Source organism: Frateuria defendens, assembly GCF_001182895.1.
In the GTDB taxonomy this organism is placed as follows: Bacteria; Pseudomonadota; Gammaproteobacteria; order Xanthomonadales; family Rhodanobacteraceae; genus Frateuria_B; species Frateuria_B defendens.
Genome location: NZ_LFQR01000032.1, coordinates 1 through 42,194, shown reverse-complemented (window position 1 = coordinate 42,194; position 42,194 = coordinate 1). Strand labels below are relative to the sequence as shown.

At 70.2% G+C, this 42,194-nt stretch carries 40 protein-coding genes and 1 tRNA gene; 24 read left to right on the top strand and 17 right to left on the bottom strand.

All coding sequences use genetic code 11. The annotated features are described in order from the left end of the window. Positions 1 to 232: 232 nt before the first annotated feature. From argH to ACH65_RS05330, 10 genes are all read right to left on the bottom strand, one after another. The gene (gene argH / locus ACH65_RS05375; protein WP_049621544.1) at positions 233 to 1,528 is read right to left on the bottom strand and encodes an argininosuccinate lyase; all 1,296 of its coding nucleotides are present in this window, start codon (positions 1,526 to 1,528) and stop codon (positions 233 to 235) included. A gap of 11 nt (positions 1,529 to 1,539) precedes the next feature. Then, a complete protein-coding gene (locus ACH65_RS05370; protein ID WP_237561449.1) occupies positions 1,540 to 2,688 on the bottom strand; it encodes a purine-nucleoside phosphorylase in 1,149 nt (382 codons plus the stop codon). A gap of 14 nt (positions 2,689 to 2,702) precedes the next feature. Beyond that, on the bottom strand, positions 2,703 to 3,668 hold the full coding sequence (gene argC, locus ACH65_RS05365; RefSeq protein WP_049621543.1) for an N-acetyl-gamma-glutamyl-phosphate reductase: 966 nt from the start codon (positions 3,666 to 3,668) through the stop codon (positions 2,703 to 2,705). A gap of 215 nt (positions 3,669 to 3,883) precedes the next feature. Further along, positions 3,884 to 5,182 (bottom strand): acetylglutamate kinase, encoded by a 1,299-nt coding sequence (locus ACH65_RS05360; protein WP_049621542.1) that lies wholly within the window; start codon positions 5,180 to 5,182, stop codon positions 3,884 to 3,886. Positions 5,183 to 5,186: 4 nt separating this feature from the next. After that, complete coding sequence (locus tag ACH65_RS05355; RefSeq protein WP_049621541.1) at positions 5,187 to 6,293, bottom strand: acetylornithine deacetylase; 1,107 nt, start codon at positions 6,291 to 6,293, stop codon at positions 5,187 to 5,189. A gap of 187 nt (positions 6,294 to 6,480) precedes the next feature. Next, positions 6,481 to 7,671, bottom strand: coding sequence for an argininosuccinate synthase (locus ACH65_RS05350; protein WP_049621540.1), 1,191 nt, complete (start codon positions 7,669 to 7,671; stop codon positions 6,481 to 6,483). A gap of 39 nt (positions 7,672 to 7,710) precedes the next feature. Then, positions 7,711 to 8,181 carry an OsmC family protein gene (locus ACH65_RS05345; protein ID WP_049621539.1) on the bottom strand — a complete coding sequence of 157 codons (471 nt, stop codon included), beginning with the start codon at positions 8,179 to 8,181 and terminating at the stop codon, positions 7,711 to 7,713. Beyond that, entirely contained in the window at positions 8,178 to 8,801 is a 624-nt protein-coding gene (locus tag ACH65_RS05340) for an FMN-binding negative transcriptional regulator (protein ID WP_049621538.1), read from the bottom strand. Before ACH65_RS05340 ends, ACH65_RS05345 begins: the two co-directional genes overlap by 4 nt. Positions 8,802 to 8,809: 8 nt before the next feature. Beyond that, positions 8,810 to 9,817 carry an N-acetylornithine carbamoyltransferase gene (locus ACH65_RS05335; protein ID WP_049621537.1) on the bottom strand — a complete coding sequence of 336 codons (1,008 nt, stop codon included), beginning with the start codon at positions 9,815 to 9,817 and terminating at the stop codon, positions 8,810 to 8,812. Between the two features lie 460 nt (positions 9,818 to 10,277). Continuing rightward, positions 10,278 to 10,838 carry a glycine zipper 2TM domain-containing protein gene (locus ACH65_RS05330; RefSeq protein ID WP_202594149.1) on the bottom strand — a complete coding sequence of 187 codons (561 nt, stop codon included), beginning with the start codon at positions 10,836 to 10,838 and terminating at the stop codon, positions 10,278 to 10,280. Positions 10,839 to 11,006: 168 nt separating this feature from the next. Here ACH65_RS05330 and cysS point away from each other — a divergent pair, with 168 nt between their 5' ends. Next, on the top strand, positions 11,007 to 12,413 hold the full coding sequence (gene cysS / locus ACH65_RS05325; RefSeq protein WP_049621536.1) for a cysteine--tRNA ligase: 1,407 nt from the start codon (positions 11,007 to 11,009) through the stop codon (positions 12,411 to 12,413). Positions 12,414 to 12,473: 60 nt separating this feature from the next. Continuing rightward, positions 12,474 to 12,911: a SufE family protein gene (locus tag ACH65_RS05320; RefSeq protein WP_049621535.1), complete on the top strand. Its 438-nt coding sequence runs from the start codon at positions 12,474 to 12,476 to the stop codon at positions 12,909 to 12,911. A gap of 109 nt (positions 12,912 to 13,020) precedes the next feature. On the opposite strand, the gene ACH65_RS05315 is transcribed toward ACH65_RS05320, so the two are convergent. After that, a complete protein-coding gene (locus tag ACH65_RS05315; RefSeq protein WP_049621534.1) occupies positions 13,021 to 13,689 on the bottom strand; it encodes an HAD-IA family hydrolase in 669 nt (222 codons plus the stop codon). 154 nt (positions 13,690 to 13,843) lie between these two features. Then, entirely contained in the window at positions 13,844 to 14,833 is a 990-nt protein-coding gene (locus tag ACH65_RS05310; protein WP_049621533.1) for an LLM class flavin-dependent oxidoreductase, read from the bottom strand. 144 nt (positions 14,834 to 14,977) lie between these two features. On the opposite strand from ACH65_RS05310, the gene ACH65_RS05305 reads away from it, so the two are divergent. Continuing rightward, positions 14,978 to 16,006 carry an HDOD domain-containing protein gene (locus ACH65_RS05305; protein WP_049621532.1) on the top strand — a complete coding sequence of 343 codons (1,029 nt, stop codon included), beginning with the start codon at positions 14,978 to 14,980 and terminating at the stop codon, positions 16,004 to 16,006. A 34-nt stretch (positions 16,007 to 16,040) separates the two neighbouring features. Here ACH65_RS05305 and ACH65_RS05300 read toward each other — a convergent pair whose 3' ends face one another. Next, positions 16,041 to 16,583: a hypothetical protein gene (locus tag ACH65_RS05300; RefSeq protein WP_049621531.1), complete on the bottom strand. Its 543-nt coding sequence runs from the start codon at positions 16,581 to 16,583 to the stop codon at positions 16,041 to 16,043. A 140-nt stretch (positions 16,584 to 16,723) separates the two neighbouring features. After that, positions 16,724 to 16,918 carry an oxidoreductase-like domain-containing protein gene (locus ACH65_RS18815; protein ID WP_082190149.1) on the bottom strand — a complete coding sequence of 65 codons (195 nt, stop codon included), beginning with the start codon at positions 16,916 to 16,918 and terminating at the stop codon, positions 16,724 to 16,726. Positions 16,919 to 17,298: 380 nt separating this feature from the next. On the opposite strand from ACH65_RS18815, the gene ACH65_RS05295 reads away from it, so the two are divergent. Continuing rightward, entirely contained in the window at positions 17,299 to 17,520 is a 222-nt protein-coding gene (locus tag ACH65_RS05295) for a hypothetical protein (RefSeq protein ID WP_053096156.1), read from the top strand. A gap of 102 nt (positions 17,521 to 17,622) precedes the next feature. On the opposite strand, the gene ACH65_RS05290 is transcribed toward ACH65_RS05295, so the two are convergent. After that, complete coding sequence (locus tag ACH65_RS05290) at positions 17,623 to 19,275, bottom strand: M28 family metallopeptidase (RefSeq protein ID WP_049621551.1); 1,653 nt, start codon at positions 19,273 to 19,275, stop codon at positions 17,623 to 17,625. 150 nt (positions 19,276 to 19,425) lie between these two features. Between ACH65_RS05290 and ACH65_RS05285 the strand changes: the two genes are divergently transcribed. Together ACH65_RS05285 and ACH65_RS05280 are read left to right on the top strand one after the other, a co-directional pair. Next, positions 19,426 to 20,199: a class I SAM-dependent methyltransferase gene (locus ACH65_RS05285; RefSeq protein WP_049621530.1), complete on the top strand. Its 774-nt coding sequence runs from the start codon at positions 19,426 to 19,428 to the stop codon at positions 20,197 to 20,199. A 210-nt stretch (positions 20,200 to 20,409) separates the two neighbouring features. After that, positions 20,410 to 21,768 carry a hypothetical protein gene (locus tag ACH65_RS05280; protein ID WP_153242491.1) on the top strand — a complete coding sequence of 453 codons (1,359 nt, stop codon included), beginning with the start codon at positions 20,410 to 20,412 and terminating at the stop codon, positions 21,766 to 21,768. Positions 21,769 to 21,856: 88 nt separating this feature from the next. On the opposite strand, the gene ACH65_RS05275 is transcribed toward ACH65_RS05280, so the two are convergent. Then, positions 21,857 to 22,762 carry a LysR family transcriptional regulator gene (locus ACH65_RS05275; RefSeq protein WP_049621529.1) on the bottom strand — a complete coding sequence of 302 codons (906 nt, stop codon included), beginning with the start codon at positions 22,760 to 22,762 and terminating at the stop codon, positions 21,857 to 21,859. A gap of 139 nt (positions 22,763 to 22,901) precedes the next feature. Between ACH65_RS05275 and ACH65_RS05270 the strand changes: the two genes are divergently transcribed. The 9 genes from ACH65_RS05270 to ACH65_RS05230 all read left to right on the top strand — a co-directional run bounded on the left by ACH65_RS05270 (position 22,902) and on the right by ACH65_RS05230 (position 31,112). Further along, positions 22,902 to 23,462: an ester cyclase gene (locus tag ACH65_RS05270; protein WP_049621528.1), complete on the top strand. Its 561-nt coding sequence runs from the start codon at positions 22,902 to 22,904 to the stop codon at positions 23,460 to 23,462. A gap of 10 nt (positions 23,463 to 23,472) precedes the next feature. Beyond that, complete coding sequence (locus ACH65_RS05265) at positions 23,473 to 24,531, top strand: polysaccharide deacetylase family protein (protein WP_049621527.1); 1,059 nt, start codon at positions 23,473 to 23,475, stop codon at positions 24,529 to 24,531. Between the two features lie 274 nt (positions 24,532 to 24,805). Then, positions 24,806 to 26,161 (top strand): NTP/NDP exchange transporter, encoded by a 1,356-nt coding sequence (locus ACH65_RS05260; RefSeq protein WP_049621526.1) that lies wholly within the window; start codon positions 24,806 to 24,808, stop codon positions 26,159 to 26,161. Between the two features lie 69 nt (positions 26,162 to 26,230). Beyond that, on the top strand, positions 26,231 to 26,941 hold the full coding sequence (locus ACH65_RS05255) for an SDR family oxidoreductase (RefSeq protein ID WP_049621525.1): 711 nt from the start codon (positions 26,231 to 26,233) through the stop codon (positions 26,939 to 26,941). Between the two features lie 68 nt (positions 26,942 to 27,009). Then, positions 27,010 to 27,801 carry an SDR family NAD(P)-dependent oxidoreductase gene (locus ACH65_RS05250; protein ID WP_049621549.1) on the top strand — a complete coding sequence of 264 codons (792 nt, stop codon included), beginning with the start codon at positions 27,010 to 27,012 and terminating at the stop codon, positions 27,799 to 27,801. A gap of 116 nt (positions 27,802 to 27,917) precedes the next feature. Next, positions 27,918 to 28,295, top strand: coding sequence for a DUF6152 family protein (locus tag ACH65_RS05245; protein ID WP_082190148.1), 378 nt, complete (start codon positions 27,918 to 27,920; stop codon positions 28,293 to 28,295). A 2-nt stretch (positions 28,296 to 28,297) separates the two neighbouring features. Continuing rightward, the gene (locus tag ACH65_RS05240) at positions 28,298 to 28,777 is read left to right on the top strand and encodes a hypothetical protein (RefSeq protein ID WP_064504818.1); all 480 of its coding nucleotides are present in this window, start codon (positions 28,298 to 28,300) and stop codon (positions 28,775 to 28,777) included. 57 nt (positions 28,778 to 28,834) lie between these two features. Beyond that, on the top strand, positions 28,835 to 30,265 hold the full coding sequence (locus tag ACH65_RS05235; RefSeq protein ID WP_049621546.1) for an MFS transporter: 1,431 nt from the start codon (positions 28,835 to 28,837) through the stop codon (positions 30,263 to 30,265). A gap of 109 nt (positions 30,266 to 30,374) precedes the next feature. Further along, entirely contained in the window at positions 30,375 to 31,112 is a 738-nt protein-coding gene (locus ACH65_RS05230; protein WP_049621524.1) for an aspartate/glutamate racemase family protein, read from the top strand. A 156-nt stretch (positions 31,113 to 31,268) separates the two neighbouring features. Here the strand turns inward: ACH65_RS05230 and ACH65_RS05225 are convergent. Further along, a tRNA-Arg gene (locus ACH65_RS05225) sits at positions 31,269 to 31,345 on the bottom strand. A gap of 239 nt (positions 31,346 to 31,584) precedes the next feature. On the opposite strand from ACH65_RS05225, the gene ACH65_RS05220 reads away from it, so the two are divergent. From ACH65_RS05220 to ppk1, 9 genes are all read left to right on the top strand, one after another. Beyond that, entirely contained in the window at positions 31,585 to 32,022 is a 438-nt protein-coding gene (locus ACH65_RS05220; protein ID WP_237561448.1) for a hypothetical protein, read from the top strand. Positions 32,023 to 32,088: 66 nt separating this feature from the next. Further along, positions 32,089 to 32,526: a hypothetical protein gene (locus tag ACH65_RS05215; RefSeq protein ID WP_153242490.1), complete on the top strand. Its 438-nt coding sequence runs from the start codon at positions 32,089 to 32,091 to the stop codon at positions 32,524 to 32,526. A gap of 108 nt (positions 32,527 to 32,634) precedes the next feature. Continuing rightward, a complete protein-coding gene (locus tag ACH65_RS18805; RefSeq protein ID WP_161805590.1) occupies positions 32,635 to 33,492 on the top strand; it encodes a DUF4189 domain-containing protein in 858 nt (285 codons plus the stop codon). Between the two features lie 31 nt (positions 33,493 to 33,523). Then, positions 33,524 to 34,807: a peptidoglycan-binding domain-containing protein gene (locus ACH65_RS05210; RefSeq protein ID WP_049621521.1), complete on the top strand. Its 1,284-nt coding sequence runs from the start codon at positions 33,524 to 33,526 to the stop codon at positions 34,805 to 34,807. 377 nt (positions 34,808 to 35,184) lie between these two features. Beyond that, positions 35,185 to 36,720: an L-piperidine-6-carboxylate dehydrogenase gene (gene amaB, locus ACH65_RS05205; RefSeq protein ID WP_049621520.1), complete on the top strand. Its 1,536-nt coding sequence runs from the start codon at positions 35,185 to 35,187 to the stop codon at positions 36,718 to 36,720. A 79-nt stretch (positions 36,721 to 36,799) separates the two neighbouring features. After that, complete coding sequence (locus ACH65_RS05200; RefSeq protein ID WP_049621519.1) at positions 36,800 to 37,567, top strand: class I SAM-dependent methyltransferase; 768 nt, start codon at positions 36,800 to 36,802, stop codon at positions 37,565 to 37,567. Between the two features lie 3 nt (positions 37,568 to 37,570). Next, positions 37,571 to 38,611, top strand: a complete 1,041-nt coding sequence (locus ACH65_RS05195; RefSeq protein WP_049621518.1) for a quinone-dependent dihydroorotate dehydrogenase — start codon at positions 37,571 to 37,573, stop codon at positions 38,609 to 38,611. 10 nt (positions 38,612 to 38,621) lie between these two features. Beyond that, a complete protein-coding gene (gene murB, locus ACH65_RS05190) occupies positions 38,622 to 39,650 on the top strand; it encodes a UDP-N-acetylmuramate dehydrogenase (RefSeq protein WP_049621545.1) in 1,029 nt (342 codons plus the stop codon). Between the two features lie 279 nt (positions 39,651 to 39,929). After that, complete coding sequence (gene ppk1, locus ACH65_RS05185; RefSeq protein WP_202594148.1) at positions 39,930 to 42,056, top strand: polyphosphate kinase 1; 2,127 nt, start codon at positions 39,930 to 39,932, stop codon at positions 42,054 to 42,056. The last annotated feature ends 138 nt before the right edge of the window (positions 42,057 to 42,194 follow it).

The following is a 42,194-nucleotide window of genomic DNA, read 5'->3' as shown; positions in this document are numbered from 1 at the left end:
GGAAGGCGCGCCCTCGGGGTGTCCTTCTCTTTGGTTACTTTCTCTTGGACAAGCAAGAGAAAGTAACTCGCTCATCGGCAGATGAGCGAAACCCCGGCCGAAGGCCGGCCAGAGATCGACTACCCACGGGCAAGCCATTCTCACCATCAGGCTCCCCACCAGCAGATGCCAGCCATGGCCTCCCTCCCCCAGCGGCAATGCCAGCCGACGAAGCCGGCATCGCCTTCCACATTCAGCCGCCCAACCCGTCAAGCCGCTGCTGCAGCGCATCCAGGCGCAAGTCGTAACCCGCACCCGGCGACACGCGCGCAGCCAGGCTGCCCTCCGGTGTGCGGCCGGCGCCGGCGGACGCGGCCGCCTCGGCCGCGGCGCGGTAGGCGTCGCGGAACGGCACGCCCGCCGCGGCCTGCTCGATGGCCACGTCGGTGGCGTACATGGCCGGCTCGATGGCCGCGCGCATCGCGCCCTCGTTCCACTGCATCCGCGCCAGCAGGTCCGGCACCAGGGCCAGCGCCATCAGGCCCTGGCGCACGCCATGGAACAGCGAGCCCTTGGTGAACTGCAGGTCACGCTGGTAGCCCGAAGGCAGCGACAGCAGCTGCTCGATCTCGGTGCGCGCGGCGGCCACCGTGGCGTAGCTCGCACGCAGCAACTCCACCACGTCCGGGTTGCGCTTGTTCGGCATGATCGAGCTGCCGGTGGTGTACTCGGCCGGCAGCTTCACGAAGTCGAACTCGGCGGTGGTGAACAGCGAGAGGTCCCAGGCCAGCCGGCGCGTGTCCAGCAGTGCCGCAGCGATGGCCTCCAGCACCGCCATCTCGAACTTGCCGCGCGAGAGCTGGGCGTAGATCGGCGACACCTGCATGCGCGCGAAACCGAGCGCGGCGGTGGTGTGCTCGCGGTCGAGCTTCAGGTTGACGCCGTAGCCGGCGGCGGTGCCGAGCGGGTTGGCGTCGATCAGCGCCGCGGTCTGCCGCGCCCGCAGGGTGTTGTCGACGAAGCCTTCCGCGAAGCCGGCGAACCACATCGCGGTGGAGGACACCACCGCGCGCTGCAGGTGGGTGTAGCCCGGCAACGGCAGTGCCGGCTGCGCGGCACGCTCCAGCGCGACCTGGGCGATGGCGCGGCAATAGCCTTCCAGCTCCGCCAGCTTCTCCTTCAGCCACAGCCGCGTGGCGACCAGGATCTGGTCGTTGCGGCTGCGCCCGGTATGCACGCGGCGGCCGGCGTCGCCCAGGCGCTCGGTGAGGCGCGCCTCGATGGCGGAGTGGCCGTCCTCGTAGCGCTCGTCGAGCACGAAGGCGCCGGCGCGGAAATCCTCCGCCAGCACGTCCAGCTCGCGCTTGAGCGCAGCGGCTTCCCCGCCGCTCACCACGCCGATGTTGGCCAGGCCCTCCACGTGCGCCTTGCTGGCGGCGATGTCGTGCAGGAAGAACTCGCGGTCCAGCACCACGTCGTCGCCGGCGAGGAACTGCATGATCTTGGCGTTGGTCTCGACGCCGGCCTTTTGCCAGAGAAGTTGGGACATCGTCGGAATACTCAGTGGGATGAGGGTTGCGGCCGGTAGTGGCAGTACTCGGTCTCCTCCGCGTGCGCGGGGCCGCCCGGGAGGTGGTCGGCATACTGCGGCCAGTGCGCGGTCAGCTCGTGCACCACCGGGCTGCCGGCGGCCCAGGCGGAGCGGAACACCATCGGCTCCCAGTGCGTGTCGGTGATGCTCTCGACGATGTCCATGCCTGGCGCGGGCATGCTGTAGTTGGAGGCCGCACGCAGCAGCATCACGCGGTCGAGGTCGACGCGGTGCATGCGGTCCAGGCGCTGCAGCGCCTCCAGCATGGCCGAGTCTTCCATCTCGGTCATCACGAAGTTGCCGTGGCCGGAGGTCCACAGCTTGACCCAGTCGTTGGCGAAGCCGTTGAGCACCTTGCCGTGCCAGAAGTAGTCGCTGGCGAAACTGTCGCCGACCAGCACGAACGGCGGCTTCTGCGCGTTGGGGTAGCCCTTCCAGCGGCCGCGGATCTCGGCCATCAGCGGCGTATCGGGCAGCTTGAGGTCCTTGGTGCGGCCATAGGCCCACTCGGTGAGCGTGGCGTTGAGCGGGTAGCAGTTGGCGACGTGCACCTGCTTCGGGCGCTGGTTGGGCGCCGAGGTGTCATTGGGGAAGAAGCCGTAGGGCCAGCCGGCCGGCGCCTCGCTCGGGTCGATCAGGCGCGAGACATCGTTGATGGCGTACTTGGCCCAGGCGGCGGAGCCGATGGAGGCGTCCTGCGGGTCGACGCCGGCGATGCCGTTGATGATCCAGTAGGCGTGGCTGAGGTCGAAGCGCGGGTCGGTGCCCAGCGCCATCAGCGAGGTGCCCGCGTTCACCAGGGTCATGCCGGTGACCACGCCGAGCACGTCGTGGCTGGCGTTGGTGCGCAGCGGGTGCACGCCGCCGGGGAAATCCAGCACCTGGTCGAGGTGCTCGTTCTCCACCCACGGCTGGAACTCGCCGGGGCGGTCGCCGGTGTCGGCGCCGATCTCGAAGGTGGTGACGATCACCACCTTGACCGGCCACGGCTTGGCGGTCTTCGCCTCGGCGGCGAAGGCCGGCGCCGCGGCGAAGGCGGCCAGCGCGCAGGCGGCGGTCATCCAGCGGCCGAGGCGGCCGCGCTTACATCGGGCCTTGCCCGTCTCGTTCCCCATCATGCTCTCTCCCCTCTTCAGTCGTTCGTCGGCACAGGAATGGCGGTGTATTCGTCCACGCCAATGGCGCGGTTGATGTTCTGGATGGCCTGGGTGGCGGCGCCCTTGAGCAGGTTGTCCAGGGTGGCGACCACCACCACGCGCTTGCCGTCGGCCGACAGCGCGAAGCCGCCGATCTCGGCATGGTGCCGGTGCGCGATGCGGCTCACCCATGGCGCCTCGTCCAGCACGCGCACCAGCTTCTCGCCGGCGTAGGCCCGGCGGAAACGCTCCAGCACCTCCTCGCGCTTGAGCGGCCTGGACAGGTACAGGTTGGTGGTGACGGTGAGGCCACGGAAATGCGGCGCCACGTGCGGCATGAACTCCACCGGGATGCCCAGATGCCGGCTCGCCTCCTTCTCGTGCGTGTGGCCGGTGAGCGAGTACGGCATCAGGTTGTCGCGCAGCTTCTCCGGGTCGTTCTTGTCCGAGGGTGTGGTGCCCGCGCCGGAGTAGCCCGACACGCCGAAGCTCACCGGCGGCGCGGCCAAGAGGTCTTTCAGCGGCGCGATGGAGAGCTGCACGGCGGTGGCGTAGCAGCCAGGGTTGCTGATCTTCCTCTCGCCGCGCCACTTGCCGCGGGTGAGCTCCGGCAGGCCGTAGTACCAGCGCTCGTCGAAGCGGTAGTCGGCGGAGAGGTCGAGCAGCAGCGTGTCCGGCGCGGCCTTGTCCAGCGCCTCCACGTAGGGCGCCGCCTTGCCGTTGGGCAGGGCCAGAATCACCACGTCGGCATGCCTGGCGGCCACCGCCTCGGGGTCGAGGCTCTCGTAGCGCAGCTCGCCCGCGTAGGCGTCGTTGTGCTCGGCCACGCGCTGGCCGTCCAGCTCGCGTGAGGAGACGAAGGTGAGTTCGAGCGCCGGATGCGCCGCGATCAGGCGGATCAGCTCGGCGCCGGTGTGGCCGCGCGCGCCGACGATGCCGATGGTTTTCTTGGGTTGGTTCATACGTGATATTCCCACACGAAGACTTTCAATCACCGCTCATGGCGCCTGTTCACGACCCGGCGAGGCACCACAGCCCTGCTGCATCTCTGTAGGAGCGTGCCTTGCGCGCGACAAGCCTACACAGCGGCAACGCCGTAACCCCGCGGTCGCGCGCAAGGCGCGCTCCTACAGAGCGAAGCTGCGGCCGGAAGTACGCAAGCGTGCCGCGCACCCCGTCAGCCCACCAGCGTCGGCTGCCGCACGCTGCAATGCGCGACGCAGCGCTCGATGGTGGCGAAATCGGCGATGCCGTACCAGAACACCTTCCAGCGCTCCTGCTTGTAGCAGCCGTCCGACTCGGCGTAATAGAAATGGTTGACTTGGTTGCCGTGGCGCGAGCGCCAGAACAACCGCGGGTTCTCCTGCCGCATGATCTGCCACACCGCGCGGCCCAGGCCCTCGCCCTGCGCGTCGTCGAGCACGGCGAACTTGTCGAGGTAGGTGAGCCCGTCTTCCTCGGTGAGGACCATCGCGGCGCGGTAGTTCTCGCTCACGTACACGCGGTACGGCGTGGTGCGCTCGAAGTAGTCCACCAGCAGCGTGCGGCCGAAGCTCGACTCGATCAGCCCGCGCATGCGCTCGCGGTCCACGCCCTCCCAGCTGTCGAAGCGCTGCACCTTCTCGCCCCGGCGCACCAGGGTGCCCGAGCCCTTGTGGGTGAACAGTTCCTTGGCCAGCTGCGAGGGCCGCGTGATCGACACCGAGGAGGTGAGCGGCAGGCTCTCCAGCAGGTCCGCGATCTGCTCGATCTTCAGCCGCATGCCGCCATTGATCCACGGCTGCGCCATCAGGTGCTCGAACTCGGTGGAGAGGTTGATCGAGTCGATCACCTTGCCCTCGCCGTCGAGCAGGCCGCCGGTGCCGGTGAGGAAGATGATCTTGTACGGCTGCAGCACGCGCACCAGCTCGTTGGCGGCGAAGTCGGCGTTGACGTTGAGCAGCTGGCCCTCCTCCGTCTCGCCCATGCTGGCGATCACCGGGATCGAGCCGGCCTCGAGGCTGGCCTCGATCGGCGCCAGGTCGATGCGGTCCACCTTGCCCACCATGCCGTAGGCCTCGCGGTCGAGGTAGCTCGACATCAGCACGCCGGAGGTGAGCGAGGTGACACGCGTGTCCATCTTCTGCAGCGCCTCGACCAGCCGGAGGTTCTGCTGCAGGAACACGCGGCGCACGATGCCGAGCGCCTGCGGCGAGGTCACGCGCAGGCCGTTCACGGTGCGCTTCTCGATGCCGGCGGCGGCCAGCTCCTCGTCCAGCTGCGGGCCGGCGCCGTGCAGCACGATGGGGGTCAGACCCACCTGCTGCAGGAAGGTCAGCGAAGAGGTGAGGTCGTTGAGCTCGTCGCGCAGCACCGCGCCGCCGACCTTGACCACGGCGAAGCGCTTGGCGTCGAGCTGGGAGAAGCGCTTGAGGTATTGCTGGATTTCCTTCGTGCTGCCCATGCTGGAGAGCAGGCGCACGATGGTCTTCCGCATGCTGTTAGGAGCTTGCACGGTTGACGATCCGGTAGAGGGTTTGTGCGTAATGGTCGAGCTGGTCGAGCGACACCCACTCGTCGGCGGTGTGCGCCTGGGCGATGTCGCCGGGGCCGTAGACGAAGCAGAGGTAGCCGGCGGCGGAGAACAGCGCCGCCTCGGTCCAGAAATCCACCGCGTTGCCGACCGGGATGCCGAGCTCGTCGGCCAGGTCGCGCGCGGCCAGGCGGCGCGCCTCGGCGGTGGCGGTGTCGCCGGCCGGCAGCGAATCGCCGCGGAAGGTGGCGGCGAATGCCACCGGCTGCGGTTCGGCCAGGGTGCGGAAGGTTTCCAGCAACTGGTCGGGGTCCATCGAGGGCAGCGGGCGGAAGCCAAAGCGCACCTCGGCGGAGGGCGCGATCATGTTGGCCTTGATGCCGCCCTCGATCTTGCCGATGTTGAAGCGCAGGCCGGTGAGGCCGCCGAAGCGCTGGTGCGACTGCGCCGCCACGTAGTCCAGCGCCGCCGTGCCCCAGCGCATCGCCTGGTGCAGCGCGCTGTCGGAAGGCTGCTGCTCGCCCGAGGCATGCCCGGCGCGGCCCTTGAACTGCATCTGCACGGCGAGGATGCCGCGATGGGCCAGCACGGCTTCGCCGCGGGTGGGCTCGGCCACGATCACCGCCTCGTAGGCGGGATGGTCCTTGAGGAAGCCGGCGATGCAGCGCGCGTCGTTGGCCTCCTCGTCGGTGGAGAACAGCAGCGCCAGGTCGCCGCCGCTGGCGTTGGCCACCGCCAGCAGCGCGGCTGCCGCGCCCTTGATGTCGCAGGCGCCGAGGCCGATGGCGCGGTCTGCCGTCACCGTCAGCGCGTGCGGGTTTTGGGTCCAGTGCGGCGAGTCGGGCACGGTGTCCAGGTGCACGTTGAACAGCACCTTGGGCTTGCCGCGCACGGCGTGCAGCGTCACCGCGCCGGCGCCGTAGTCGGTCACCGCGACGTCGAAGCCGGGCAGCTGCGCACGCAGGTAGTCGAAGATGCCGCCGGTGGTGATCGCGCGCGGCGGGTTGCGCGTGTCGAAGGACACCAGTTCCTTCAGGTGCGCGAGGGTGTTTGCGAGCAGGTCGGTCGTGGCCATGGTCGGTCTGTCGTCTCGTCGCTCCCGCGCGGCGGGAGTCCGGTAGCTTGCGGTGGCGTGAAGCGGCTGGCCTGAAGCCGCCGGTCCCGCCTGGGCGGGGAAGCGGCGGCAGCAGGCTCACTCAGGTAAGGGCGGGAGGCTCTTCGCTGTGGCGAATCCCCATGCCCGATTCCCTACTCCCTGCCCCTCAACGATTAACCTCGGCCCACAGCGTCGAGCTCATGCCGAACAGCTTGATGAAGCCCTCGGCCTCCTCCACGCCCCAGTCGGCCGACTGCGCGTAGGTGGCGCCCTTGGCGTTGAGGATATGCGGCGAGGCCACCGCCACCGCCGTCACCGTGCCACCCTGCGTCTCCAGCGTCACCTCGCCGTTCACCTGCGACTGCGAGGAGGCCAGGAAGGCTTCCAGGTCGGTCTTGAGCGGATCCTGGAAGAAGCCCTCGTACACCAGCTCCACCCACTTGCGCGCCACCTCGGGCTTGAAGCGGTTCTGCTGCTTGCTGAGCACGGCGTCTTCCAGCGCGCGGTGCGCGGCCAGCAGCGAGATCAGGCCCGGTGCCTCGAAGATGATGCGGCCCTTGAGGCCGATCACGGTGTCGCCGGTGTAGATGCCGCGGCCCACGCCGTAGGGCGCGAACAGCTGGTTGAGCCTGGCCAGGATCTGGTGGCCGGGGAGCTTCTCGCCGTCCAGCGCCACCGCCTCGCCCTGCTCGAAGCTCAGCGTGACGCGCAGCGGCGCGGCCGGCCATTCGGCGCGCGGCTTGCACCAGCCGCGGGCGCCCTCGCCCGGCGCCTCCCAGCGGTCGATCTCGCCGCCGGACATGGTCACGCCCAGCAGGTTCTCGTTGATGGTGTAGCTCTTCTGCTTGGCGCGCACGCCGAAGCCGCGCTCCTCGAGATAAGCCTGCTCGTAGGCGCGGGTCTGGGTGTGCTCCTTCTGGATCTCGCGGATCGGCGCCACGATCTGGTAGTTGCCCTGCGCCTTCACCGCCAGGTCGAAGCGCACCTGGTCGTTGCCCATGCCGGTGCAGCCGTGCGCGATGGCGCGGGTGCCCAGTTCCGCCGCGCGCGCCAGCGCCGCGTCCACGATCAGGTAGCGGTCGGACACCAGCAGCGGGTACTGGCCCTGGTAGCCCTCGCCCGCCCACACGAACGGCTTGACGAAGCCGTTCCAGATCGCCGGGCCGCCGTCCACGGTGCGGTGGCTCGCCACGCCCAGTTCCTTGGCGCGCGCCTCGATGGTGGCGCGCTCCTCCGCGTCCACGCCGCCGGTGTCGGCGAACACGGTGTGCACGGCCCAGCCGCGCTCCTGCAGGTAGGGCACGCAGAAGCTGGTGTCGAGGCCGCCGGAGAAGGCGAGGACGATGTCTTTGCTCATGGGTCTGTGGTCCTGGATGGAGATCGAATCGGATGAAGATCAGGCAGGTTCGGTCACGATGCGCGGCTCGCAGCGCACCGGGAAATTGACGGAATGGGCGATGAAGCAGGCGTGGTGCGCGTCCTCGTGCAGCGCGGTGGCGTGGGCCGCGTCGCTGCCCTCGGCGAGGGTCACGGTGGGGTGCAGCACCACTTCGGTGAAGCGGCCGCCGCTGGCGGCGGTCTGCATGGTGCCGGTGGCGTCGTCCACGTAGGCCGTCACCACCACGCCGGCCACCGCGGCCAGGTGCAGGTAGGACAGCATGTGGCAGGCGGACAGCGCCGCCACCAGCAGGTCCTCGGGATTGTGCTTCGTGGCGTCGCCGCGGAAGGTCGGGTCGGACGAGCCGGCGATCACCGCCTTGCCCGGTACGCGGATTTCGTGCTCGCGGCCATAGGCGCGGTAGTCGGCGGTGCCGGTGCCGCGGTTGCCCGTCCAGGCCACCTGCAAGGCGTAATGGTGCGGCCTCATATCCCTTCCTCCAACGTTTGCGCCGTCAGCGCGGCCAGCGCCGCGTCGTCGCCGCGGTGGCGGCGTTGCAGGCCCGCGATCACGCCGCGGCGATTGGCCTCCGGGTGGTTCTGGCCGAGCTTGAACTTGCCCTCGACGCGCTCGACGGCGATCTCGATGCCGACGATGGCGCGCAGCAGCTTGTCGACGTGGTCGGCGGGCGCGTCGTCGATCGACCAGGGCTTCGGCTCGCCCGCTTCGTGGCGCTCGGTGAGCGTCGCCAGAAAGGCGCGCAGCCAGGCCGCGTCGTCCACCACCCGCAGGCGCCCGTGCACGTGCACCACCGCGTAGTTCCAGGTCGGCACCTCGCGCCCGGTCTCGTGCTTGCTCGGGTACCAGTTGGGGCTGACGTAGCCCTCCGGGCCGTGGAAGATCGCCAGCGCCGGCGCGCCGTCCAGCTTCGCCAGCTCGTTGCCGCGCGCCACGTGGCCGCGCAGCACCTCGCCCGCCAGCTCCAGCGGCAGATGGTTGGCGGCGAGGCCGTCCGCCGTCCGCACCGCCACAGTGGCGAACGGGTACGCGCGCACGAGATCCTCGAGGACCTCGCGGCGCGTCTCGCGGAAGGCGCGGGGCTGAACCATGCGGCGGCTCAGCGCTGGCCGATCAGCGAGGCCATCACCGCCTTCTGCACGTGCAGGCGGTTCTCGGCCTCGTCGATGGCGATGCAGTTGGGCGAATCCATCACCGCGTCGGTGGCCTTCACGTTGCGGCGCAGCGGCAGGCAGTGGCTGAAGAGGCCGTTGTTGGTCAGCGCCATCTTGGCCTCGTCCACGATGAAGTGCTTGTGCGCGTCGCGGATCGGCTTCTCCTGCTCCCACTTGCCGAAGAACGGCAGCGCGCCCCAGCTCTTGGCGTAGATCACGTCGGCGCCGCGGTAGGCTTCCTCGATGTCGTGACTGACGGTGAGCGAGCCGCCGTTCTCCTTCGCGTTCTGGTAGCCGTACTCCATGTAGCGCTCGTCCAGCACGTAGTCGGGCGTGGGACACAGCAGGGTCACGTCCAGCCCCAGCTTGGTGGCGATCAGCAGCGCGGAGTTCGCCACCGCGGTGTTGAGCGGCTTGGGGTGGTAGGTCCAGGTCAGCACGTACTTCTTGTTCTGCAGGTCGCCAAGGTGCTCGCGCAGCGCCAGCGCGTGGGCCAGCTCCTGGCAGGGGTGGGTGATCGTCTCCATGTTGATCACCGGCACCGTGGCGTACTGGGCGAAGGCCTTGATCACCTTGTCCTCGCGGTCCACCGACCAGTCCTGGAACTTGGGGAAGGCGCGCACCGCGATCAGGTCCGCGTAGCGCGAGAGCACGCGCGCCACTTCGGCGATGTGCTCCTCGGTGTCGCCGTCCATCACGCTGCCCACCTCGAACTCGATCGGCCACGCATCCTTGCCCGGCGCCAGCACCACCGCGTGGCCGCCCAGTTGGAACGCGCCCAGCTCGAAGCTGGTGCGCGTGCGCATGGAGGGGTTGAAGAACAGCAGCGCCACCGACTTGCCGGCCAGCTGCTGCCCCTGCGGCGAACGCTTGAAGGCCGCGGCCTGCTCCAGCAGCGCGTCGATCTCGGCGCGGCTGTAGTCCTGGGTGGTCAAGAAGTGGCGAAGCGTCATGGATGCAGTGCCCTCAAGGTCAAAAAAGTCCGGCTATGGACGGACGGCTGGCTTTTCGCGGACGGACCCGCGTGAAACGTTGAAAAGTCCGGCCTGGATGGCCGGTTCGGCCTTCGCGGATGGATCCGCCTGAAACTATTCGGAACTCCAAACGAAAAGACCCGGCTCGGTGGCCGGGTCTTTGTCGTCGATGCATGTGAAACGCGTGCGACAGCCTACCCGGCCCGATGCTGGCCCAGCGGTCGGCGCGCACGCGAGGTCATGCCAGCGGCCATGCGGGCGCTGGTGAGCACGGTGGCGGTATAGACGGCTGCGGACATGCGGGTTCCGAATAGTGGAACCGGCATCATGCCGGCATTTGCGGCGCCGCGCAATACCTTTTGGTTTGGACGTCCATTCGGCCCGCCGAAACGCAAACCGCCGCCCGGAGGCGGCGGTCGTGCGGCAAAGCCGGAGGCGCTCAGTCGGCCGGGGCGACGCTCACCCGCACGCGCAGGCGCTCGCCCGGATCGTAGTTGAGGCGCGATACGTAGACCTCGCCGCGGTAGCGGTACTCCACGTCGTAGCCCATGATGCGGCGCTGCTCGCTTACCGCGCTGACCTCGCGGCAGGAGGTCTGGGTGGTTTCGTAGTCTCCGCCGCGGTTGGACACGCGGTTGCCCACCGCGCCACCGGCGACCGCGCCGGCCACGGTGGCGGCGGTGCGACCGTCGCCCTTGCCCACCGTGTGGCCGAGCACGCCGCCCACCACCGCACCCAGCAGGGTGCCCGCGGTGCTGTTGCCGGGGTCGTGGCGCACCACCGGCTGGTCGTAGCACTCCTGCCGCGGCACCTCGGTGCGGGCCACGCCGTAGACCGGGTCCACGCGCAGCACGTCGGCCCAGGCGTAGTGGGCATTGTCGTCGGAAGATGGGCCGGGTCCGGGGCTGCCATAACGCGCATCCTGCGCGAGCGCACCGGTGGCGGCCATGGCCAGCACCAGTGCGGCAAGAATCGGTTTGAACAGCTTGTAGTGGGTCATTTCGACCTCCGGTTCGGGTGTAGCGCCAGGCGCTTTTCCGGCGCCTGCATGAATTGCACCAAATTCACTCTGAATCGACGCTTAGAATGTCCGGTGCAGCACCGAAAAGCTTACGGCTTGTTAAGATGCCCGGCCGACCTGCGCGCCGCGCATCCCTGCCCGACACCCATGCCGATCTCGCTCTACGACAGCTTCGCCCGCCGCCTCCGACCGTTCGAGCCGTTCGACCCGGCGCGGGTGACCATGTACCTGTGCGGGCCGACCGTCTACAGCTATGTGCATATCGGCAACGCCCGCGGGCCGGTGGTGTTCGACGTGCTGGTGAAACTACTGCGGCGGCACCACCCGCGCGTGGTGTACGCCCGCAACATCACCGACGTGGACGACAAGATCAACGCGGCCGCGCTCGAACAGGGCGTGCCGATCGAGCGCATCACCAGCCACTACACCGCCGTCTACCACGAGGACATGGCGGCGCTGGGCATCGCCCCGCCGGACGTGGAGCCGCACGCCACCGAGCACATCGGCCAGATCATCGCCATGATCGAGGCGCTGATCGCAGGCGGCCATGCCTATGCGGCAGAAGGTCACGTGCTGTTCGACGTCGCCACCTACGCCGACTACGGCCGGCTCTCGGGCCGCGATCCGGACGAGCTGATCGCCGGCGCCCGCGTCGAGGTGGCGCCCTACAAGAAGAATCCCGCCGACTTCGTGCTGTGGAAGCCCTCCACGCCGGAGCTGCCCGGCTGGGACAGCCCGTGGGGCCGCGGCCGCCCCGGCTGGCACATCGAGTGCTCGGCGATGAGCGCGGCGCACCTGGGCGAGACCATCGACATCCACGCCGGCGGCGTGGACCTGCAGTTCCCGCACCACGAGAACGAGATCGCCCAGTCCACCTGCGCGCACGGCGGCGCCACCTTCGCCCGCTGGTGGCTGCACAACGGCATGCTCACCTTCGACGGCGCCAAGATGAGCAAGTCGCTGGGCAACGTGGAGCGCATCCACGAGCTGCTCAAGCGCCACCCCGCCGAGGCGCTGCGCTACGCCCTGCTGAGCGCGCACTACCGCCAGCCGCTGGACTGGTCCGACGGCCTGATCGAACAGAGCGTGCGCACGCTGGACCGGCTCTACGGCACGCTGCGCGACCTCGCCGGCGTGGCCGCCGCGCCGGCGATCCCCGCCGACGTCGAGGCCGCGCTGGAAGACGACCTCAACACGCCGGTGGCGCTGGCCGCGGTCAACACCTATGCCCGCCAGGCGCGGCAACTGCTCACCGAGGCACCAGCACCACTGGGCCATGAGGCACGCGCGGAACTGGCCGCGATCAAGTCCGCCCTGCTCGGCGCCGGCGTGGCGCTGGGCCTGCTGCAGCAGGACCCGGAGGCCTGGTTCAAGCAGGTCGGCGGCGAAACCGTCGACGCCGCCAGGGTCGAGACGATGCTGGCGGAGCGCCGCAGCGCCCGCGCCGCCCGCGACTTCGCCCGCGCCGACGCCATCCGCAACGAACTGGCCTCGATGGGCGTGACCATCGAGGACGGCCCGCAGGGCACGCGCTGGAGCGTGGCGAAAAGCTGACCGTACCGGCGCGACCGGCACACGCTCGCGGGTTCATGCCCCACGCGCGATAATGGCGCCATGAACACCACCGTTACCGAAAGCGCCCGCCAGGCGCAGCAGGAGATCGCCGAGGAGTTCGCCTTCTTCGGCGACTGGACCGAGCGCTACCAGTACCTGATCGACCTCGGCAAGCAACTGCCGCCGTTCCCGGACGCCTGGAAGAGCGAGGAACACCGCGTGCACGGCTGCCAGTCGATGGTGTGGCTGGTGCCCAGCGGCGACGCCGCGCGGCTGCACTTCGACGCCGCCAGCGACTCGGCCATCGTCTCCGGGCTGATCGCCCTGGTGCTGCGCGTGTACTCCGACCGCCCCGCGGCGGAAATCGTCGCCACCGAGCCGGCCTTCATCCAGGCCATCGGCCTCGCCAAGCATCTTTCACCGACCCGCTCGAACGGCCTCGCGGCGATGCTGGCGCGGCTGAGGGCGTACGCGGCGCAGGCGCTCGAGGCGGGTTAGCACGGCTTCCTTGGCGCTTCCCTTCCAGGGGAGCGAAGGCAAATGCGCCGGTGAATTTGCCCCTTGCGCCAATGCCGAGTGAACTTGGGAAACGACCCGCGGAAGGGCTTTACGCCACCACCCGCAACCGCACGCCCCCGGCGTCGTGCCCCGTGACCTGCAACGCGGAGAGGTCGGGAATCCACTCCACGCCCTCGGGGATCTCGCCCGCATGGCCGGTGGCCAGGGCGATCACCCGCGCGCCGGCCGCGCGGCCGGCGGCGATGCCGGCCGCCGCGTCCTCGAACACCAGCGTCTGCGCCGGCTGGCTGTTGAGGCGGCGGGCGCCTTCGAGATAACCCTGCGGATCGGGCTTGCCGCGGGTGACGTCGTCGCCGCCGACCATGCGCGGCGGCACCGGGATGCCCGCGGCGTCGAGCCGCACGCGCGCCAGCTCCTGGTCGGCCGAGGTGACGATGGTCCAGCGCTCGGACGGCAACGCGGCCAGCAGGTCCTTGGCGCCGTTGATCGGCACGATGCCGTCGGTGTGCACCAGCTCGAGGCGGTACAGCGTGGCGATCTCCTGCTCCACGTCGTAGCCGGGCGGGGTGAAGCGGCGCACCGAATCGGCCAGGCGCACGCCGTGCAGGTGCGGCAGCACCTGGCTGAAGTCGACCTTGTGCGCGTCGCACCACTCCTTCCAGATGCGCTCCACGTTGACGCGCGAGTCGATCAGGGTGCCGTCCATGTCGAACAACAGGGCCTGGGCGAGCAATTCGGTACCAACGGTCAAGCGCATGGGCAATCCTCGTGACGCGATGCGCCGGCGCGCGGGTGCGCGGTCCGGCAAAAGCATGAAAGTTTCCCTGCCCGGCGCGGATCGGGCAAGCGGCCGTGCCGTCGCAGCGCCGGCGAAGGCCCGCTCGCCGGCGCCGCGAAAGGCCCGCGCCGCCTCAAGCGAGGCTGTCCCGCACCGCCGCCACGATCTCGAACGAACGCCGGCGCAGCGCGTGCTCGAACACGTTGGCGGTGACGATCAGCTCGTCCGGCCGGTGCCGCGCGATGAACGCCGCCAGCCCCTCGCGCACGCCGTCCGCATCGCCCAGCACGGTGCAGGCCAGGGCGCGCTCCACGCCGAAGCGCTCGGTCTCGCTCCAGAAGCCCGCGATGTCGTCGATCGGCGGCGGCAGCAGGCCGGGCTGGCCGCGGCGCAGGTTGACGAAGCTCTGCTGGTGGCTGGTGAACAGGCGGCGCGCCTCGGCTTCGCTCCCGGCGGCGATCACGTTGACGCCGAGGATCGCGTAGGGCTCGGCCAGCCGCTTGGACGGGCGGAAGTCGCGCCGGTAGAGCGCCAGCGCCTCGTCCATCGCATCCGGCGCGAAGTGCGAGGCGAAGGCATACGGCAGGCCGAGCCGCGCGGCGAGCCGGGCGCCGAACAGGCTGGAGCCGAGGATCCACACCGGCACATCGACGCCCGCGCCCGGCACCGCGCGCACCGGCTGGCCGGGGCCGGCCGGCTCGAAGTAGCGCAGCAGTTCGGCCACGTCCGCGGGGAAGTTGTCGGCGCCCTCGAAGTAGCTGCGCAGCGCCCGCGCGGTAGCCTGGTCGGTGCCCGGCGCGCGGCCGAGGCCGAGGTCGATGCGGCCGGGATACAGCGAGGCCAGCGTGCCGAACTGCTCGGCCACCTGCAGCGGCGAGTGGTTGGGCAGCATGATGCCGCCGGCGCCCACGCGGATGGTCGAGGTGCCGCCCGCCACGTGGCCGATCAGCACCGCGGTGGCGGCGCTGGCGATGCCGGGCATGTTGTGGTGCTCGGCCAGCCAGTAGCGCTGGTAGCCGAGCCGCTCGCCCAGCTGGGCCAGGTCCAGCGTGTTGCGGAAGGATTGCGCGATGTCGCTGCCCGCGGGAACCGGGGCGAGGTCGAGGATGGAGAACGGGATCATGGGGACGTCTCGGCGGGCACGTCCGTCATCTGGGGACGGGCGCCGCGTTTGCCAACCGCGCCGGCGGCACGGGGGCTACATTTCCCCGTCCACGCGCCGATAAAGAGGCGCGCAACCTTCTATCCGTGGAGCAGCCACCGACTCATGAGCCTCTGGCGACGCCTCTTTGCCGCTCCCCCCGTGCAGGTTCCGCTGCGCCCGCCGGCGGGCGCCTACGCCCAGGCCGCCGCCATGGAGGTGGCGCCCGAAACGCCGGCGCCGATGGCACCGGCCGGGCTGGCCGACCGCTTCCACCGCCACCTGCTCGGCATGGCCGAGGGCGCGCAGGCGGGCGCCACGCCGGCCGAGCTGGGCATGCTCAAGCGGCTGCTGGCCATCGGCGAGCGCTTCGACATGCGCGGCCTGCCGCGCCTGCCCAGCGTACTGCCGCAGCTGCTGCGCTCCCTGCGCAGCGACCGTGCGGCGGGTGCGCAGCTGGCCGAGCTGGTGGGACGCGATCCGGTGCTGGTCGGCGAAGTGATGCGGGTGACCAGCAGCGTGCAGTACCGCACCGCGCAGCCGATCCACAGCCTGCAGCAGGCCGTGGTGCTGCTCGGCCAGGACGGCCTGCGCCGCATCGCCACCCAGCACGTGATGAAACCGATCCTGCAGGCTTCCGCCACCGGCCCATCCGGCCATACGGCGGGTGAGTGCCTGTGGGACCACGCCGAGCGCTGCGCCCACGCCTGTACCTATCTCGGCCGGCAAGTCGGCGGCGACGGCTTCGAGGCGTTCCTGGCCGGCATGGTGTGCCATACCGGCACCGGCGCGGTGATCCGCCTGCTCGAACACGAGGTGCCGCCGTCGATGGCGCCCTACTCGACCGCCTTCCTCGCCGCCTGCATGCAGCTGGGCGCACAGCTGTCGCTGCGCGCGGCGGTGCACTGGGAACTGCCGGAGCACGTCATCGTCGCCCTGCGCGAGCGCACCGACGCGGCGGCCTCCCCGCCTTCATCGTCGCTGGGCAAGGCGCTGCTCGTCGCCGACGTGCTCGCGATGGCCCTGCTACTGGCCGAAGGCGGCGCGATCGACGCGCCGCCCGACTACGGCGAACAATGGCCGGCATGCTTCGCCGCGCCGCTGGTGCGGCGCTGCCAGCAGGACCTGCGCCAGCATTTCCGCGCAGGCGCCTGAGCGCGTGGGCGGGCGCCTGCGCGGCGCCCGCCCGTCAGGCGCCGCGCAGCCTGGCGCCGCTGCTGCGCACATCGGCGTCCAGGCGGGCGGCGATGTCCTTCGAGGCGCGGTCGAGCAGGGTCACGAAGAGCTTGCCGTAGTCCTTGTCGGCCGGCACCGGCAGCACGGGCTGCGCGCGGTAGTCGGCGTTGGTGGTGAAGCCGCGCGCGTTGATCGTGCAATGCACGGTGAGGTCCAGGCGCGCCCGCGAGGGCGCATCGTCCTGCTGCTCCACCCGCAGTTCGGCCTTGGGACGGCCGCAGCCCACCACCAGGTCGGTGAAGTAGGACGGCTGCAGGGCGCGGCGCAGCTGCGCCTGCAAGGCCTCGGCCACCGAGGGCGACGGGCTGAGCACCACGGTGTCGTCCACGCCGCGCACCGGCAGGTCGAAGCTGACCGGCTCCACGTTGAGCCAGGGCGCCGAGTTCGGCACCACCAGCGAACCCAGCGGTACCGGCCGGTGCGTGTCCTGCCCGCCTCCACACGCACACAGCGACAGCGCCAGCGCGGCGGTCGTCAGCGATCGCCTCAACATCATGCGTCCCCTCATCCCCTGTACAAGAACCCGCGAATGTACCCTGCGCCGCGCGGGTCGGGCAACGCTTGCCGCGCCGGGCCGCCAAGCAGTTCGCATATGCGTGGGTTTTGGACGTCCAGATGGCCGCGCGCCAACGCCGCCTAAACGCCGCCGTGCGCTTCCGGATGCCGCGCCAGCCAGGCCGCGAGGGCGTCCCGGTAGCGCGCCAGCTCCAGCTCGTAGCGGTCCAGCACACAGTGGCTGCAGCCCTCGCCGCAGCAGTCGCCCGGCGCGGGCGCGGGCGGCGGCTGCGGGCGCGGGTCCGCGGGACGGTTCGATGGAAGCGACGTTGTCATGCCTGCCCTCGCCACGATGGCCCTGGCGATAGTTTAGGCCGCAGGCAGGCATCCGGCCGGCCGCGACGCGACGGCGCGCACATGGGATCAACACATACTCTTCATGTCGCGGCGACATGGTTTTCAACCTTCGGCGGGCACCATGCGAATCGTCCACCGGAACTGCAAACGCTGCGCGTAGGGCACAGCGCACCCGGTCCGCGGCGGCGGGGCGATACGGCCGGACGCCCATCGCCCGCATCCGATCCCGAGGATGCAGGGACGCCGTGCCGATGACGGCCGATGCGGCAGCCCTGCGCATCACGACCGGTTCGCCGTGTGTATCGCGTGCCCCGTGCGGTTGCGGTTCGCCGACGCCCTTTCGCTTCCAGGAGACGCTCATGAACAAACGCCCGCTTCTCGCCTGCAGCCTGCTGACTGCCGCCACGCTAACGCTGGCCGCGTGCACCGGCAAGAGCCCGGAAAACGCGCAGCCCGGCGCGGGCGCGCCACCGCCGGCCACGACCACGCCGTCGCAGACCCAGCCCAACACGGCACCGCCGCCGGCCAGCACCGCGCCGACAACGCCTCCGCCGTCGTCCACCGCGCCGAGCGGCCACTGATGTAGGGCGGCCCGCGCCACGGACGGGTGCGGGCCCGGGGTGGTCTTCGATCCGACCCACGAGGGCGGCAGCCGATGCCGCCCTCGTTTTGTCGGGCGGCGCTTACCGGCGCTGGTCGGCGCTGCGGTCGCGGATGGCGCGGAACTCGGAGTCCGTGCCCCAGTTCGGCCAGGCGTCGGAGTCGGCCAGCTGGCGGCCCAGCGTGTAGAGCACCGGCAGGTCGTGCGCCATGCCGGCGAAGCTCCAGCCGGCCTGCCACTCGTCGGAGGGCTGGTGGTAGTGCTCGCGGGTGTAGGTCTTGGAGGCCGCCTCGCCCGCCGCCTTGCCGCCCTCGACGCGGTCGTTGCCGGACTCGTAGGACAGCGCCGGCACGCCGCGCTTGGCGAAGGAGAAATGATCGGAGCGGTAGAAGCTGCCCGCCTCCGGATGCGGATCGGGCGAGAAGCCGAGGCCGTAGCCCTTGGCCACCGTCACCAGGTCGTCGAGCAGGTCGAGGCTGGCGCTGCCGGAGATGGTGAAGTTGCGCGCCGCGCCCTCGGGGCTGAGCGCGTCCATGTTGATCACGCCCGCGGTCTTCGCCGCCGGGTACAGCGGGTGGCTGGCGTAGTACTCCGAGCCTAGCAGGCCCTTCTCCTCCGCGGTGACGGCGAGGAACACCACCGAGCGCTGCGGCCTGGGCGCGTGCGCGAAGGCGCGCCCCATCTCGATCAGCGCGGCGATGCCGGTGGCGTTGTCCACCGCGCCGTTGTAGATGCGGTCGCCCTTCGCGTCCGGCTCGCCGACGCCGAGGTGGTCCCAGTGCGCGCTGTAGAGCACGGTCTCGTCCGGCCGCCTGGCGCCGGCCACGCGGCCGACCACGTTCTGCGAGGTGATCACCTTGGCGTCCACGTCGAACTTGGCCGAGAAGCCGGCGCCCGGCAGCGTCACCGGCTTGAAGTCGCGCGTCTGCGCCTGCCGCTTGAGCGCCTCGAAATCCAGGCCGCTGCGCTTGAACAGGTCCACCGCCGCGTCGTGCTGGATCCAGCCCTCGAGCTTCGGATGCGCCGCCTCCGGGTGCTCGCGCACGATGTCGAACATGGCGTTGGTGTTGGAGTTCTTCACCGTGTTCCAGCCGTAGGAGGCCGGCGCGGTCTCGTGCACCACCAGCATGCCCAGCGCGCCCTGGCGCGCGGCTTCCTCGTACTTGTAGGTCCAGCGGCCGTAGTAGGTCATGGCCTTACCGCCGAAGTCGCCCTGCCCCGTCTCGAAATCCGGATCGTTGACCAGCACCACGGCGATCTTGCCCTTGAGGTCCACGCCCTTGAAGTCGTCCCAGTGGCGCTCGGGCGCCTTCACGCCGTAGCCGACGAAGACCAGCGGCACGTTGCGGATGTCCACCTGGTGCGAGCCGTCCATCGCGGCGCGCACGGCGATCTGCCCGCCCTGCGCCAGCGGCTCGTGCTGGCCGCCGACGTCGAGAGCGAAGCTCGGCGTGCCGGCGATGGCGAAGCGGCCCAGCGGCACCGGCTGGGTCCAGCCGCGCTTGCCGTGCTCGAGCGCGCCGCCGGGTTCGAGGCCGGCGGCCTTCATCTGCTCGATGAGGTAGGCGACGGTCTTGGTCTCGCCCGCCGTGGCCGGGCCGCGGCCCTCGAAGGCGTCGGAGGAGAGCGTCTTCACCTCGGCCGACAGCCGCTGCGGGTCGAAAACCGGCGCGTCGGCGGCATGGGCGAAGGAAGCCAGCGCGAGCGCGATGGCGGAGGCGATCAGGGTTCTCACGGCGTCACCTGTGCGGCGGAAAGTCCGGGCATGGTAGGCAAGGCCGCCGGGCAGGTCCATGTCCGCCGCCGCCCCCTGCCAGAAGTCATGGCGCCCTGTTCCGCGCGAGGGCGCAGAATCGCCCGACCCATTCACCGCAAGGAGTCCGCCATGCGTACCACCGTGCTCGCCGCGCTGATCGCGCTAGCCCTGCCCGCCGCGGCCCTCGCCGCCCCGCCGCAGTCCGCCGCCCCCACCGCCGCCCCCACCATCGCCAAGGCGCTCCAGGATCCCGCGCGCAAGGCCGACGTCGAGAAGGACGGCCGGCGCAAGATCGCCGAGGTGATGGCCTTCAGCCAGGTCAAGCCCGGCGACAAGGTGCTGGAGCTGATCCCCGGCGGCGGCTACTTCACCCGCGTGTTCAGCGCGGTGGTGGGCGCGCAGGGCCATGTCTACGCGCTGTGGCCGAACGAATACGCCAAGGAATCGCCCAGCGAAGTGGAAGGCTCGCGCACGCTCGCCGCCGACCCGCACTACGCCAACATCAGCGTGCTCACCCAGCCCGCCGCGCAGCTGAGCGTGCCGGCGCCGGTGGACGTGGTGTTCACCTCGCAGAACTACCACGACTATCCCGACGCCTTCATGGGCAAGGTGGACCCGGTGGCGTTCGACCGGCAGGTGTTCGCCGCGCTCAAGCCCGGCGGCGTGTTCGTGGTGATCGACCACAGCGCCAAGGCCGGCAGCGGCCTGCGCGACACCGACACCCTGCACCGCATCGACCCCGCCGCGGTGCGCCGGCAGGCCGAGGCCGCCGGCTTCGTGTTCGACGGCGAGAGCCAGGCCCTGCGCAACCCGGCCGACCCGCTCGACGTGAAGGTGTTCGACAAGGCGATACGCGGCCACACCGACCAGTTCATCTACCGCTTCCGCAAGCCCGGGGGCTGAGCGGCGATGTCCGCCGCGGCCCTGCCGTCATGGCGGGGCCGCGGCCATGCGCGATCCCTTCCGCACCGAGCTTGAGCCTTTGACCGGCCCGGCCCTCGCGCTGGACTTAAGGACACGGAACCCGACGTGGGCGACGCGGACGGCGCGCCGACGCGCTAGGCTGATGCCGCCGACTGCCTGCGGCCGGCGCCAGGATTCGGGAGGCTGCCGATGTCATCCCGCTTGCGTTTCCTCGCCCTCGCCGCGCTGCTGCTCGGCAGCGGCGCCGCCTTCGGGCAGGCCAGGCCCGAGCCGCCGCCTACGCCGGAACAGTGGCGCGCGGCCCAGCTCGCCGCCGCCGCGCAGGCCGACCGCATCATGCGCGCGGCGGCCGCGCGCAAGGGCCTGCTGGCGCAGTACATGGCGATGGTCGATGCGCTCTACGCCAGCGATCCGGCGGACCGCGCCTTCCAGTTGGTCTTCACCCAGTACCTGGGCTGGTACCAGAGCTTCGTCGGCGACTACCCCAACGCGCAGGCCAGCTTCGTGGTGCAGGACGTGGCGCTGCCGGACGACGCCCCCTCGCCGCTGTCGGGCCCGTACGAAGCGCGCCCGGCCTTGGAGGCCATCCCCGCGCTCGCGCGCGGCTACCGCGCCGTGTTCCTCAACGAGGCGCACCACGTGCCGCTCACCCGCAGCCTCACCGTACAGCTGCTCGCCCGGCTGCGCAGGGAGGGCTTCGACTACTTCGCCGTGGAGACGCTCTACGCGGACGACACCGCGCTGGCCGCGCGCGGCTACCCGGTCGAGGCCAGCGGCTTCTACACCCGCGAGCCGGTCTATGCGGAAATGGTACGCACCGCTCTCAAGCTCGGCTTCAAGGTGGTGGCCTATGAATCCGACACGGCCGGCAGTGGCGATGCGCGCGAGCGCGCGCAGGCGGAGCATCTCTACGAGCGCGTGTTCCGGCGCGACCCGCAGGCGAAGCTGGTGGTGAACGCGGGCTACGCGCACATCGTCGAGCAGGGCGCCTACCTGGGCGGCCTGTCGATGGCCCAGCATTTCCGCCGCCTCACCGGCATCGATCCGCTCACGGTGGAGCAGACGGCGCTGATCCCCCACCCGCTCGCCGCGCAGGACCACCCGATCTACCAGGCGGCGATGCAGCGCCTGCACCCGGACGCGCCCATCGTGTTCGTGCAGCCGTCCGGCCGGGCGTGGTCGCTGCGGCCGGGCTACGATGTGAGCGTGTTCTTCCCGCCCGCGCCGCTGCGCGCGGGGCGGCCCGCGTGGCTGGCGCTCGGCGGCCTGCGCAAGCCGTTCGCGGTGGACAGCCGCACTGCCTGCCTGCGCACCTGGCCGTGCCTGGTCGAGGCCCGCTACGCGGCGGAGGGCGAGGACGCCGTCCCCGCCGACCGCCTGCTGTTCGATCCGCCCCCGCAGCCGCTGCCACGACGCGACCGGGTGCGCCCGCTCGACGGCGCCACCACGGCGGCGCTCTACCTGCGCCCCGGCCGCTACCGCCTGCGGGCCACCGACCTGCGCAACCACATACTGAGCCGGCAGGACATCGAGATCCCCGCGCCCTGAACACCCGCCGCGCCTCCCCGCGGCCCCCCCCCGGGCACCTGTTCCCTATTTCCTATTTCCTAATTTCCTACTCCCGGGGCAAGGGCCCCTAGCCCTCGCCCCAGCGCCACGCCTCGCGCAGGCGCTTGCCGAGGTAGTCCACGAACACGCGCACGCGCGGCGCCAGGTGGCGGCCGTGCGGGTAGATCGCATGCAGCGGCGCGGCCGGGATCGGCCAGGCCGGCAGCACGCGGCGCAGGCGGCCGGCGTCGAGGTCGTCGCCCACGTCCCACACCGACTTCAGCGCGATGCCGGCGCCCTCCAGCGCCCAGGCGTGCGCGGCCTCGCCGTCGTTGGTGACCAGCGCGCCGGGCACGCGCACCACCAGGCCGCGCTCGCCCTCGAAGCGCCATTCGGCGCGCGGCTGGTCGCCGATCAGGATGCAGCGGTGCCGCGCCAGCTCGCCCGGGTGCGCCGGCGCGCCGTGCCGGGCGAGGTAGGCCGGCGCGGCGCACAGCACGCGGTAGTTAGGGGCCAGCTCGCGCGCCACCATCGAGGAATCGGCCAGGCTGCCGTAGCGCACCGCGAGGTCGAAGCCGCCGCCGAGCAAGTCCACCACGGTGTCGGTGAGTTCCAGCTGCACGGTGAGCTGCCGGTGCTTGCGCTGGAAGTCGGCCACGATGGGCGCGATGCGCCGACGGCCCAGTTCGTTCGGCGCGGTGAGCCGCAGCAGGCCGCTGACCGCGCCGCGGCGGCGCGACATCAGCGCCTCGGCCTGCTCCACCTCGGCCAGGATGCGCTCGGCCTGCGCGTGCAGCAGCGCGCCTTCCTCGGTGAGCGTCTGCCGCCGCGTGGTGCGCTGGAGCAGGCGCACGCCCAGGCTCGCCTCCAGCTGCGCCAGCCGCTTGCTCACCACCGACAGCGACAGCCCCAGTTCGCGCGAGGCGGCGGAGAGGCTGCCGGCCGAGACCACCTTGGCGAAGACCCACAGGTTGGGCAGTTCGTCGATCAGCATGCGCACCTCATTCTTTCCAACATGGAAAGTTTCCATCCGCCAGAAGCCGGTATTTCACCGCGAAGCGGAAAGCTAGCATGACTTTCGCTGGTACCGGCAGCCATGCCATCCATCGACTTTCTATCCGGAGCACACCTCCATGCCTCCCCTTTTTCGGCCCTCCCTTTTCCGTTGCCGGCCCATCGCCCTCGCCCTGCTGCTGGCCACGGCCGGCACACCGCTCTATGCCACTGAAGCCGCACTGCAACAGCCGCGGCGGCTGATCGTCGATGGCAGCCTGCCGAAGGCGCAGGCCCAAGCGCAGATCCTCGCCGCGCGCCGCTACGACACCTTCTGGAGCAGCGGCGACGAGGCGCTGGCGAAGGCCGCGCTGGCGCCGGGCTTCACCGACCGCACGCCGCCGCCCGGCCGCCTGCCGGGCCTGCCCGGCCCGCTGGCCGCCTCGAGGACGGTGCGTGCCGCGATCCCGGACATCCACGCCGAGATCGAGCAGATGATCGTGGCCGGCGACCGCGTGGTGGTGCACCTGCATTTCACCGGCCACTTCAGCGGCCGCTTCAAGGACGTGCAGGGCCGCGGCCAGCCGATCGACTTCATCGCCACCGACATCTACCGGGTGGTGGATGGGCGCATCGCCGACAACTGGCACATCGAGGACAACCTCGCCTTCCTGCAGCAGGTCGGCGCGATCGCCCAGTGAGGAAGCCGCGATGACCCCGAACACCACTATGCCTGCCGGCGAACCGGCTACGCCGGCCAGCGCGCCGCGCCGCCGCTTCCTCGCCCAGGGCGGCGCCGGCGCCGGCCTGCTGGCCGCGGGCATGATGCTGGGCGCGACGACGCCGGCCGCCGCCATGGGGGCGGCCGACGCCGGCGCACGCAAGAACCCGCAGCAGCGCCATCGCACCGCCACGGGCGCCTTCTGGCCCGACGGCATCCGCCTGGCCGTCTCGATCTCGATGCAGTTCGAGGCCGGCGGCCAGCCGCCCAAGGGCACCGACAGCCCGTTCCCGAAAGTGGACTTCCCAGCCAGCGTGCCGAGTGACCCCGCCACCAACACCTGGTTTGCCTACGGCTACCGCGAGGGCATCCCGCGCATGCTGGACCTGTGGGACCGCCATGGCGTCAAGGTCACCTCGCACATGATCGGCGAGGCGGCGCAGCGCCATCCGGCGCTCGCCCGCGAGATCGTGGCGCGCGGCCACGAGGCTTCCGGCCACGGCCCGCGCTGGAGTTCGCAGTACGCGATGGGGCGCGAGGAGGAGCGGCAGTTCCTGCGCGCCGCGCGCGACATGGTGGAGGCCGCCACCGGCCAGCGCCCGCTGGGCTACAACTGCAACTGGCTGCGCCGCGGCCCCAACACGCTGGCGCTGCTGCAGGAGCTTGGCTACCTCTACCACATCGACGACGTCAGCCGCGACGAGCCCTTCATCGAGCAGGTCAGCGGCAAGGACTTCGCGGTGGTGCCCTACACGCTGCGCAACAACGACATCCTGCTGATCGAGGGCCGCAACTACTCGCCCGACAAGTTCCTCGGCCAGATCAAGCGCGACTTCGACCTGCTCTACGAAGAGGCCGGCACGCGCCGGCGCTTGATGTCGGTGAGCGCGCACGACCGCATCAGCGGCTCGCCGCAGATGGTGAGCGTGTGGGGCGAATTCCTGCGCTATGCCAAGAGCCATCCGGGCGTGGCCTTCCTGCGCAAGGACGAGATCGCCCGCTACGCGCTGCAAAGCCCGCTCACGCTGCGCGAGGAGGAGGCAATCTGAACCCCGCCGGCAGCGCGCTGTCCCTCTTGCTGGACCCGCGTCCCACGCGCGACGCGGCCACGGCCGTCGCGCGACACGCCTTGCCGGCGCCCTCTCCCATCGCAAGGAGCCGATCGATGAGCATGCACGCCTTCCGCCCTCCGCCCCCTTCGCACCATCGCCGCGCCCGCGGCGGCGGCGGTGATGCGCGTACGCGGCCTCGCGGCCTCGCCTGCGCGCCTCGCGCGTCCGCGCGTGCGCTCCCCGGGCGCATGCGCCACGGCGGAGCCGAAGCATGAGCGTGCCGGCCCACGCCACGCCTCCGGCGCTGCGCGCCCTCGCCCGCCTGTTCAACCTCGACCCGCGCGAGGCGCCCGCGGTGCTGGCCGGGCTGGCGATGTTCTTCCTGCTGTTCACCGGCTACTTCATGCTGCGCCCAGTGCGCGAGACGATGGGCGTGGCCGGCGGCGTGGACAACCTGCAATGGCTGTTCACCGGCACCTTCGTCGCTACCGTGGTGGCCTTGCCCCTGTTCGGCTGGGTGGCCTCGAAGGTGGCGCGGCGGCGCATCCTGCCGTGGACCTACGGCTTCTGCGCGCTCAACCTGCTCGGCTTCGCGCTGGCGCTGGCGGCGTGGCCGCAGAGCCCGTGGGTGGCGCGCGCCTTCTACATCTGGCTGTCGGTGTTCAACCTGCTGGCGGTGTCGCTGGCGTGGAGCGTGCTGGCCGACGTATTCGCCGGCGCCGAGGCACGACGGCTGTTCGCGCTGATCGCCGGCGGCGCCAGCCTGGGCGGCCTGTGCGGGCCGATCCTCGGCACCCTGCTGGTGGCGCCGATCGGGCATGCCGGGTTGCTGGTGCTCTCCGCGCTGCTGCTGATCGGCAGCGCCACGGCGGCGGCGTGGCTGCACCGCTGGCGCGACCGGCATCCCTTGCCGCGCGCGGCCGGGTCGGACGCGGACCGGCGGCGCCCGCTGGGCGGCAACCCCTTCGCCGGCGCCGGCGAAGTGTTCCGCTCGCCCTACCTGCTCGGCATCGCCGCCTTCGTGCTGCTGCTCGCCAGCGTCACCACCTTCCTCTACTTCGAGCAGGCGCAGTTGGTGGCGGCGACCTTCCACGACCGCACCCGGCAGACCCAGGTGTTCGGCCTGATCGACACCGTGGTGCAGGCGCTCTCGATCCTCGCCCAGCTCTTCGTCACCGGGCGCCTCGCGCAGCGGCTCGGCCTCGGCGTGCTGCTGGCGGCGGTGCCGCTGGCGATGGCGGCGGGCTTCCTGTGGCTGGCGCTGGCACCGGTGTTCGGCGTGTTCGTGGTGGTGATGGTGCTGCGCCGCGCGGGCGAGTACGCGCTGGTGCGGCCGGGCCGCGAAATGCTCTACACCGCGGTGCCGCCGGCGCAGAAGTACAAGGCCAAGAACTTCATCGACACCGTGGTCTACCGCGGCGGCGACGCGCTGAGCGGCTGGGTGAAGCACGCGCTGGGCACGTTGGGCGGCCATGCCGCGCTGGCGATGGGCCTGGGCGCGGCGCTCGCCCTGCTGTGGGCCGGCGTCGGCCTGGGGCTAGCGCGGCGCCAGGCTTCCCTCGAAAGCCGCGCGCAGCGCGCCGGCGACGACGCCGCGGTGCAGGAGGCCGACGTGCGCACGGCGTGATTCCCCCGGCTCGGCCTGCGGCCGAACCGTTTCTCCGTCTCTCTGAAGTCTTCAGCAGAAGGAACCCTCATGAGCAAGTTGAACGCCAAGCAAGTCCTCATCATCGGCGGCAGTTCCGGCATCGGCGAAGCGGCCGCCAAGGCCTTCGCCGAGCTGGGCGCCGCCGTGACCATCGCCTCGCGCAGCCGGGCCAAGCTCGACGCCGCCGCCACGCGCATCGGCCACGGCGTGACGACCGCCGTGCTCGACACCACCGACAACGCCGCGGTGGAAGCCTTCTTCGCCGCCGCCGGCGCCTTCGACCACGTGGTGGTCTCGGCCTCGCAGACGCCCGGCGGCCCGGTGCGCGAGCTGCCGCTGGCGGATGCCTACAAGGCGATGGACAGCAAGTTCTGGGGCGCCTACCGCGTGGCGCGCGCGGCGACCTTCAAGGACCGCGGCTCGCTCACCCTGGTCTCCGGCTTCCTCAGCGTGCGGCCCGGCCAGTGGGTGCTGCAGGGCGCGATCAACGCGGCGATCGAATCCCTCGGCCGCGGCCTGGCGCTGGAACTCGCGCCGGTGCGCGTGAACACCGTCTCCCCCGGCGTGATCGCCACGCCGCTGTGGTCGGGCATGGACGAAGCCGCCCGCCGCGCCATGTACGAGAAACTCGCGGCCACCCTGCCCGCGCGCACGCTGGGCCAGCCCGAAGATGTCGCCAACGCCATCGTCTACCTTGCCACCACGCCCTACGCCACCGGCTCCACCGTGCTGGTGGACGGCGGCGGTGCGATAGCCTGACGCTGCGTTTCCACCGACCGTATGGCGCGCCCCCTCGCGCCGTGCGCCCTTTCGACAAGGACCTCACCATGCATATCGACCTCACCGGCAAGACCGCCCTCGTCACTGCCTCCAGCGCCGGCATCGGCTTCGCCATCGCCAAGGGGCTGGCGGCGGCCGGCGCGCACGTCGTCGTCAACGGGCGCAGCCAGGGCTCGGTGGACAAGGCGCTGGCCGCGCTGCGCGCCGAGCTGCCCGCCGCCTCGCTGCAGGGCGCCGTGGCCGACCTCTCGGACGCCGCCGGCACCGACGCGCTGATCGCCGCCGTGCCGGCGGCGGACATCCTGGTCAACAACGCGGGCATCTTCGAACTCAAGCCGTTCTTCGAGATCGACGATGCCGACTGGGAGCGCTATTTCCAGACCAACGTGATGTCCGGCGTGCGGCTCTCGCGCCATTACCTCAAGGGCATGCTGGACCGGGGCTGGGGGCGCATCGTGTTCATCTCCTCCGAGTCGGCGCTGAACATCCCGGCCGACATGATCCACTATGGCTTCAGCAAGACCGCCCAGCTCGCCGTGGCGCGCGGCCTGGCCAAGCTCGCCACCGGCAGCGGCGTCACCGTCAACAGCGTGCTGCCCGGCCCTACGCTTTCCGAGGGCGTCAAGGCCATGCTCAAGGAGACGGCGGAGAAGGAAGGCAAGTCCATCGAGCAGGCGGCCACGGAGTTCGTGCGCTCGCAGCGCGCCAGCTCGATCATCCAGCGCCCGGCCACGGTGGACGAGGTGGCGAACATGGTGGTCTACGTGTGCTCCATGCAGGCCTCCGCCACCACCGGCGCCGCGCTGCGCGTGGACGGCGGCGTGCTCGACACCATCTGAGCGCAGGGATGCCGGAGGCCGCCGCGCGGCAGCCTCCGCATGCCGACATGCCGGCCATGCGCGCCGGCGTATAGTCCGCGGACCGCCATCGAGGTGACCACGAGGAGGATGCACGCATGCACTCGCTTCCACGACACCCGCGATACCCGGCCGGCCGGCTGCTCGCCGCCACCCTGGCCCTCGCCGCGGCGGCCCCCGCCGTGGCCCACCACGGCTGGGGCTCCTACGACGCGGGCAAGACCCTCGTCGTCACCGCCGCCCTGCACGAGGTCGCCTGGCGCAACCCGCACGGCCTCGCCAAGATCGACTACCAGGGCAAGACCTGGACCGTGGTGCTGGCGCCGATCCAGCGCATGGAGTCGCGCGGCCTGACCCAGGCCATGCTGCACGAAGGCGTCAACGCCAAGCTGGAAGGCTACCCGCGCCGCGACGGCACGCCCGAGATGCGCATCGAGCGCATCACCGTGGACGGCAAGACGGTGGAGCTGCGCTGACCTTGGACTGGGCGGCGCTCGCCTCCGCACTGCAAGACTCGGCCTTCGCCGGGTGGGTGCGCAGCTCGCCCGCGGTCTATCCGCTGGCGAACCTGCTGCACCTGCTCGGCATGGCCGCCCTGGTGGGCGGCATCGGCCTGCTCGACCTGCGCCTGCTGGGCCTGGGCCGCGGCATCGCGCCGGCGGCGCTGGCGCGGCTGCTGGTGCCGATCGGCATCGGCGCCGTGGTGCTGATGCTGGTCAGCGGCTTCACGCTGTTCGCGGCCGATGCCGGCACGCTGGTCCACGCGCCGCGCTTTCGCTGGAAGCTGCTGCTGATCGCGCTGGCGCTGGGCAACGCGCTCGCCTTCGAGTGGCTGTGGCGCGGAAAGCTCCCCGCCTGGACCGATCATGTACCGGCCGGCGCGCGCGCCATGGCCGCCGCCTCGCTGGGCCTGTGGCTCACGGTGGCCACGCTCGGCCGGCTCATCGCCTACGGCTGAAAGCCCCCGCGCACTCATCAGACTCGCGCCCCCCATCGACAAGGACGCTTGCAGAACGTGGTTCAACCTCCCGATACGGCCGCGGACCGGCACCTCCGCCTGGTCGCCCTGCTGGTGGCCGGCACCTTCTTCATGGAGAACCTCGACGCCACGGTGATCACCACCGCGCTGCCGGCGATGGCGGCGAGCTTCGGCGTGGCGCCGGCGCGGCTGTCGATCGGCATCAGCGCGTACATGCTCACGCTGGCGGTGTGCATCCCGCTGAGCGGATGGATGGCCGAACGCTACGGCGCGCGGCGCGTGTTCGCCGGCGCCATCGTGCTGTTCACCGGCGCCTCGCTGCTGTGCGGGCTGGCCGGCGGCCTGTGGAGCTTCACCGCCGCGCGCGTGCTGCAAGGCGTGGGCGGCGCCATGATGGTGCCGGTGGGCCGGCTGCTGGTGCTGCGGCGCACGCCCAAGCGCGAGCTGGTGCGCGCCATCGCCATCCTCACCTGGCCGGGGCTGGTGGCGCCGATCCTCGGGCCGCCGCTGGGCGGCCTGATTTCCTCATGGCTGGGCTGGCACTGGATCTTCTTCCTCAACCTGCCGCTGGGCCTGGCCGCGCTGGCGCTCGCCCTGTGGTTGGTGCGCGGCGAGGGCGAGCCGACTGGCGCGTTCGACCTCGTCGGCTTCGTGTGGACGGCGCTCGCCTGCGGCATGTCGATGACGGCGGTGGAACTGGCCAGCCGCACCCCGGTGGACGCGCCGCTGGTCGCCGCGCTGGCCGGGCTTGGCCTCGCCGCCGGCGCCCTGGCGCTGTGCCACCTGCGGCGCGCGGCGCAGCCGCTGATCGACCTGTCGGCGCTGCGCATCCCCACCTTCGCGGCGGTGATCGGCGGCGGCTCGCTGTTCCGCATCGCCATCGGCAGCGCGCCGTTCCTGCTGCCGCTGCTGTTCCAACTCGCCTTCGGCATGAGCGCCACGAGTTCGGGCCTGCTGATGCTGGCGCTGTTCGCCGGCAACCTGGCGATGAAGCCGGCCACCGGCTGGGCCATGCGCCGCTTCGGCCTGCGCGGCGTGCTGGTGGGCAACGGCCTGCTGGTGGCGGCGGGCTTCCTCGCCTGCATGGCCTTCGGCGCCGGCACGCCGCCGGCGCTGATCGCCGCCGTGCTGTTCGCCACCGGCCTCACCCGCTCGATGCAGTTCACCGCGCTCAACACCATCGGCTTCGCCGACGTGCCGCCGGCGCGCATGGGCGGCGCCACCACGCTGTTCAGCATGGCCCAGCAGATCAACAGCGGCCTGGGCATCGCCTGTGGCGCGCTGGCGCTCAAGCTCGCCGGGCTGCTGCGCCACCACGACGGCTCGCATCTTGACGCGACCGACTTCCGGCTCGCCTTCGCCGCCATGGCCCTGCTCGCCCTGCTGGCCCTGCTCGACGCGGCGCGGCTGCCGCGCGACGCCGGGGCCGCAGTGAACGGGCGGATCGCGGGCGAGAGCCGTGGATGAATATAGGGATGCCATGGGGCGCGAAACCGTGCATGGTGCACCAAAGACGCAGGCCGTTTGCGGTGCCTTGCGACTACACTCCTCCCATTGCCTTGCGCAGGAACCCGCCATGACCACCACGCGCCTCAAGACCATCGGCCTGATCGGCGGCATGAGCTGGGAATCGACCGCGCTCTACTACCAGGCGATCAACCGCGAGGTGGCGCGCCGGCTCGGCGGCCTGCACTCGGCGCGCATGCTGATCGAGAGCCTGGACTTCGACGCCATCGCCGCCCTGCAGCGCGCCGGCGACTGGCCCGCGATGGGCGCGATCCTCGCCGACAGCGCCGCGCGGCTGGAAGCGGCCGGCGCCGACTGCGTGCTGATCGGCACCAACACCATGCACAAGGTGGCCCCCGCGGTGAGCGCGCGCGTGCGCATTCCGCTGCTGCACATCGCCGACGCCACCGGCCGCGCCATCCGCGCGCGCGGCCTCGCCAGGGTGGCCCTGCTCGGCACCCGCTTCACCATGGAGCAGCCCTTCTACGCCGAGCGCCTGGCCGGGCACGGCATCGAGACGCGGGTGCCGGACGAGGCCGACCGCATCGAACTGCACCGGATGATCTTCGAGGAACTGTGCCGCGGCCGCCTCCTCGACGCCTCGCGCCAGCGCCTGCTCGCCATCGCCGCCGAACTCGCCGCGCGCGGCGCGCAGGGCCTGGTGCTCGGCTGCACCGAGCTTCCGCTGCTGATCGGCCAGGACGACACCCCCCTGCCCGTGTTCGACACCACGGCGCTGCACGCGCTGGATGCGGTGGCGTTCGCGCTGGACGGGGCGACGGAAGAGCACGCCTCGGCCGCGGCCTGAGCCTGTTGTTACGGAATCGCCACAGACACATCAAGGAAAGCGTGCCCAAGACGATTCCGGCATTCGAGCCGCGCCAGGATGGATTCGTGGATCATCCCTTGCGTAGCACGAGTACCGACTACGGAACCAGAGCAGATGAGAGTTTCAGGAAAAAAATGGCGGCCCCGGCGGGGTTCGAACCCACAACCTCACCCTTAGGAGGGGTGCGCGCTATCCAATTGTGCCACGGGGCCATAGGGCAGACTAGAGAATACCGGCACCGTGTCGAAGACGAAAGCAGAGCGGCTCGGCCATACTATCGTGGCCGAGCTGGGAAGCAGGGAAGACCGGCACCGTCATGCCTAGGCGGGCTCCGCAAAGCGGAGCGGATGGGGATTGACCGCGTCGCCGAAAATACCAGCCCTGCCACGACAGGCCGCTCGCTGTTATCGGCATGCGGAGTATTCGCTATCTCGTCCAAGGATGTGACATTGTGCGTGCCCTGAACCGCCTTGCCCTGGCCCTGCCGACTCTTGTTCTCTCGTGTGCCGCCATGGGCCAGAACAGCTATGACAAGACCTCCACCGAAGTCGCCGACAGCTGGATCGGCCACGACGCCAGCGAACTGCTGATGCAGTGGCCCGTCGACCGCGGCTTCACCAGCAATGAATTGCCGAACGGCGAAACGGCTTACACGTACAACTTCGGCACCGAGGCCTACTCCTACGATTCGTCGTACGCGGCCCCAGTGGGCCAGTCCGGCAATGCGCTGATCATGGAGACGAGGACGGAACATCACGATGTCCCCGCCCACCACCACTGCACGGTTACTTTCTACGCGAACGCCAAGGGCATCATCAGCCGCTACGAGTACGACGGCGTGAAATGCCGGCCCTACGTCAGGGGCTGGGGGCGCCCGAAGAGCCCCTGACAAGGCGGCCAGCGCTCCCGGCGTGCGGGCAACACATTCTTCAATTCCAACGACAGCAGGTGATGTATGAAATGGATGTTTGTCGCCGCCCTGGCGGCCGCTTCACTCGCCCCCGTCGTGACCGTCCATGCCCAATCCGCCCGGCATGGCACGATCGTCGACATGAAGCCGATCGACAACCGTGGCGACGATGAGTCGCAGGTCCACCGGCAAGGACGCAAGCTCGGCGCCTCCCTGGGCAGCCTGCTCGGCTTCAAGGCCGTGGCGGTGGCCAACGGCCAGGTAGCCAATGCCGTAGTCAGCGCTGCCCCCGCAGTGGGCGAGGCGGCCGGCGGCGCCATCGCCGGCAACGGCCCGGCCGCGCATTACATGGTCAAGCTGCAGCTCGACGACGGCAGAGTCATGAGCCTGGTGCAGACCGGCCATGGCGTGGAAGGGCTGCATGTCGGCAGCAAAGTCACGGTAAGCGGATCGGGTAACACGGCCACGCTCGCCGCCGACTAGTGACCGTGCGTTGAGCGCATCATGCCGCTTAACCACCCAGCCATCCCCAGGTCTCAGTCCCGACGGATTGCAGCAAGACTGCCTCGAACACAAAAAGGAACATTGTGTATGAGAAGACTCCCCGTCGCTGCCGCCCTCATGGCGGCCGCCTCCCTTTCCTTTGCGGCGCAATCCTCACCCAAAGCTCCGGCAGAAGTCATTGCCGCCGCACCAGCAGGTGCGACGCTTCTGGCTTTCTCTGCAAGCGGCGACGCTCCCGACGCGGACGCGGCAGCAGTTTTTGAAACCAGCCCGGACAAGGATGGTGTAACCCATCGCACCCTGACCGTCTTCGGGAAGAAGGACGGCAGATTTGTCGCGGATTTTTCCAGTGACAAGCTCATTGCCTGCTCGAAGTGCAGCCAGTTCCATACGGACCCTTTCCGGCCAAGGCACCTTAAGGTTGCCCCGGGACACGTCCACATCGACCAGTTCGACAGCGGGGAAAAGCCGTCGACCATGACGCTTGACCTGACCCGTCAGGCGGGCGCATGGCACGTGACCGGTGCCACTCGTGAAACCGTGGTGGCAGGCCGGGAGAAGGACACCACCGAAACGCTTCCCCTGCCCCCCTCGGGCTTGGCGAAGGACATGGATGCAAAGTGGAGGGTTCCAGTGTTCCTCAACACCCTGCTGGTCGATCACAAGAACGGCAAGTTTGCATTTCTGCACGGGGATGTAAGCAATGAGGCCATGTGGAAGAACCAAAAGAGTGACTGCAGCAAAGAGGACTGCACCGTGCTCGTCCAACAGCAAGACGGATGCATCTCCCTCGTGCGTGATGAATCGTCCCGCTCTTTTGGCGGCGCGAGCCCCAACCCAGACGATGAGAAAGAAGCGGTAACCCAGGCGATAAATGCCTGTGTCGCGGCAGGTGGAAAGGTCTGCAAGGAAGTCCGCACGGATTGCAGCAAAGGCATTCTTTGACAAATCCAAAATCCTGTTGCACTGAGCGAATATGGACGTCGTATCGGACAAGAATGTAAGTCGCCTCGTCGCGACGTATGGCACAACCCGTATCTATGAGATGGACGACAAGTCCTGGCTGACGGCTCAGGACGGCACTGTTTCCTGGCGCAACAACAACCCGGGCAACCTGAAGTTCGAATACGCTGGCAGCAGTGAAAAGAACAGCGCCGTCCGCGACAAGGACGAAGCGCTGTCGGATCCGCAGGACGCCTACAAGGGCGTCGTTGACCTCGACCAGTGGGGCAACCTGGTCTTCGAAAGCTACGACGCCGGACGGGCCGCCCAGCAGAAGCTCATTGAAAGTCGTCATGCAAACCACACCGTCGATACGCTCATCAAGGACTATTCAAGGCCCGACTACAGCGGAGCGGTTCACTACGACGCGCAGGCTAAGGTCATCTACGACACAGCATTGGTCGAGGGCCACGACCTGCACGGCAAGATGGTCAAGGACATGACCACGGAAGAAAAGAGTGCCCTGCTCGACGGAATTTCCCGTTTCGAACATTGGAAAGCCGGTACTGTCACGCCGACCCAGGCGATGACCGAAGAACAGGTCAGGGCACTCGTTGCTGCGCACCCGCACACGACGCACGCTGCCAGCCATGCACCATCGCCCCCCCATGCCCACAGGCAAGGAGACCATGATCCAGCGGTTGGCGCGCTTCAGAGCGATCTGGCGGCCCTCGGCATCACTGCGCGGGATGGCACTGCAATTCGACCGGACCAGCACTTCGGCCACCGGACGAAGGAAGCAGTCGAAGCCTTCCAGCAAGAGCATGGCCTGCACGTCGACGGCGTAGCGGGCCCTGCGACCATGGCCGCCTTTGCAGAGGCCAAGGCCCACACCCAGGCGCCCATGCCAACCTTCCTCGATGCACGTCATCCCGCCCACGGCATCTACAACCAGGCATTCTCCTGTGTTGCGCGGATTGATGAAGCGCAAGGCCGCCAGCCGGGCCCCCACACCCAGATGTTCGCCGGGGCATTGACCTCGGCTGCGGCAGCCGCCGGTTTCAACCGCATCGACCATGTCGTCTTGTCAGACGACGCCAGCCGGGGATGGGCCGCCCAGGGGGACCTTAACTCGCCCTTCAAGCGATACACGGAGGTCAATGTCATGCAAGCCATCCGGACCCCGTTCGCGCAATCGAGTCAGGAGGCGGCCATGCATGTGCAAAACAACATCCAGCAACAGATCCAGGCTCAGGCCAAACAGATGACCCAGCCGATTTCCGAGGCCGCCTCACAGGGTCTGGTGACGGGCCGCTGAAACAAGCCCCGCCCAGGGGCTTTTTACGAAGACTATTGCAACGAGTAGGGCCTACCCGGAAAGACACCTATCGTTCAGCCCAGCGTTTTGCTGTACCTCGGAGCCGGCCCGATCCGCAACTGGAAAACCCACGCTCAATCGCATTTACGATCCAGCTCGAGGGGTGACTCCCTCAGCTGTGGCGCAAACCCCGTTTACACAAAAATTCTGCACACGCTCTCCCTTGGAAGGGGGCCGCTCTATCCAACTGAGCTACGGGGGCAACGGCCAAGGATTCTCGCATGGAATGCCGCACTGCGCGAACCGGCCGCAGGGGCTCCACTGCTAGAATGCGCGGCTCGCAATCACGGCGCGCAGCGCCCCGGCCAGGAGTCCACATGTCCCACGCCATCCTCTCCGCGCTCGGCCTCGCCGAGGTCAATGCCGGCAGCTATCTCGGCCAGGGCGAGTGGTCGACCACCACCGACGCCGGCACCCTGGCGCCGACCAACCCCGCCACCGGCGAGGTGATCGCCACGGTGCACGCCAGCAGCGCGGCCGACTACGCCGCCATCGTCGAGCGCGCGCAGGCCGCGTTCGAGGTGTGGCGCGCCACGCCGGCGCCCCGGCGCGGCGAGGCGGTGCGGCTGTGCGGCGAGGCGCTGCGCAGGCACAAGGACGCGCTCGGCTCGCTGGTGGCGCTGGAGATGGGCAAGATCAAGCCCGAGGGCGACGGCGAAGTGCAGGAGATGATCGACATCGCCGACTTCGCGGTGGGCCAGAGCCGCATGCTCTACGGCGCCACCATGCACTCGGAGCGCCCCGGCCACCGCATGTACGAGCAGTACCACCCGCTGGGCCTGGTGGGCATCATCAGCGCGTTCAACTTCCCGGTCGCGGTGTGGAGCTGGAACGCCTTCCTCGCCGCGATCTGCGGCGACGTGTGCATCTGGAAGCCTTCGCCCAAGACGCCGCTGTCGGCCATCGCCACCATGAAGATCTGCAACGTGGCGCTGCGCGAGGCCGGCTTCCCCGACATCTTCTTCCTGTTCAACGACGCCGGCACCGAGCTTTCGCAGGCCTTCGTGGACGACAGGCGCATCCCGCTGATCAGCTTCACCGGCTCCACCCGCGTCGGCCGCCTGGTGGGCGAGCGCGTGGCCAGGCGCATGGGCCGCTCGCTGCTGGAACTCGGCGGCAACAACGCGATCATTCTGGACGCGAGCGCGGACTTGAAGCTCGCCATCCCCGCCATCGTGTTCGGCGCGGTGGGCACTGCCGGCCAGCGCTGCACCTCCACCCGCCGCCTGTTCGTGCACGAGGCGATCTTCGAGGACGTGCTGGGCAAGCTGGTGGGCGCCTACCAGCAGGTGGAAGGCAAGATCGGCGACCCCACCGACCCGAAGACGCTGATGGGCCCGCTCAACAGCGCCGACGCGGTGCAGGCCTACCTGGCCGCCATCGAGCAGGCCAAGGCCGCGGGCGGCCAGGTGCGCACCGGCGGCGCGGCGCTCGCCGACCGTCCCGGCCACTTCGTGTTGCCGACCATCGTCACCGGCCTCGACAACGGCCACGCGGTGGTGCAGACGGAAACCTTCGCGCCGATCCTCTACGTGATGCCGTTCAAGAGCCTGGACGAGGCCATCGCCTTGCAGAACGCGGTGCCGCAGGGCCTCTCTTCGGCGATCTTCACGCAGGACCTCAAGGCGGCCGAGCAGTACCTGTCGGCGGCCGGCTCGGACTGCGGCATCGCCAACGTCAACATCGGCACCTCGGGCGCGGAGATCGGCGGCGCCTTCGGCGGCGAGAAGGAGACCGGCGGCGGCCGCGAATCCGGCTCGGATGCGTGGAAGGTCTACATGCGCCGCCAGACCAACACGCTCAACTACTCCGACGCGCTGCCGCTGGCGCAGGGGATCAAGTTCGAATTCTGACCATCGCGGCCGGCGCCGCCCCGGCATCGAGGGCGTCAGGTTTCGCCGCCGCACCGCGTCGCGCCCGAGGACGACCGCCATGCCCATCTCCGACGCCACCCAGCGCTTCACCGACCGCGTCGCCGACTACGTGCGCTACCGGCCGGACTACCCGCCCGCCCTGCTCGCCTGGCTGCGCGACGAGCAGGGCGTGACGCCGGACTGGACCGTGGCCGACGTCGGCGCCGGCACCGGCATCTCGTCCAAGATGTTCCTCGACGCCGGCCACCGCGTGATCGCGGTGGAGCCCAATGCCGCGATGCGCGCGGCGGCGCTGGAATGGCTGGGCGATAACGCGCGCTTTCGCGCGGTGGACGGCCGCGCCGACGCCACCGGCCTGCCCGGGGCCAGCGTGGAGCTGGTGGCGGTGGCGCAGGCCTTCCACTGGTTCGACCCCGAGGCCGCGCGGGCGGAGTTCCGCCGCATCCTCAAGCCCGGCGGCCTCGCCGCGATCTGGTGGAACTCGCGCCGGCTCGCCGGCACGCCGTTCCTTTCGGGCTACGAGGCGCTGCTCCTGCGCTACGGCATCGACTACACCAGCGTGGCCGAGCGCTACGCCGACGACGCGCGCATGCGCGCGTGGTTCGGCGAGGGCTTCCGCGGCGCGGCCTGTTTCCCGCACGGGCAGAAGCTCGACTTCGAGGCGCTGCGCGGGCGGCTCCTCTCCTCCTCCTACGCGCCGAAGGTGGGCCACCCCAACCACGCGCCGATGCTGCGCGCGCTGCGCGAGCTGTTCGACGCCTGCGCCCGGCATGGCACCATCGACTTCGACTACGACACCCGCGTGTTCGCGGGCAAGGTGCCCTGACGCATGTACGACTTCCTGCGACCGCTGCTGTTCGCCCTCGACGCCGAGAGCGCGCACCGGCTCACCCTCTACGCGCTGGGCGTGGCCCACCGCAGCAACCTCGGCCGCTATGTCGCCGTGCCGCCGGCCGAGCTGCCCGTCACCGCCTTCGGCATCCGCTTTCCCAACCCGGTCGGCCTCGCCGCCGGGCTGGACAAGAACGCCGAGCACCTGGACGAGCTGGGCGCGCTCGGCTTCGGCTTCGTGGAGGTGGGCACGGTGACGCCGCGCCCGCAGCCGGGCAACCCGCGCCCGCGCATGTTCCGCCTGCCTCGGCACGAGGCCATCATCAACCGCATGGGCTTCAACAACGCCGGCGTGGATGCGCTGGTGCGCAACGTGGAGGGGTCGAGCTACCGCGGCGTGCTCGGCATCAACATCGGCAAGAACAAGGACACGCCGAACGAGAAGGCGGCGGACGACTACCTGTTCTGCCTGGAGCGCGTGTACCGCCACGCCGGCTACGTGACGGTGAACATCTCCTCGCCCAACACGCAGGGCCTGCGGGATCTGCAAGAGGAAGCCACGCTGCGCCGCTTCATCGAGACGCTGCGCGAGGCGCAGGAGCGGCTGGGCTCGCAGAGCGGCACGCGCAAGCCGATGCTGCTCAAGATCGCGCCGGACCTCGGCGAGGCGGAGCTGGACGGCATCGCCGAGGTGCTGCGCGCCACCGGCATCGACGGGGTGATCTGCACCAACACCACCATCGACCGCAGCGCGGTGGCCGCCGACCCGCACGGCGCGGAGGCCGGCGGGCTCTCCGGCAAGCCGCTGTTCGCGCGCTCCACCGCCGTGCTGCGCGGCATGCGCGCGCGCCTGGGCGAGACGGTGCCGCTGGTGGGCGTGGGCGGCATCCTGGAGGGCGACGACGCCGCGGCCAAGGTCGAGCTCGGCGCCTCACTGGTGCAGCTCTACTCCGGCCTGGTGTTCCGCGGGCCGAAGCTGATCGGCGAATGCGTGGAGGAGATCCGCCGCCAGCACGGGGCCCGCCATGCGGCCGGCTGAGCGCACCGACATGGGCGGCTACACGCTGATCGAGCACGCCCCGCTGGGCGCGCGCAACACGCTGCGCGTGGCCGCCCGCGCGCGGCTGCTGGCCGAGGTGCGCGACGCGGCGAAGCTGCCCGAGCTGCTCGACTTCCCCGCCGTGCGCGGCGCGCCCAGGCTGGTGCTGGGCGAAGGCAGCAACCTGCTGCTCACCGGCGACTTCGACGGCACCGTGATCGCCATGGACACCCGCGGCGTGCAGGTGGAACAGGAGGGCGAGGTCGCGCGCATCGCCGTGGCCGCCGGCGAGCGCTGGGACGACTTCGTGCGCTGGACCCTGGGCCAGGGCTATGCGGGGCTGGAGAACCTGATCCTGATCCCCGGCACCGTCGGTGCCGCGCCGATCCAGAACATCGGCGCCTACGGCGCCGAGGTGGCCGAGTTCGTGGAGAGCGTGGAGGCCTGGGACACGCGCGAGCGCCGCGTGGCCGTGCTCGACCGCGCGGCCTGCGCCTTCGCCTACCGCGACTCGCGGTTCAAGCGCGAAGCCGGCCGCTACATCGTCACCGCCGTGCGCTTTGCCCTGCCCCGCGCGCACGCGCTGCGGCTGGGCTACGCCGGCCTCCGCGAGGAGCTGGCGCGCATGGGCGTGGACAGGCCCGCGCCCTTCCACGTGGCCGAGGCGGTGGTGCATCTGCGCACGAAGAAGCTGCCCGACCCGGCGGTGATCGGCAATGCCGGCAGCTTCTTCAAGAACCCCATCGTGCCGGCCGCGCAGGGCGAGGCGCTCAAGCGCGCGCAGCCCGGGCTCGCCGCCTGGCCCGGCGCCGACGGCCACTGGAAGCTCTCCGCCGCCTGGCTGATCGAGGCCGCCGGCTTCAAGGGCCTGCGCGAGGGCGACGCCGGCATCTCCAACCGCCACGCGCTGGTGCTGGTCAACCACGGCCACGCCAGCGGCGGCGAGCTGTGGGCGCTGGCGCAGCGGGTGATCGCGGGCGTGGAGGCGGCCTTCGGCGTGCGGCTGGAACCGGAGCCGCTGGTGGTCGGCGGGCCCTGAAGCCCCCCCCTGCAAAGCTCGCCGCGACCGCAGGAGCGCGCGCGAGCGGCCCGCGTGGCGGGCGGTTGCACCGCCCCGTCGCGGTCGCGCGCGAAGCGCGCTCCTGCATGGCGCCCGGCTCGTTTCGCCGGCCTGCGGAAGAGGAAGCGGCTGGCTGAACCGGCGCGGCGGCCCCGGCGGCGAACGGCCGCACGGCGGGGCGGCGGGGCGCGGTGGTGGCGTAAGCTTGCGTGTCACGCCGCTGTCAACGCACCTGCCGAAGATGTCAGGATGACGACCATGCCACCGCCCGCCAACGACATCCCCGCCGCGACGCCGCCCGCGCCGCCCGCCGACCTCAACGACAGCACGCTCTATCTCAACCGCGAGCTGTCGCAGCTGCAGTTCAACATCCGCGTGCTCGACCAGGCGCTGGACGAGGGCATGCCGCTGCTGGAGCGGCTGAAGTTCCTGCTGATCTTCTCGCGCAACCTGGACGAGTTCTTCGAGATCCGCGTGGCGGGCCTGAAGAGCCAGATCGCCTTCAACCACGAGCTGCTCGGCTCCGACGGCATGATGCCGGGCCGCGTGCTGGCGGCCATCAGCGAGGTGGCGCACCGCGAGATCGAGCGCCAGTACGCCATCCTCAACGAGCGCATCCTGCCCCGGCTGGCCGAGCAGGGCTTGGCGATCGTGCGCCGCAACCACTGGACGGCCAGGCAGAAACAGTGGGTGCGCAGCTACTTCCGCCAGGAGGTGGCGCCGCTGATCACGCCGATCGGGCTGGACCCCACCCACCCGTTCCCGCTGCTGGTCAACAAGAGCCTCAACTTCATCGTGCAGCTGGACGGCCCCGACGCCTTCGGCCGCAACTCGGGCCTGGCCATCGTGCCGGCGCCGCGCGTGCTGCCGCGGGTGATCCGCATGCCCGACAACGTATGCGAGGGCGGCGAGAACTACGCGCTGCTCTCCTCCATCGTGCACGCGCACACCGACGATTTCTTCCCCGGCATGAAGGTGCTGGGCTGCTACCAGTTCCGCCTCACCCGCAACGCCGACCTCTCGATCGACCCGGAGGACGTGGAGGACCTCGCCCTCGCCCTGCGCGGCGAGCTGTCCTCGCGCCGCTTCGGCGACGCGGTGCGCCTGGAGGTGGCCGACAACTGCCCGCGGGCGCTCTCGGACTACCTGCTCGAACGCTTCGGCCTCACCCAGGCCGAGATGTACGAGGTGAACGGCCCGGTGAACCTGGCGCGCCTGTTCGGCATGGTCGGCCAGCTGCGCCGGCCGGAGCTGGAATACCAGCCCTTCACGCCCTCGCTGCCGAAGGCGCTGAAGAAATCCGAGGACCTGTTCCAGGCCATCGCCAAGCAGGACGTGCTGCTGCTGCACCCGTACGAATCCTTCTCGCCGGTGGTGGACCTGCTGCGCCAGGCCGCCAAGGACCCGAGCGTGCTCACCATCAAGCAGACGCTGTACCGCAGCGGCGCCGACTCGGAGATCGTCGACGCGCTGGTGGAGGCCGCCCGCGCCGGCAAGGAAGTAACGGTGGTGGTGGAGCTGCGCGCGCGCTTCGACGAGGAATCCAACCTCACCCTGGCCGCGCGCCTGCAGCAGGCCGGCGCGGTGGTGATCTACGGCGTGGTGGGGGTGAAGACGCACGCCAAGCTGATGCTGATCCAGCGCCGCGAGGGCCGCGAGCTGGTGCGCTACGCGCACCTGGGCACCGGCAACTACCACACCGCCAACGCGCGCCTGTACACCGACTACAGCCTGCTCACCTCCGACCAGGTGCTGTGCGAGGACGTGCACAAGCTCTTCAGCCACCTCACCGGCATGGGCAAGGTGCTGCCGATGAAGAAGCTGCTGCATGCGCCCTTCACGCTGAAGAAGGCGCTGCTGGAGCTGATCGCCGCCGAGACCGCGCACGCCCAGGCCGGGCGGCCGGCGCAGATCATCGTCAAGATCAACGCGCTCACCGACGCCAAGATGATCCGCGCGCTGTACAAGGCCAGCATGGCGGGGGTGAAGATCGACCTGATCGTGCGCGGCATGTGCTGCCTGCGTCCCGGCGTGCCGGGCGTGTCGCACAACATCCGCGTGCGCTCGGTGATCGGCCGCTTCCTTGAGCACAGCCGCGTGTACTGGTTCGCCAACGGCGGCGAGCCGCGCGTGTACCTCGCCAGCGCCGACCTGATGGAGCGCAACCTGGACCGGCGCGTGGAGACCGGCTTCCCGCTGGAGGGCAAGAAGCTGCAGCAGCGCGTGCGCCGCGAGCTGGACCTCTACCTCGCCGACAACACCAGCGCCTCCGTGCTGCAGCCGGACGGCCAGTACCTGCGCCTGCAGCCCAGCGGCAGCCAGGTCGCGCGCAACGCGCAGGGCCAGTTGCTGGAGAAGCTCTGCGGCCCCGGCGCCGCGGTGTAAAGCCTGTTCGCGATCTCCTTAGTTGGTGCTCGCGAGGGCGTGTTGGGTTGTTGCATCGCATGCTGGCCGGCCGTAGGCCGGGGTTTCGCCCTCCTGCTGGAGGGCGAGTCACTTTCTCGTTTGCCCAAGAGAAAGTAA

Excerpts from the sequence above, each read along its gene's own strand:
- ACH65_RS18805 (WP_161805590.1), top strand. The coding sequence starts at position 32,635 with ATGAGAAGACTCCCCGTCGCTGCCGCCCTCATGGCGGCCGCCTCCCTT.
- ACH65_RS05345 (WP_049621539.1), bottom strand. The coding sequence starts at position 8,181 with ATGAGGCCGCACCATTACGCCTTGCAGGTGGCCTGGACGGGCAACCGC.
- ACH65_RS05370 (WP_237561449.1), bottom strand. The coding sequence starts at position 2,688 with ATGATGGGGAACGAGACGGGCAAGGCCCGATGTAAGCGCGGCCGCCTC.
- ACH65_RS05250 (WP_049621549.1), top strand. The coding sequence starts at position 27,010 with ATGCATATCGACCTCACCGGCAAGACCGCCCTCGTCACTGCCTCCAGC.
- ACH65_RS05300 (WP_049621531.1), bottom strand. The coding sequence starts at position 16,583 with ATGATGTTGAGGCGATCGCTGACGACCGCCGCGCTGGCGCTGTCGCTG.
- ACH65_RS05335 (WP_049621537.1), bottom strand. The coding sequence starts at position 9,817 with ATGACGCTTCGCCACTTCTTGACCACCCAGGACTACAGCCGCGCCGAG.
- ACH65_RS05355 (WP_049621541.1), bottom strand. The coding sequence starts at position 6,293 with ATGGCCACGACCGACCTGCTCGCAAACACCCTCGCGCACCTGAAGGAA.
- ACH65_RS05230 (WP_049621524.1), top strand. The coding sequence starts at position 30,375 with ATGACCACCACGCGCCTCAAGACCATCGGCCTGATCGGCGGCATGAGC.
- ACH65_RS05350 (WP_049621540.1), bottom strand. The coding sequence starts at position 7,671 with ATGAGCAAAGACATCGTCCTCGCCTTCTCCGGCGGCCTCGACACCAGC.
- amaB (WP_049621520.1), top strand. The coding sequence starts at position 35,185 with ATGTCCCACGCCATCCTCTCCGCGCTCGGCCTCGCCGAGGTCAATGCC.
- ACH65_RS05260 (WP_049621526.1), top strand. The coding sequence starts at position 24,806 with ATGAGCGTGCCGGCCCACGCCACGCCTCCGGCGCTGCGCGCCCTCGCC.
- ACH65_RS05245 (WP_082190148.1), top strand. The coding sequence starts at position 27,918 with ATGCACTCGCTTCCACGACACCCGCGATACCCGGCCGGCCGGCTGCTC.
- ppk1 (WP_202594148.1), top strand. The coding sequence starts at position 39,930 with ATGCCACCGCCCGCCAACGACATCCCCGCCGCGACGCCGCCCGCGCCG.
- ACH65_RS05285 (WP_049621530.1), top strand. The coding sequence starts at position 19,426 with ATGCGTACCACCGTGCTCGCCGCGCTGATCGCGCTAGCCCTGCCCGCC.
- argH (WP_049621544.1), bottom strand. The coding sequence starts at position 1,528 with ATGTCCCAACTTCTCTGGCAAAAGGCCGGCGTCGAGACCAACGCCAAG.
- ACH65_RS05330 (WP_202594149.1), bottom strand. The coding sequence starts at position 10,838 with ATGACCCACTACAAGCTGTTCAAACCGATTCTTGCCGCACTGGTGCTG.
- ACH65_RS05200 (WP_049621519.1), top strand. The coding sequence starts at position 36,800 with ATGCCCATCTCCGACGCCACCCAGCGCTTCACCGACCGCGTCGCCGAC.
- ACH65_RS05270 (WP_049621528.1), top strand. The coding sequence starts at position 22,902 with ATGCCTCCCCTTTTTCGGCCCTCCCTTTTCCGTTGCCGGCCCATCGCC.
- ACH65_RS05305 (WP_049621532.1), top strand. The coding sequence starts at position 14,978 with ATGAGCCTCTGGCGACGCCTCTTTGCCGCTCCCCCCGTGCAGGTTCCG.
- ACH65_RS05360 (WP_049621542.1), bottom strand. The coding sequence starts at position 5,182 with ATGCGGAAGACCATCGTGCGCCTGCTCTCCAGCATGGGCAGCACGAAG.
- ACH65_RS18815 (WP_082190149.1), bottom strand. The coding sequence starts at position 16,918 with ATGACAACGTCGCTTCCATCGAACCGTCCCGCGGACCCGCGCCCGCAG.
- ACH65_RS05265 (WP_049621527.1), top strand. The coding sequence starts at position 23,473 with ATGACCCCGAACACCACTATGCCTGCCGGCGAACCGGCTACGCCGGCC.
- ACH65_RS05295 (WP_053096156.1), top strand. The coding sequence starts at position 17,299 with ATGAACAAACGCCCGCTTCTCGCCTGCAGCCTGCTGACTGCCGCCACG.
- ACH65_RS05215 (WP_153242490.1), top strand. The coding sequence starts at position 32,089 with ATGAAATGGATGTTTGTCGCCGCCCTGGCGGCCGCTTCACTCGCCCCC.
- murB (WP_049621545.1), top strand. The coding sequence starts at position 38,622 with ATGGGCGGCTACACGCTGATCGAGCACGCCCCGCTGGGCGCGCGCAAC.
- ACH65_RS05310 (WP_049621533.1), bottom strand. The coding sequence starts at position 14,833 with ATGATCCCGTTCTCCATCCTCGACCTCGCCCCGGTTCCCGCGGGCAGC.
- cysS (WP_049621536.1), top strand. The coding sequence starts at position 11,007 with ATGCCGATCTCGCTCTACGACAGCTTCGCCCGCCGCCTCCGACCGTTC.
- ACH65_RS05210 (WP_049621521.1), top strand. The coding sequence starts at position 33,524 with ATGGACGTCGTATCGGACAAGAATGTAAGTCGCCTCGTCGCGACGTAT.
- argC (WP_049621543.1), bottom strand. The coding sequence starts at position 3,668 with ATGAACCAACCCAAGAAAACCATCGGCATCGTCGGCGCGCGCGGCCAC.
- ACH65_RS05275 (WP_049621529.1), bottom strand. The coding sequence starts at position 22,762 with ATGCTGATCGACGAACTGCCCAACCTGTGGGTCTTCGCCAAGGTGGTC.
- ACH65_RS05280 (WP_153242491.1), top strand. The coding sequence starts at position 20,410 with ATGTCATCCCGCTTGCGTTTCCTCGCCCTCGCCGCGCTGCTGCTCGGC.
- ACH65_RS05340 (WP_049621538.1), bottom strand. The coding sequence starts at position 8,801 with ATGGTTCAGCCCCGCGCCTTCCGCGAGACGCGCCGCGAGGTCCTCGAG.
- ACH65_RS05255 (WP_049621525.1), top strand. The coding sequence starts at position 26,231 with ATGAGCAAGTTGAACGCCAAGCAAGTCCTCATCATCGGCGGCAGTTCC.
- ACH65_RS05320 (WP_049621535.1), top strand. The coding sequence starts at position 12,474 with ATGAACACCACCGTTACCGAAAGCGCCCGCCAGGCGCAGCAGGAGATC.
- ACH65_RS05315 (WP_049621534.1), bottom strand. The coding sequence starts at position 13,689 with ATGCGCTTGACCGTTGGTACCGAATTGCTCGCCCAGGCCCTGTTGTTC.
- ACH65_RS05195 (WP_049621518.1), top strand. The coding sequence starts at position 37,571 with ATGTACGACTTCCTGCGACCGCTGCTGTTCGCCCTCGACGCCGAGAGC.